General features: G+C 59.3%; 54 protein-coding genes, 2 pseudogenes and 2 riboswitches (1 of these 58 only partly in view). Of the genes and pseudogenes, 46 read left to right on the forward strand and 10 right to left on the reverse strand.

The features are described from left to right. Positions 1–649: 649 nt before the first annotated feature. The 20 genes from ACN0SD_RS14655 to hypE all read left to right on the forward strand — a co-directional run bounded on the left by ACN0SD_RS14655 (position 650) and on the right by hypE (position 20005). A complete protein-coding gene (locus ACN0SD_RS14655) occupies positions 650–1981 on the forward strand; it encodes an ATP-binding protein (RefSeq protein WP_417808976.1) in 1332 nt (443 codons plus the stop codon). Then, positions 1978–2973, forward strand: a complete 996-nt coding sequence (locus ACN0SD_RS14660; protein WP_417808977.1) for a HupU protein — start codon at positions 1978–1980, stop codon at positions 2971–2973. Before ACN0SD_RS14655 ends, ACN0SD_RS14660 begins: the two co-directional genes overlap by 4 nt. After that, entirely contained in the window at positions 2966–4399 is a 1434-nt protein-coding gene (locus ACN0SD_RS14665) for a nickel-dependent hydrogenase large subunit (protein WP_417808978.1), read from the forward strand. The genes ACN0SD_RS14660 and ACN0SD_RS14665 overlap by 8 nt, the downstream gene beginning before the upstream one ends. A gap of 1 nt (position 4400) precedes the next feature. Next, positions 4401–6599: a carbamoyltransferase HypF gene (hypF, locus tag ACN0SD_RS14670; protein ID WP_417808979.1), complete on the forward strand. Its 2199-nt coding sequence runs from the start codon at positions 4401–4403 to the stop codon at positions 6597–6599. 211 nt (positions 6600–6810) lie between these two features. After that, positions 6811–7911 (forward strand): hydrogenase small subunit, encoded by a 1101-nt coding sequence (locus tag ACN0SD_RS14675; protein WP_417808980.1) that lies wholly within the window; start codon positions 6811–6813, stop codon positions 7909–7911. Positions 7912–7914: 3 nt separating this feature from the next. Next, positions 7915–9705, forward strand: a complete 1791-nt coding sequence (locus ACN0SD_RS14680; protein WP_417808981.1) for a nickel-dependent hydrogenase large subunit — start codon at positions 7915–7917, stop codon at positions 9703–9705. Positions 9706–9719: 14 nt separating this feature from the next. Continuing rightward, positions 9720–9908, forward strand: a complete 189-nt coding sequence (locus ACN0SD_RS14685) for a hypothetical protein (RefSeq protein ID WP_417808982.1) — start codon at positions 9720–9722, stop codon at positions 9906–9908. Between the two features lie 3 nt (positions 9909–9911). After that, positions 9912–10679: a Ni/Fe-hydrogenase, b-type cytochrome subunit gene (gene cybH / locus ACN0SD_RS14690; RefSeq protein WP_417808983.1), complete on the forward strand. Its 768-nt coding sequence runs from the start codon at positions 9912–9914 to the stop codon at positions 10677–10679. Between the two features lie 325 nt (positions 10680–11004). Continuing rightward, positions 11005–11613 (forward strand): HyaD/HybD family hydrogenase maturation endopeptidase, encoded by a 609-nt coding sequence (locus ACN0SD_RS14695; RefSeq protein WP_417808984.1) that lies wholly within the window; start codon positions 11005–11007, stop codon positions 11611–11613. Position 11614: 1 nt separating this feature from the next. After that, a complete protein-coding gene (locus ACN0SD_RS14700) occupies positions 11615–11935 on the forward strand; it encodes a HypC/HybG/HupF family hydrogenase formation chaperone (protein ID WP_417808985.1) in 321 nt (106 codons plus the stop codon). Then, entirely contained in the window at positions 11932–12318 is a 387-nt protein-coding gene (locus tag ACN0SD_RS14705) for a hydrogenase accessory protein (protein ID WP_417808986.1), read from the forward strand. Before ACN0SD_RS14700 ends, ACN0SD_RS14705 begins: the two co-directional genes overlap by 4 nt. 13 nt (positions 12319–12331) lie before the next feature. Next, positions 12332–13171, forward strand: a complete 840-nt coding sequence (locus ACN0SD_RS14710; protein WP_417808987.1) for a hydrogenase expression/formation protein — start codon at positions 12332–12334, stop codon at positions 13169–13171. Then, positions 13168–14019, forward strand: coding sequence for a [NiFe]-hydrogenase assembly chaperone HybE (gene hybE, locus ACN0SD_RS14715; RefSeq protein ID WP_417808988.1), 852 nt, complete (start codon positions 13168–13170; stop codon positions 14017–14019). The genes ACN0SD_RS14710 and hybE overlap by 4 nt, the downstream gene beginning before the upstream one ends. Before the next feature lie 3 nt (positions 14020–14022). After that, positions 14023–14880, forward strand: coding sequence for a hydrogenase expression/formation protein HupK (locus ACN0SD_RS14720; protein ID WP_417808989.1), 858 nt, complete (start codon positions 14023–14025; stop codon positions 14878–14880). Then, on the forward strand, positions 14873–15214 hold the full coding sequence (hypA, locus tag ACN0SD_RS14725) for a hydrogenase maturation nickel metallochaperone HypA (RefSeq protein WP_417808990.1): 342 nt from the start codon (positions 14873–14875) through the stop codon (positions 15212–15214). The genes ACN0SD_RS14720 and hypA overlap by 8 nt, the downstream gene beginning before the upstream one ends. Next, the gene (gene hypB / locus ACN0SD_RS14730; RefSeq protein ID WP_417808991.1) at positions 15214–16047 is read left to right on the forward strand and encodes a hydrogenase nickel incorporation protein HypB; all 834 of its coding nucleotides are present in this window, start codon (positions 15214–15216) and stop codon (positions 16045–16047) included. Before hypA ends, hypB begins: the two co-directional genes overlap by 1 nt. Positions 16048–16050: 3 nt before the next feature. After that, positions 16051–17532: a sigma-54-dependent transcriptional regulator gene (locus tag ACN0SD_RS14735; RefSeq protein ID WP_417808992.1), complete on the forward strand. Its 1482-nt coding sequence runs from the start codon at positions 16051–16053 to the stop codon at positions 17530–17532. 2 nt (positions 17533–17534) lie between these two features. Further along, on the forward strand, positions 17535–17825 hold the full coding sequence (gene hypC / locus ACN0SD_RS14740) for a HypC/HybG/HupF family hydrogenase formation chaperone (protein ID WP_417808993.1): 291 nt from the start codon (positions 17535–17537) through the stop codon (positions 17823–17825). Further along, positions 17822–18964, forward strand: a complete 1143-nt coding sequence (gene hypD, locus ACN0SD_RS14745; RefSeq protein WP_417808994.1) for a hydrogenase formation protein HypD — start codon at positions 17822–17824, stop codon at positions 18962–18964. The genes hypC and hypD overlap by 4 nt, the downstream gene beginning before the upstream one ends. Positions 18965–18979: 15 nt before the next feature. Continuing rightward, positions 18980–20005 carry a hydrogenase expression/formation protein HypE gene (hypE, locus tag ACN0SD_RS14750; protein WP_417808995.1) on the forward strand — a complete coding sequence of 342 codons (1026 nt, stop codon included), beginning with the start codon at positions 18980–18982 and terminating at the stop codon, positions 20003–20005. A 141-nt stretch (positions 20006–20146) separates the two neighbouring features. Here hypE and ACN0SD_RS14755 read toward each other — a convergent pair. Beyond that, positions 20147–20403, reverse strand: a pseudogene (locus ACN0SD_RS14755) (IS481 family transposase); the annotation flags it as partial. Positions 20404–20575: 172 nt separating this feature from the next. On the opposite strand from ACN0SD_RS14755, the gene ACN0SD_RS14760 reads away from it, so the two are divergent. Then, the gene (locus ACN0SD_RS14760) at positions 20576–24364 is read left to right on the forward strand and encodes a peptidoglycan-binding protein (protein WP_417808996.1); all 3789 of its coding nucleotides are present in this window, start codon (positions 20576–20578) and stop codon (positions 24362–24364) included. A gap of 484 nt (positions 24365–24848) precedes the next feature. Here the strand turns inward: ACN0SD_RS14760 and ACN0SD_RS14765 are convergent. From ACN0SD_RS14765 to cobU, 4 genes and pseudogenes are all read right to left on the reverse strand, one after another. Beyond that, a pseudogene (locus tag ACN0SD_RS14765) lies at positions 24849–25167 on the reverse strand (hypothetical protein); the annotation flags it as partial. Positions 25168–25316: 149 nt separating this feature from the next. Beyond that, a complete protein-coding gene (cobS, locus tag ACN0SD_RS14770) occupies positions 25317–26078 on the reverse strand; it encodes an adenosylcobinamide-GDP ribazoletransferase (protein WP_417808997.1) in 762 nt (253 codons plus the stop codon). Continuing rightward, positions 26075–27079 carry a nicotinate-nucleotide--dimethylbenzimidazole phosphoribosyltransferase gene (gene cobT / locus ACN0SD_RS14775; RefSeq protein WP_417808998.1) on the reverse strand — a complete coding sequence of 335 codons (1005 nt, stop codon included), beginning with the start codon at positions 27077–27079 and terminating at the stop codon, positions 26075–26077. Before cobT ends, cobS begins: the two co-directional genes overlap by 4 nt. Before the next feature lie 3 nt (positions 27080–27082). Beyond that, complete coding sequence (gene cobU, locus ACN0SD_RS14780) at positions 27083–27586, reverse strand: bifunctional adenosylcobinamide kinase/adenosylcobinamide-phosphate guanylyltransferase (protein ID WP_417808999.1); 504 nt, start codon at positions 27584–27586, stop codon at positions 27083–27085. 80 nt (positions 27587–27666) lie between these two features. Here cobU and ACN0SD_RS14785 point away from each other — a divergent pair, with 80 nt between their 5' ends. Genes ACN0SD_RS14785 through cobD form a run of 4 tightly spaced genes read left to right on the forward strand, consistent with a single transcriptional unit; the run spans position 27667 to position 30948 of the window. Continuing rightward, positions 27667–28242, forward strand: a complete 576-nt coding sequence (locus tag ACN0SD_RS14785) for a histidine phosphatase family protein (protein WP_417809000.1) — start codon at positions 27667–27669, stop codon at positions 28240–28242. Continuing rightward, positions 28239–29036 (forward strand): propanediol utilization protein, encoded by a 798-nt coding sequence (locus tag ACN0SD_RS14790; protein ID WP_417809001.1) that lies wholly within the window; start codon positions 28239–28241, stop codon positions 29034–29036. Before ACN0SD_RS14785 ends, ACN0SD_RS14790 begins: the two co-directional genes overlap by 4 nt. Beyond that, positions 29033–29980, forward strand: a complete 948-nt coding sequence (gene cbiB / locus ACN0SD_RS14795; RefSeq protein WP_417809002.1) for an adenosylcobinamide-phosphate synthase CbiB — start codon at positions 29033–29035, stop codon at positions 29978–29980. The genes ACN0SD_RS14790 and cbiB overlap by 4 nt, the downstream gene beginning before the upstream one ends. Then, positions 29980–30948, forward strand: coding sequence for a threonine-phosphate decarboxylase CobD (gene cobD, locus ACN0SD_RS14800; RefSeq protein WP_417809003.1), 969 nt, complete (start codon positions 29980–29982; stop codon positions 30946–30948). Before cbiB ends, cobD begins: the two co-directional genes overlap by 1 nt. On the opposite strand, the gene ACN0SD_RS14805 is transcribed toward cobD, so the two are convergent. Both ACN0SD_RS14805 and cobO read right to left on the reverse strand, forming a co-directional pair. Continuing rightward, the gene (locus ACN0SD_RS14805; protein ID WP_417809004.1) at positions 30949–32394 is read right to left on the reverse strand and encodes a cobyric acid synthase; all 1446 of its coding nucleotides are present in this window, start codon (positions 32392–32394) and stop codon (positions 30949–30951) included. It abuts the gene before it with no gap. A 268-nt stretch (positions 32395–32662) separates the two neighbouring features. Continuing rightward, the gene (gene cobO, locus ACN0SD_RS14810; protein WP_417809005.1) at positions 32663–33289 is read right to left on the reverse strand and encodes a cob(I)yrinic acid a,c-diamide adenosyltransferase; all 627 of its coding nucleotides are present in this window, start codon (positions 33287–33289) and stop codon (positions 32663–32665) included. 39 nt (positions 33290–33328) lie between these two features. After that, positions 33329–33552, forward strand: a riboswitch (cobalamin riboswitch). Positions 33553–33654: 102 nt separating this feature from the next. Here cobO and ACN0SD_RS14815 point away from each other — a divergent pair. Genes ACN0SD_RS14815 through cobJ form a run of 7 tightly spaced genes read left to right on the forward strand, consistent with a single transcriptional unit; the run spans position 33655 to position 41581 of the window. Further along, positions 33655–34029 (forward strand): DUF1636 family protein, encoded by a 375-nt coding sequence (locus ACN0SD_RS14815; RefSeq protein WP_417809006.1) that lies wholly within the window; start codon positions 33655–33657, stop codon positions 34027–34029. A gap of 3 nt (positions 34030–34032) precedes the next feature. Then, a complete protein-coding gene (gene cobW / locus ACN0SD_RS14820) occupies positions 34033–35079 on the forward strand; it encodes a cobalamin biosynthesis protein CobW (RefSeq protein WP_417809007.1) in 1047 nt (348 codons plus the stop codon). Next, positions 35079–38318, forward strand: coding sequence for a cobaltochelatase subunit CobN (gene cobN / locus ACN0SD_RS14825; protein ID WP_417809008.1), 3240 nt, complete (start codon positions 35079–35081; stop codon positions 38316–38318). Before cobW ends, cobN begins: the two co-directional genes overlap by 1 nt. Next, on the forward strand, positions 38315–39457 hold the full coding sequence (locus ACN0SD_RS14830; protein ID WP_417809009.1) for a precorrin-3B synthase: 1143 nt from the start codon (positions 38315–38317) through the stop codon (positions 39455–39457). Before cobN ends, ACN0SD_RS14830 begins: the two co-directional genes overlap by 4 nt. Next, positions 39457–40086 (forward strand): precorrin-8X methylmutase, encoded by a 630-nt coding sequence (locus ACN0SD_RS14835; RefSeq protein ID WP_417809010.1) that lies wholly within the window; start codon positions 39457–39459, stop codon positions 40084–40086. The genes ACN0SD_RS14830 and ACN0SD_RS14835 overlap by 1 nt, the downstream gene beginning before the upstream one ends. A gap of 5 nt (positions 40087–40091) precedes the next feature. Continuing rightward, on the forward strand, positions 40092–40832 hold the full coding sequence (locus tag ACN0SD_RS14840) for a precorrin-2 C(20)-methyltransferase (protein ID WP_417809011.1): 741 nt from the start codon (positions 40092–40094) through the stop codon (positions 40830–40832). Next, entirely contained in the window at positions 40829–41581 is a 753-nt protein-coding gene (gene cobJ, locus ACN0SD_RS14845) for a precorrin-3B C(17)-methyltransferase (protein WP_417809012.1), read from the forward strand. The genes ACN0SD_RS14840 and cobJ overlap by 4 nt, the downstream gene beginning before the upstream one ends. Here cobJ and ACN0SD_RS14850 read toward each other — a convergent pair. Continuing rightward, complete coding sequence (locus ACN0SD_RS14850; RefSeq protein ID WP_417809013.1) at positions 41539–42309, reverse strand: cobalt-precorrin-6A reductase; 771 nt, start codon at positions 42307–42309, stop codon at positions 41539–41541. The genes cobJ and ACN0SD_RS14850 overlap by 43 nt on opposite strands. On the opposite strand from ACN0SD_RS14850, the gene cbiT reads away from it, so the two are divergent. From cbiT to ACN0SD_RS14895, 9 genes are all read left to right on the forward strand, one after another. Next, entirely contained in the window at positions 42308–43501 is a 1194-nt protein-coding gene (cbiT, locus tag ACN0SD_RS14855) for a precorrin-6Y C5,15-methyltransferase (decarboxylating) subunit CbiT (RefSeq protein WP_417809014.1), read from the forward strand. The two genes, ACN0SD_RS14850 and cbiT, sit on opposite strands and share 2 nt — an antisense overlap. Beyond that, positions 43498–43830, forward strand: coding sequence for a cobalamin biosynthesis protein (locus tag ACN0SD_RS14860; protein WP_417809015.1), 333 nt, complete (start codon positions 43498–43500; stop codon positions 43828–43830). The genes cbiT and ACN0SD_RS14860 overlap by 4 nt, the downstream gene beginning before the upstream one ends. Next, complete coding sequence (gene cobM / locus ACN0SD_RS14865) at positions 43827–44612, forward strand: precorrin-4 C(11)-methyltransferase (protein ID WP_417809016.1); 786 nt, start codon at positions 43827–43829, stop codon at positions 44610–44612. Before ACN0SD_RS14860 ends, cobM begins: the two co-directional genes overlap by 4 nt. Then, on the forward strand, positions 44609–45928 hold the full coding sequence (locus tag ACN0SD_RS14870) for a cobyrinate a,c-diamide synthase (protein WP_417809017.1): 1320 nt from the start codon (positions 44609–44611) through the stop codon (positions 45926–45928). The genes cobM and ACN0SD_RS14870 overlap by 4 nt, the downstream gene beginning before the upstream one ends. After that, the gene (gene cobA, locus ACN0SD_RS14875; RefSeq protein WP_417809018.1) at positions 45925–46671 is read left to right on the forward strand and encodes a uroporphyrinogen-III C-methyltransferase; all 747 of its coding nucleotides are present in this window, start codon (positions 45925–45927) and stop codon (positions 46669–46671) included. The genes ACN0SD_RS14870 and cobA overlap by 4 nt, the downstream gene beginning before the upstream one ends. A gap of 20 nt (positions 46672–46691) precedes the next feature. Continuing rightward, positions 46692–46911: riboswitch (cobalamin riboswitch) on the forward strand. A gap of 33 nt (positions 46912–46944) precedes the next feature. Further along, positions 46945–47610, forward strand: a complete 666-nt coding sequence (locus tag ACN0SD_RS14880; protein ID WP_417809019.1) for an energy-coupling factor ABC transporter permease — start codon at positions 46945–46947, stop codon at positions 47608–47610. A 64-nt stretch (positions 47611–47674) separates the two neighbouring features. Further along, positions 47675–48436 carry a precorrin-6A synthase (deacetylating) gene (gene cobF, locus ACN0SD_RS14885; RefSeq protein ID WP_417809020.1) on the forward strand — a complete coding sequence of 254 codons (762 nt, stop codon included), beginning with the start codon at positions 47675–47677 and terminating at the stop codon, positions 48434–48436. Between the two features lie 301 nt (positions 48437–48737). Beyond that, positions 48738–49088, forward strand: coding sequence for a hypothetical protein (locus tag ACN0SD_RS14890; RefSeq protein ID WP_417809021.1), 351 nt, complete (start codon positions 48738–48740; stop codon positions 49086–49088). A gap of 87 nt (positions 49089–49175) precedes the next feature. Continuing rightward, positions 49176–50093, forward strand: a complete 918-nt coding sequence (locus ACN0SD_RS14895; RefSeq protein WP_417809022.1) for a DMT family transporter — start codon at positions 49176–49178, stop codon at positions 50091–50093. Between the two features lie 277 nt (positions 50094–50370). On the opposite strand, the gene ACN0SD_RS14900 is transcribed toward ACN0SD_RS14895, so the two are convergent. Together ACN0SD_RS14900 and yghU are read right to left on the reverse strand one after the other, a co-directional pair. After that, complete coding sequence (locus ACN0SD_RS14900; protein ID WP_417809023.1) at positions 50371–51048, reverse strand: glutathione S-transferase family protein; 678 nt, start codon at positions 51046–51048, stop codon at positions 50371–50373. A gap of 32 nt (positions 51049–51080) precedes the next feature. After that, on the reverse strand, positions 51081–51944 hold the full coding sequence (yghU, locus tag ACN0SD_RS14905; protein ID WP_417809024.1) for a glutathione-dependent disulfide-bond oxidoreductase: 864 nt from the start codon (positions 51942–51944) through the stop codon (positions 51081–51083). Between the two features lie 364 nt (positions 51945–52308). Between yghU and ACN0SD_RS14910 the strand changes: the two genes are divergently transcribed. From ACN0SD_RS14910 to ACN0SD_RS14930, 5 genes are all read left to right on the forward strand, one after another. Then, on the forward strand, positions 52309–52854 hold the full coding sequence (locus tag ACN0SD_RS14910; RefSeq protein WP_417809025.1) for a YaeQ family protein: 546 nt from the start codon (positions 52309–52311) through the stop codon (positions 52852–52854). A 657-nt stretch (positions 52855–53511) separates the two neighbouring features. After that, positions 53512–53871 (forward strand): carboxymuconolactone decarboxylase family protein, encoded by a 360-nt coding sequence (locus tag ACN0SD_RS14915; RefSeq protein ID WP_417809026.1) that lies wholly within the window; start codon positions 53512–53514, stop codon positions 53869–53871. Then, on the forward strand, positions 53831–54880 hold the full coding sequence (locus ACN0SD_RS14920; protein WP_417809027.1) for a thiamine pyrophosphate-dependent dehydrogenase E1 component subunit alpha: 1050 nt from the start codon (positions 53831–53833) through the stop codon (positions 54878–54880). Before ACN0SD_RS14915 ends, ACN0SD_RS14920 begins: the two co-directional genes overlap by 41 nt. Before the next feature lie 22 nt (positions 54881–54902). Next, the gene (locus ACN0SD_RS14925; RefSeq protein ID WP_417809028.1) at positions 54903–55913 is read left to right on the forward strand and encodes an alpha-ketoacid dehydrogenase subunit beta; all 1011 of its coding nucleotides are present in this window, start codon (positions 54903–54905) and stop codon (positions 55911–55913) included. After that, positions 55913–56064, forward strand: partial view of a biotin/lipoyl-containing protein gene (locus ACN0SD_RS14930; protein ID WP_417809029.1) — the 5' end (the start) only. The gene runs 160 nt beyond the window's last position; 152 of the gene's 312 nt are visible here — the first part of the coding sequence; it begins with the start codon at positions 55913–55915; its stop codon lies beyond the right edge, outside the window. Before ACN0SD_RS14925 ends, ACN0SD_RS14930 begins: the two co-directional genes overlap by 1 nt.

Raw genomic sequence — 56064 nt, forward strand, 5'->3', positions numbered from 1 at the left:
CACCCTCGGTTGCCACCACGCCAAGGCCGATGCCGTAAGCCTGATGTAGGTCAGGCCATCTAGGCGATTACTAACCGGAGCCCCAAGATCTTTCCGTCTGCTGGAAGACCTTGGGGCTGATACCTTGCCGCTCAATTTTAGAATGCTGAAAGCTGGCGTTTTCCCGCTCTTGCACGGCGACGAACTGGTCGCGCCTCCGGAATTGCGGAGGTCGATTGAGACGTTGGAAGTCCATCATTCGACTGACCGAATGGGACGTCGCAGCTGACTATTTGAGATTGGCTTACAGTTGTCGGATAGGGCCCGCGCAGGTCATCGCATGCTCCTGATGGGCACCACGCTGACAAGGGTATGTCCGCCAAAGTGATGGAGTTCTCTAGAAGTCCCGAAGTCATGACCAAGCCGATATCATGCGGATATCCACAGACTAGAAGATCCGCGCGTATCCGCAGTGCTAAAACACGAGCTTGCGGGCGCCCTTCGGTTGGTCTTGTCCGAAATCGGTTTCTTCGAGGCGCGTGTTGGCTCGGATTTCGGCAATCGAGTAGCCAATGCACACTTGGAACACTGTGCATCGATTGGTCCTGATCCATTCTTCTGTTGCGCCGCGCATCCTAGCCTGACAGGCTTAGATATGGAGGCAGATAGTATGGCAACGGTTTCATCTCGCCTGGGTGCTGATCTGGGCCGCGGTTTCGATGACGCGGCTTGGGTTGATGTGCTTGATGCCGTGGACAAGACTTATGCCGAGTTGGTCGATTACCAAGAGCAACTCGAGGCGCGCAACGCTGAATTGTCGAGCTTGCGGACGTTCCTTGGATCAATCATGAATTCGATCTCGGATTACCTTGTGGTGACGGATAAGGACGGATTTGTTGCCGATGTCAGCCGTTCCTTTTGCGATGCCATTGGTCGCGACAAAGAGGCGCTGTTAGGGCGCCCGATCGTTAGCTTTTTCGAGGGCGAGATGTGCCAGCACATGACGGATGTCATGACCGATCTGGCGAAAAACAAACTGGAGCGGACGTTTGAAGCCGATCTGGTGACCAGTGACGGCGCGAGCCCCGTAGATTTTCGTATTGCGCCGCGTCTGGATCGGCGCAAACGGCTAAGCGGGATTATCCTGACAGGGCGTCCATTGGGCGAATTGCGTCGCGCCTATCAAGAGCTTGCACAAAGCCATGAGAGCTTGAAGCAGGCTCAGACCCAACTTGTGCGCACCGAGAAACTAGCCTCTCTCGGGCGGCTTCTGGCGGGGGTGGCGCATGAGCTGAACAACCCGATTTCCTTCGTCTATGCCAATACTCACAGTCTTCAGAAATACCTTGATCGGTTCGAGGTCTATTTTGAACGGGTCCAAGAAGGCGCAAGCCGCGAGGAGTTGATGGCCTTGCGGTCGCAATTGCGCCTTGAACGGGATCTGAAAAACCTGCGCGTAGCCATTGAAGGGGCGCGTGATGGGTCAGAACGGGTGCGTGACATTGTCGAGGATTTGCGCCGATTGTCCTCGGATGGTTCGGGCGAGGTCACGGTCTTTGATCTACGCCAGACGGCGATCATCGGTGCGGATTGGGTCAAACGCGGCTTGAAAAGCGAGATGAAAATCATCGTTGAGGGCGAAAGCAGCTGTCTTGCCCTCGGACGTCAGGGCCATATTCAACAGGTGATCATGAACCTTGTCCAAAACGCAGCCGATGCGATGCATGACGTGGTGGCCCCGGAAATTCGGGTGCAATTATCCTACGAGGATGATTTCGCGGTGCTACAGGTCTGCGACAATGGTCCCGGCGTGCCCGAAGATCTGCGCGCGGCGATTTTCGATCCGTTCTTTTCAACCAAAGACGTGGGGCAGGGCACCGGGCTGGGCCTGTCGATTTCTCTCAAGATTGCCGAGGAACATGGCGGTTCTTTGATCTATCTGCCCGATGGCGCGCCGGGCGCCTGTTTCCGTCTTATGCTTAAGCGCGGGGATTTGACGTGAATATCTTGTGGCTGCAATCAGCGGGCTGCGGCGGCTGCACGATGTCGCTGCTTTGCGCAGAAAGCCCGAACCTGTTTGATCTTTTCGCCTCTGCGGGTTTGGAATTTCTCTGGCACCCGTCGCTGTCCGAGGCCTCAGGGGCAGAGGTGCGCCGCCTGCTAGAGGCAGTCGAGAGCGGTGCGCAAAAGCTTGATATTCTATGTATCGAAGGCTCAATCGTGCATGGCCCCAAAGGCACGGGGCGCTATCACATGTTGGCGGGCACCGGTCGCTCAATGCTGGATTGGGTGCAAAGCCTCGCCCCCAAGGCAGAGCATGTCATCGCAGTTGGCACTTGTGCCACCTATGGCGGGGTGACCTCGGCGGGGGACAATCCGGCAGATGCAACGGGGCTACAATATGACGGGCGACATCCGGGGGCCGCTTTGCCGGCCTCCTTTCGGTCGCAATCCGGTTTGCCGGTGATCAATATCTCGGGCTGTCCTGTCCATCCCGATTGGGTGGCCGAGACCCTGCTGTTGCTGTCTCAGGGTGAATTGGGCGCTGACGATCTGGATATCTATGCCCGTCCGCGCTTTTACACCGATACCTTGGTGCATCACGCCTGTCCCAAGAACGAGTTTTACGAATACAAGGCCTCTGCCGAGGAACTGTCGCAAATCGGCTGCATGATGGAGCATCTGGGCTGTATCGGCACGCAGGCGGTCGGCGATTGCAACATCCGGCTTTGGAATGGCGAGGGAAGCTGCACCCGCGCGGGCTACCCCTGCATCAACTGCACGGCCCCCGAATTCGAAGAGCCCGGCCACGGCTTTACCCAGACACCGAAATTTGCGGGGATTCCTGTCGGGTTGCCCACCGATATGCCCAAAGCGTGGTTCATGGCGCTTGCCTCTTTGTCCAAACGCGCCACGCCCAAACGGGTGGCAAAGAATGCTACCTCGGACCGGATTATCGTGCCCCCTTCAGTGAAAAGCCGCAAACATGACTGACACCACTACGCTGCTCGTTGGGCCGTTTAACCGGGTTGAGGGCGATCTTGAGGTCCGTCTTGAGGTTACAGACGGATGCGTTTCTGCCGCCTATGCCAACTCGCCCCTGTTTCGCGGCTTCGAGATGATCTTGCAGGGCAAGGGCGCGATGGATGCGTTGACCATCACGCCGCGCATTTGCGGCATCTGCTCGATCAGCCAGTCGATGGCGGCAGCGCACGCGCTTGCCGATCTGGCTGGCGCAACGCCTGCGCCTGAGGGGGCCAAGGTGGCGCAGCTATTGCATCTGGTCGAGAACGTGTCTGACCATCTAATGCATTTCAACTTGTTCTTCATGCCCGATTTCGCGCGTCCCATCTACAGTGATCGCAAGTGGTTTCAGCGCGCCGTGACCCGCTTTACCGCGCTCAAGGGCGGTGCGCTGAAACGCGCAACCGAGGCGCGCGCACAACTGATGCATATCGTCGGGCTACTGGGCGGGAAGTGGCCCCATACACTGGCTATTCAGCCCGGCGGCGTCACCTATGCGCCGACCGCGCGCGACAAGGTGCGCATCGGCGCTGATCTGGCTGCGTTTCGGTCTTATCTCGAAGAGGCCGTGTTCGGCGCGCCGATTGAAGCTTTCGTTGAGCTTGCACAAATCGAACAATTGTCAGCGTGGAGTACGGGCGATCTGGCGCTATTCTTGTCAATTTCCGATGATTTGTCTCTCGACGCCTCTGGTGTCGGGGCGGGAAGATATCTTTCCTTCGGGGCTTATCCGTTGCCAAGCGGGCCGCTGTTTCAGCGCGGCGTCTTGGTCGATGGAGTCGCGGGCCGGCTTGATCAACGTGACATCGTCGAGGAGATTCCCAGTTCCTGGATGCTGGGTGCCGATGCACACCCTTTGCAAGGCATGACGACGCCCGATGAGGACATGCGCGAGGATGCCTATAGCTGGTGCAAGGCACCGCGTCTGGGCGGCGTGCCCTATGAAACCGGCGCGCTTGCGCGGCAGGCGATCGACGGGCATCCGCTGGCTGTGGCTTTGGCGTGCGAGGGATCGGTGCGCGCGCGTGTGGTTGGGCGCTTGTTGGAGCTGGCGCGCAGCCAGATCGAAATGGAGCGCCTCTTGGCCTCGATCAACGTGCATGAACCTTTCATGCGTCACGTCAATCTGCCCAGAGAGGGCGTAGGCGTGGGTATGGTCGAAGCGGCGCGGGGCGCTTTAGGGCATTGGATTAAGGTCGAAAATGGGCTGATCTCTTCGTATCAGATCATCGCGCCAACGACGTGGAATTTCTCGCCACGCGATCGCCATGGCGTGCCGGGTCCGCTAGAGGCGGCGCTGGTGGGCGCACCCGTGCGTGCGGGTGAGGATACGCCCGTTTCGGTGCAGCATATCGTGCGCTCGTTTGATCCGTGCATGGTTTGCACGGTGCACTGACATGGCGAGCGGCCTCAAAATCCGAGTGCGTGGACAGGTTCAGGGCGTCGGGTTTCGCCCCTTTGTCTGGCGGCTGGCGCGCGATATGGGGCTGACGGGCGATGTTTGCAATGATGCTGAGGGCGTGCTGATCCGCCTATTTGGGAACGCCTCCGGTTTTGAGGCCCGCCTGCGCGCAGAGTTGCCCCCGCTTGCGCGTATTGACGCGGTCGAGCTGTCCGACATCTCGGGGGCGGCAGAGACGTTTTCCATTGTTGCGTCGCAAGGGGGTGCGGCGCGCACACGGGTGACGCCGGATGCGGCCAGCTGCGATGCCTGCGTGGCCGAGGTGTTCAGCCCCTCGCAACGTCGCGCAGGCTATGCCTTTACCAATTGCACCCATTGCGGGCCGCGCTTTACCATCGTTGAAAGCTTACCTTATGACCGTGCCAATACGACGATGGCGCCATTCAATATGTGCGCGGCGTGCCAAGCTGAATATGAAAACCCCGAGGACCGCCGCTTTCACGCCCAACCCATCGCCTGCGTCGAGTGCGGCCCTAAAATTTGGCTTGAACCCAAGGGCGGGAGCGACCCGATTGAGGATGCTGTTGCATTGTTACGGGGCGGGAAAATCCTAGCGATCAAAGGGCTTGGCGGTTTTCATCTGGCCTGCGATGCCTTGAATGCGCAGACGGTCGCAACTCTTCGCATGCGCAAGCGCCGACCGAGCAAGCCGTTTGCGTTAATGGGCACGGTGGAGATGATTGGGGCGTGGTGTGCGCCAAACGGTGACGAATTGGCACTGCTGCAAGACCCCGCGGCCCCGATTGTCTTGCTTGAAGCCGCACGCTCCCCTGAAGGTATCGCGCCCAACCAAACGACGCTTGGTTGGATGCTGCCCTATACTCCTTTGCATCATCTGCTGATCGCGCGGTTCGGCGGGCCTTTGGTGATGACCTCGGGAAACTTGTCGGGCGAGCCGCAGGTGATTGGCAATGACGAGGCGCGCGACAAGCTTGCGCAATTTGCCGATGCCTTTTTGATGCATGACCGCGACATCGCGCGACGATTGGATGACTCGGTTGAACGGATTACGCCGCATGGGGTGATGGTGCTGCGTCGCGCGCGCGGGCGCGTTCCGGGGACGTTGCCACTGCCCGAAGGGTTCGAAAGCGCGCCCCAGATCGCGGCCTATGGCGGGCAGATGAAAGGCGCGATCTGTCTTGTGAAAGACGGTCAGGCGCTATTGGGGCATCATCTGGGGGATCTGGATGATGCGCTTAGTTATGAAGCCTTTCTCAAATCAGATGCGGATTATACTGCGCTGTTTGATCATCACCCGGATCGGGTGGCCTGCGATCTGCACCCGGATTTCCGCGCCTCGCAACATGCGCGCACCAAGGGGCTTCCGGTGGAAGAAGTGCAGCACCATCACGCCCATATGGCGGCTTGCATGGGGGAAAACCTTTGGCCTCTGGAGGGCGGTAAGGTCGCGGGGATCGTGCTGGATGGCCTTGGTCTTGGGGCGGATGGGACGATCTGGGGCGGTGAGGTTCTGCTTGGTGATTACCGGAACTTCGAGCGCCGGGCGTGGCTGAAGCCTGCCCCCTTGATCGGCGGGGATATGGCGCAAAAGGAGCCGTGGCGAAATGCGCTGATGCGGTTGGATCAGGCGGGGCTTGAGACTTTCTCCGATGGTCTGTGGCCTGATGCGCCGCTGGAGATGCTGCGTCGCGCAGCGCAAAAGGGGCTTAATGCGCCGATATCCTCGTCCGCGGGGCGGCTGTTTGATGCCTTTGCGGCTGTGACCTGCTTTGATGGTGCGCAGTCTTTTGAGGGCGAGGCAGCGATGCGACTGGAAGCCTTGGCGAGATCGGGGCAGGGCAGGGCACTTGGCTTGCCTGTAACCAACGGCGAAATAGATCCTGCACCCTTGTTCCGTCTGGTCGCTCAAGGTGACAATGATGCTGCTGAGCTTGCCTATATATTCCACGCTTCTCTCGCACAGGCTTTTGCCGAGCAAGCCCGCGCTTTGGTGGCGACCCGAGAGGCCCACGCGGTTGCGCTTTCGGGCGGGTGTTTCCAGAACGCGCTTTTGCTGGATCTGACGGTGAAGGCGCTAGGGGATGTCCCCGTGCGGTTCCACACAAAGACCCCGGCGAATGATGGCGGACTCGCGTTTGGGCAAGCGCTCGTTGCGGCGGCACGCCATCTATAACGGGCGGTAACGGACTTTCCGATCGCGGCGGCGGGCGGAAAGTCACTCACCGATAGTGCTGCGAAAATATCTGTATAACATTATGAAAACATAACAAAAAGAGCATCTTGAAAAAGGTGCTTCTTTCTTTTGGTCCATGCGATTTGGCCTGCCATGCTGAGGATCGAAGACCCGTATACGCATTCGGGACGACCAAAGGGAGGGACGCAAGGTGGGCACAGATACCACTCAGATTGAAACGTTTTATGACGTGATGCGGCGCCAAGGGATCACACGCCGCTCATTCATGAAATATTGCTCGCTAACAGCGGCCGCTTTGGGGCTGTCGCCTTCATTCGTCCCCAAGATCGCCCATGCGATGGAGACCAAACCACGCACGCCGGTGATCTGGGTGCACGGGCTGGAATGCACCTGCTGCTCGGAAAGTTTCATTCGTTCGGCGCATCCGTTGGCCAAAGATGTCGTGTTGTCGATGATCTCGCTGGATTACGACGACACGCTGATGGCGGCGGCCGGGCATCAGGCTGAGGCCGCTCTTGAAGACACAATTGAGAAATACAAGGGCAACTACATCCTTGCGGTCGAGGGCAACCCACCGCTCAATGAGGACGGGATGTATTGCATCATCGGCGGCAAGCCATTCGTTGACCAGCTTAGACATGCGGCCGAGCATGCCAAAGCGATCATCAGCTGGGGGGCGTGCGCGTCTTATGGCTGTGTGCAGGCGGCAAAGCCTAACCCGACGCGGGCCACCCCGGTGCACAAGGTCATCACCGACAAACCAATCATCAAGGTGCCCGGCTGTCCGCCGATTGCCGAGGTCATGACCGGTGTGATCACTTATATGCTGACCTTTGACAAGATGCCCGAGCTTGACCGCCAAGGTCGCCCGGCAATGTTTTATTCCCAGCGCATTCACGACAAATGTTATCGCCGCCCCCATTTCGATGCGGGCCAGTTTGTCGAGCACTGGGACGATGAAAACGCGCGTAAGGGCTATTGCCTTTACAAGATGGGCTGCAAGGGTCCGACGACCTATAACGCCTGTTCGACCGTGCGCTGGAACGAGGGTGTTTCCTTCCCGATTCAATCCGGACACGGCTGTATCGGCTGCTCGGAAGATGGCTTTTGGGATCAGGGCTCGTTCTATAACCGCGTGACCGATCTGACGCAGTTCGGGGTTGAGGCGAACGCCGACAAGGTCGGCATGGTTGCCGCCGGAGTGGTTGGCGCAGGTGTCGCAGCCCATGCGGCTGTGTCCGCGCTCAAGACCGCTCAACGCAAAACTCAAGATAAGAAAGAGGAGGCGTAACCCATGGTCGCAACTCCCAATGGATATGACCTCGACAATACCGGTCGGCGCATCGTTGTTGACCCGGTCACTCGGATCGAAGGTCACATGCGCTGCGAAGTGAATGTCGATGAAAACGGCGTAATCCGCAACGCGGTCTCGACCGGCACGATGTGGCGCGGGCTTGAGGTGATCCTCAAGGGGCGTGATCCGCGTGACGCTTGGGCCTTTACCGAACGCATCTGTGGTGTCTGCACCGGCACCCATGCGCTGACATCTGTGCGCGCGGTCGAGGATGCGCTTGGCATCCAAATCCCGGACAACGCGAATTCGATCCGCAACCTTATGCAGCTTGCGTTGGAAATTCACGACCATATCGTGCACTTTTACCATCTGCATGCTCTTGACTGGGTGAACCCCATCAACGCCCTCAAGGCCGACCCCAAGGCCACGTCAGAGCTGCAGCAGGCGGTTTCTCCGTCGCACCCTCTGTCCTCCCCAGGGTACTTCCGCGACGTGCAGAACCGCCTGAAAAAATTCGTCGAAAGCGGCCAACTTGGCCTGTTCAAGAACGGCTATTGGGACAATCCGGCCTATAAACTGCCGCCCGAAGCCGATCTGATGGCGACGACCCACTACCTTGAGGCGCTTGATCTGCAAAAAGAGATCGTGAAGGTTCACACGATCTTTGGCGGTAAGAACCCGCACCCCAACTGGTTGGTGGGCGGCGTGCCATGCCCGATCAACGTCGATGGTGTCGGCGGCGTCGGTGCGATCAATATGGAGCGGCTCAACCTCGTTTCGTCGATCATCGAGCAGACGCATGAGTTCAATCGCAACGTCTATATTCCGGATGTGATCGCGATCGGGGGATTTTATAAAAACTGGCTTTACGGCGGCGGGCTGTCTTCGCAGGCTTGTCTGGCCTATGGCGACATTCCCGAGCATCCCAACGACTTCTCGGCGGAAAACTTGCATCTGCCGCGCGGAGCAATCATCAACAGCGACATGTCAGTCGTGCATGATGTCGATCCGCGTGACCCCGAACAGGTGCAGGAATTCGTCGATCATTCGTGGTACACCTATGGCGAGCCAGGCAAGGGGTTGCATCCTTGGGATGGCATCACCGAGCCGCAATACGAACTTGGTCCCAATGCCAAAGGAACTCGCACCAATATCAAAGAGATCGACGAGGCGGCTAAATACAGCTGGATCAAAGCGCCGCGTTGGAAAGGTCACGCGATGGAGGTGGGGCCGCTGGCCCGCTATATTGTGGGCTATGCCAAGGGGCATGAGGACATCACCAATCAAGTTGACGGGCTTTTGCGCACGATGGATCTGCCGGTTGAGGCGCTTTATTCGACATTGGGTCGAACGGCGGCACGCGCGCTTGAATCTGAATATTGCTCGCGTTTGCAAAGGCATTTCTTCGACAAACTGGTCACCAATATCAAGAACGGTGACAGCTCGACCGCGAATGTCGAAAAATGGGATCCAAGCACTTGGCCCGCCGAGGCCAAAGGCGTGGGCATGACCGAGGCTCCGCGCGGCGCTTTGGGCCACTGGATCAAGATCAAGGACGGGCGCATCGAGAACTATCAATGCGTCGTGCCAACCACTTGGAACGGTAGCCCGCGCGACACGCAGGGCAATATCGGCGCGTTTGAAGCCTCGTTGATGAACACGCCGATGGAGCGCCCGGACGAGCCGGTCGAAATCTTGCGCACGTTGCATTCTTTCGACCCCTGTCTGGCTTGCTCGACCCATGTGATGTCGCCCGATGGCGATGTTCTGACCAATGTCAAAGTGCGCTAACGGGAGGGCGTATCATGAAAAAACTTATCGCACTTATGTCACTGATTGCATCGCCAGCAGTGGCGCATTCGGGACACGCAACTCTGCCCGGTCCGGCGGGTCACGCAGAAACCCATCTGGCGATGGCCGCAGCGGCGATCGCCGTTGCATGGCTTGTAATCGACGCATTCTTTGGCCGCAAATCCAAGCGTAAGGAGGAATGAGCCATGGCGGATACTTCCTTGAACGCGGCCAATTCCAATCGACCCGCACACAGCGAGCCCACGCATCTAACGGGCGATGCATCGCAAGCCGATATCGACAGCATTCGCACCCAGACCTCGGTCTTTGTTTACGAATGGCCTGTGCGCCTTTGGCATTGGCTGAATGCACTTGCAATCACGGTGCTGATCGTCACCGGCTGGTTCATCGCCTCGCCTTTGCCGTCGATGGATTTTTCTGAGGCAACGTTTCAGTTTGTCATGGGCTATATGCGCTTTACGCATTTCGCCGCTGGGATGATCCTGACGGTCGGTTTCTTCGGGCGGATCTATTGGGCAATCGTCGGCAATCAGCACGCCAAACAGTTGTTCTATGTGCCGATCTGGCGAAAGACGTGGTGGAAAGAAGTGCTGATCGAACTCAAGTGGTATGCGTTTCTTGAAAAGATGCCCCGGAAATATGTCGGTCATAACCCGCTCGCGCAGATCGCGATGTTCATGTTCATGACCGTGGGGCTTAGTTTCATGATCCTTACAGGTTGGGCGCTTTATTCCGAAGGCGCAGGGCAGGGGTCTTGGCCCGATTATGCGGCGGGCTGGGTTCTGACCCTCTTTGGTAACAGCCAGATCGTGCATTCGGTGCATCATCTGGGAATGTGGTTCATTGTGATCTTTATGATCATCCACATCTATGCCGCGATCCGCGAAGATATCATGTCGCGCCAATCCATGGTCTCGACCATGATTTCCGGGACACGAACCTTCAAGGACTGAAGCTTGCGAAGAATGTTCCCTTTCCCCCGCTCGCAACTTCAGAATCGACGGAAAAGGCGGGCTCTGCTCGCCTTTTCTGCTTATTATGTTTCCGCAATGTAGTAAATATGGAAGGTAGCCTTCCATCACGCAGAGGGCTAAATCCGCCAAAAGCGCCAAAACTCTGTGCAATTTCAACGAGTAAGTGACATTTCGTCGCATAATGAAAAAAGCGTGAGCTGGGGAACGTGAAAGCATACGCTCAATCAACGGACAGATTGGAATGCAACCATCCAGCAAGCGGGCGTAACGCTGTAGGATAGTGCATGGCGAGGGAGGGCGCACCATGTCGGCTAAGGTTCTGGTTCTTGGGATCGGGAATGTTCTCTGGGCGGATGAGGGGTTTGGTGTGCGCTGTGTCGAGCGGCTGGCTGAAACCCATAGCTTTGGCCCTGATGTCAGGCTGCTCGATGGGGGCACACAGGGGCTGTATCTTTTGCCTTTTCTTGAAGAGGTCGACACGCTTCTCGTGTTTGATGCTGTCGATTACGGGCTTGAACCCGGAACATTGAAAATCGTTGAGGATGACGATGTGCCCGCTTTCATGGGGGCCAAGAAGATGTCGCTGCATCAGACCGGTTTTCAGGATGTCATCGCCACTGCGCAACTGATGGGCTATTGCCCAGAGCGCTTGATTCTGATCGGTTGTCAGCCCGAAGAAATCGAAGACTACGGCGGCAGCCTGCGCGACGTCGTGGCGGCCCAGATCGATCCCGCGTTGGAGATTGCGACTGACAAGCTGCGCGCGCTGGGAATTGAGGTGCGTGACGGGCGCACCGATAGCCGCGATCTGGCCGATCCTTCGATTTTGCGCGCTGCCTATGAACAGGGGCGTCCCTCAGAAGATGAGGCGTGTCGCATCGGTGATGATCGCTTCTTGCCGCAGGACGCTTGAGATGTGTCTTGGCATCCCAATGCAAATCATCTCGCGTGAAGAGCTTGCTGCAACCGCTTGTGATGGCACGAAAAATCACCTGATTGATCTTGCTCTCACTGGCCCGCTAGAGCCCGGCACATGGATCCTGACGTTTCTTGGCACCGCACGCGAAGTGCTGCCTGAAGAAGAGGCGTTAAAAATTCGCAAAGCCCTGCGCGGGATCGCTGATCTGATGCGGGGGCACGGGTTGGGAGATGCGTTCTCCGATCTTGATGACAGAACACCGCAGCTTCCGCCGCATTTGCAAGCCGCGCTCGATAAAGGGGAGACCACCGCATGAGCCACCCGCTAATTGATCGACTGACAACAGAGTTCGGCTGGCCCGTGCTTGGCAATGATCACGACGTCTTGGAATTCACCACGCGGCCGGGCACGCACGTGCTGTTCATTCCCGGTGATGCGAAACGCAATCTTGAGACCGCAGATGTAGCCGTGATCTTGCCCGAATTGAAGCTTGCCTTTCAGGGGTTGTTCGACTGCGCCGTGGTCGATGATGCGATCGAGGCCAGCCTGCGCGAGGCCACGAAAGTGCTTAAGGCCCCGTCGCTTCTGTTTTACCGCGACGGGCAGTTCCTTGCCGGGCTTCCAAAGGTCCGTGACTGGGACGATTACATGGTGCGGATCGGTCAGATCCTCGCCATTCCAACGCCGCAAACTGCTTGAGGGAGATAGAACGATGGTCAACAATTTTCAACTCCCGCCCGTGGGGTTCGGCCCCGGCTCGCAACCCCCAGAAGAGGACGGTGCCGAACTGGAATTCCTGCCGATGCCGCAGGATATGCGCACCTACACGGCCCATCTGCCCGAGGTCGAGGTTGATGATCACCTCAAACCTGCGCTTGATCTTTTGGCCGAGATTTCCGCAGCTTGCGAGACGGCAGGCGAAACCGGGCAGGGCACCGAGTTCGATCTTTCACTCCTTGACGCCGCCAACCGTGCGCTGATCGCGGAAACGATGGGCGCGGGCGAGGTGGCGATGAAGCTGCACGGCATTCCCGCCATTGCGATACAGGAAAGCGTGTTCGCGGGCGTCTGGATTCTCAAGGCCGCCGGGATGGACGTGATCGAAGTCGGAGACGTGCCGCACCTGGTGCGCGCACGCGCCTTCGAGCCGCGCAAACGTGCCGGTCTTTCCGCGACACCGCGCCAGCAGGGCGTGGTGAACGCGCCGCCGCTTTTGGTGGAACTGATGGATAAATCCGCCCGCTACACACAGGGCACCGAGGTGCATGTCGTGAACCTGACGCTTCTGCCGCATACGGAGCAGGATCTGGAATGGCTGGATGATGCGCTTGGGCAGGGGGCGGGGGATATCCTTTCGCGCGGCTATGGCAATTGCCGGGTTACGGCGACGGCGTTGGCCAATGTCTGGCGGGTGCAATTCTTCAATTCGATGGATGTGCTGATCCTTGATACGTTTGAGGTGACCGAGATGCCCGAGGTGGCGCTGGCAGCGCGCGAAGACCTGATCGACAGCGGCGAACGCATCCAAGAAGTGCTGGAGGCGATCCAATGAGCGCGCAAGGTGGGTTCGAGGGCTCGTATTTAGGGGCCAATGACAAGATTTCCGATCTGGCGATCATGGAGTGCAAAATTTGCTGGACTCCCTATGACCCGGCCGAGGGTGACGATACGCGTCAAGTCCTTCCGGGGACACCATTTCTGGCGCTGCCAGATGACTGGAAATGTCCCAATTGCGACGCCCCGAAAGAGCAGTTTCTCGTCTCTGAAGACCCCGGTTCGGACGCCATGTTGGCCGCCGCGCGGCTGTCGCGCAAGACCGAAGCTTTGGTGACGGATTTCACCGAAGTATGGCATGCAAAAATGCGCGACGTGCCGATGGTCAACAAGGTGCTGCATGTGCAGGCCGTCGGGTTTCTCGAACATGAGGGGCGGCCTTTGGGCGTGCTGATCTCGCCTTGGTTCATGAACCTCATCCAGATGCCAGCAGAGGGAGAGGATTGGTCCACTCTCAAGGCGGGCGAGAAAGAAGTGCTGTCCTTTCCCTCGGGCGATTATGAGTTCATCCACAACACGCGCGAACAAACCGGCGGCTACAAGGCCTGTTCGCTGTTTTCGCCGATGGGCGAGTTCAAAACCCAAGCGCAGGCTGTTGATGTGGCCAGCGCCGTGATGGTTGCCCTTTTTCAAGACGAGCACCGCGCCGAAACCGACCGCAGTGCCGATATTCGCGCCGCCCGTGAAGACGAAATCGCAGCCATCGAGGCGCGCGAACAAGAAAAAGCCGAGGCCGAGGCGCGCGCGCTTGAGCCTGACAGTGCCCCGACCCGGCGTCAGATTTTAACAGCGGGCATGAGCGAAAAACCCGAGAGTGCGCCTGAAACCAAGGATGAAGCGGAGTAAACGATGACACTCACCGCGCCACTCACTGCGACGACAGCACCGGCCTTGCCGGTGGCGCAGCTTGTGATTGGCAAGCCGGTGGAGGAGGTCGTGGACCTGATCCCGCGCCTGTTCAACCTGTGCCGTGGGTCTCAGGATGTGGCGATAAGACTGGCGCTTGGTTTGCCGCTTGAGGAGGCGATGCGCCACCATCTTTCCGAGGATTTCGCGCGTGATCATCTCGTGCGCCTCGGTGTCATTTTGCCCCGACATCTTGGGCTTGACCCGCTGCCGATTGCGCAGGGCGCGCTTGTGTTTCTGCCGCAACAGATGCCGGCAACACTTGCGACATTCGAAGCCTATCTAGAGTCCGGGATGGGGTTTTCACCTGTTTTCAAACGGTTGCATGACGTGTTTGAGAAAGGCGAGGCGGTTGCCCATGTGCCTCTGGTTGCGGATGAAGATTTGCCCACGGCGCAGGCGTGCGAAAATTCGATTGCGGCGCGTCATTTCGTTCACCCGTTGATGTTGGTGGTGCAAAGATTGAAGGGGCGCGGCCCGCTATGGCGCGCGGTGGCGCGGCTTTTGGATCTCGAGACCTGTTTGACCGAAGAGTTGCCCAACCCGAGGCGGTTGAAAAACGGCTGGGCGATTGTTCCTGCCTCGCGCGGAAACTATGCGCTGCGCGCGCAGGCAATGGATGGCGTCGTCACCCAGTTCGAACGTGTGACCCCAACCGATCACATGCTTGCCCCGAACGGTATTTTGGCACAATCCCTTGCCAGCCTGCCTGCGCACAAACATCATCTGGCGGAGTTGGTGCTTGATTGCATCGATCCCTGCAGCCCGGTTACGCTGAGCGGAGGGCAGGGCCATGCATGAGATGTCGCTTTGTGAAGGTGTGCGCTCGGTAATCGAGGACGCTGCGGTAAAAAACGGCTTCTCGGGTGTAAAGACCGTGCGCCTTGAGATCGGAAAATTTGCCGGCGTGGAAAAGCCCGCGCTGGAATTTGCCTTTGACGTGGTCATGCGTGGCTCGGTGGCCGAAGGGGCCGCTTTGGTGATGATCGACCTGCCGGGGCGGGCGATGTGCTATGACTGCCTGAAAGAAGTCTCGATTGAAAACCGGCTGGACTGTTGCCCCGATTGCGGCGGTGGCAAGCTGATGCCCGTAGGGGGCGATGAAATGCGGATCAAGGATTTGGAGGTGCTCTGATGTGTAGCGTATGTGGATGCGGAACGGCGAGCGTTGAGGGACATGGTGCGCATGATCATGGCCATTCGCACGAACACGATCACGGGCATGGTCATCACCATCATCACGACCATGACATTCATTTTGGCCACGGCCCGGCAGGTGTCGACGTCGCGGGGATGACCCAAGAGCGTTTGATTGAAATTGAGACCGATATTCTTGCCAAGAATGACCGCTATGCCGATGCGAACCGGGCTGTGATCTCAGGGCTGGGCGCATTCGCGGTCAATCTCGTGTCGTCTCCCGGTTCGGGCAAAACAACGCTTTTGTGCAAGACAATTGAGATGCTTGGCGATCAGCCGCTGGCCGTGATCGAGGGCGATCAGCAAACCGCCAACGATGCCGAACGCATCCGCGCGACGGGGGCGAAGGCGGTGCAGGTCAACACCGGCAAGGGCTGTCATCTAGACGGGCATATGGTGGGCCATGCAATGGAGCATCTGACGCTTGAGGAAAACGCCATGCTTTTCATCGAGAATGTCGGAAACCTTGTTTGTCCGGCCGGTTTCGATCTGGGCGAAGATTGCAAGGTCGCGGTGATTTCCGTGACCGAGGGCGAGGACAAGCCGTTGAAATACCCGGATATGTTCACCGTGTCTGAAATCGCCCTTCTCAACAAGGTCGATCTGGCACCCTATTGCGATGTGGATCTCGATCTTTACGAGGCCAATCTGAAACGGGTGAATCCCGGCATTGAAATCCTGCGTATTTCCGCACGCACGGGCGAGGGGATGGAAGCTTGGGTTGCCTGGTTGCGCGACCGGCTTGCCGCCAAGCCCGGGGCAGAGGTCTGAGTCATGGCTGACACCCTTCCAACGCTTCTTCTGGTCGACGATGAGGAACACAGCCTCGCCGCGATGCGCATGGCGTTGGAAGACGAATTCGACATTCTCACCGCGCTGAACGCGCATGAGGCGCGTCGGTTAATGGAAGAGCATTTCGTGCAGGTGGTCTTTTGCGATCAGCGGATGCCGGGCACGACCGGGGTCGAATTCTTGACCGAGGTGCGCGAAAGCTGGCCCGACACGGTGCGCATCATCATCACCGGTTACACGGAATCCAGTGACATGATCACCGCCATCAACGAGGCGGGTATCTATCAGCTTCTGACAAAACCATGGCATCCAGATCATCTGATGATGGTCGCGAAAAACGCCGCCGATTTGTTTGCCCTCGCGCGTGAACATGACCGGATGTCACTTGAGATGCGATACCTTTCCCGCACCGTCGAGGTGAAGCTTGAAGAGCAGCGCAAGGCGTTGCGCGAGGGGCTGGGGTTTGACACCGTATTGCGGGCGTCGAATTCGCCGATGAACGCGGTGGTTGAACAGGCGCGCCAGTTCGCGACATTCGACGTGCCGGTGATCTTGACGGGCGAGCCGGGGACGGGAAAGCGACTTTTGGCAAGAGCGATGCATTACAGTTCTTTGCGCTCGGACAAACCCTATTTCGAGTTCGATTGTTCTTCTGTTGATGATGATATTCTAGAGGTCGAACTTTTCGGTGCGCGGCGTGGCGCGGTTCCGGGGCTCGCGGCCCACAAGATGGGGCTGTTTCAAAAGGCGGATCGCAGCACGTTGTATTTGTCGGGGGTCGCCGATCTGTCGCCTCGCTTGCAACTCCTACTTCTGCGCGCCGCGCGGGATGGGGCTTTTCGACCGCTTGGCGGGCATGAAATTCTGCATTCGCAAGTTCGCCTGCTGATCGGCTCAGACCGCGAACTGCGCACCGAGCTAGAACGCGGCAAGTTCAACTCCGAACTGTATTATGCGCTCTGCAAGGTGAGTTTGACTATTCCGCCATTACGCGAGCGCCCGGATGACCTTGCCATATTAGCCCATACGTTTTTGTTTGAGGCCGCAGACCGACATGGCAAGCCGGTGAGCGGGCTTTCAGATGACGCGATCCAGTTTCTGGCCGGTTATGACTGGCCCGGAAACATGCGCGAGTTGGAAAACGAGATGGTGCGGATGCTGATTTTTTCGCAAGATGCGATTCTCGGGCCGGAGCTGATTTCGCGTCACATTCTGCAGGCCAGCCCGTTACCTGAAAGTGAAACAGCGGTGGATCAAGTTCTGGTTAGCAGCGGAACCCTCAAGGACCGGGTGGAACTGATCGAAATGCGCATTCTGCGCGAAACCTTGACGCGTTTGAAATGGAACAAAAGCCGGGCCGCGAACGAACTTGGTCTCTCGCGGGTGGGTTTGCGCGCAAAAATCGAACGCTACGGGTTGATCGAACCCAAGCGCCACAATGCGAGCAGCAAAGAGGAGGAGTAGTCATGTGTCTGGGAATTCCGGGACAGATCATCGCGATCACCGATCCCACGCGCCAGATGGCAATGGCCGATGTTTCCGGCGTGCGCCGCGAGGTCAATGTGGCCCCCGTCGTGAGCGGCGCGATGGAGGATATCATCGGCAAGTGGGCACTTATTCATGTGGGTTTTGCCATGGCACTGATCGACGAGGCCGAGGCCGAAGCGACGCTGCAAGCGCTGCGCGATCTGGGCGAAGCGCAAGAGGCGCTCGAGGCGATGGCTGAAGGTCAAAAAGCACTGGAGGTGGAGACATGAAATACGCAGATGAGTTCCGCGACCCCACCGCCGCCAAGGCGTTGTTGGCCCGTATCGCCGATCTGACAGATGAGATCGGCGCCACCAAGGAAAAACCCGTTTACATCATGGAAATCTGCGGCGGGCATACCCACGCGATCTTTCGCTACGGGTTGGACAAGTTGACACCTGAGGGCGTTGAGTTCATCCACGGGCCGGGCTGCCCGGTCTGTGTTTTGCCGATGGCGCGGGTCGATGAATGCGTCCAGATCGCCGAACGTCCCGAGGTGATTTTTACCACCTTTGGCGATGCGATGCGCGTGCCTGGAACGAAGAAATCTCTGCTTCAGGCCAAGGCTGCAGGCGCGGATATCCGCATGGTCTATTCGCCCCTGGATACGCTTGAACTGGCGCGTCGTAATCGCGACCGCGAGGTGGTTTTCTTTGGCCTTGGCTTTGAAACCACAACGCCCTCGACCGCGCTTTCGATCCAGCAGGCCGCGCGCGAGGATCTGACTAATTTCTCGGTGTTTTGCAATCACATCACCGTGCCGCCTCCGATCAAAGCGCTGCTGGATGACCCGCATATGCTTTTGGACGGGTTTGTCGGGCCGGGCCATGTTTCGATGGTAATCGGCACGCACCCGTATGATTTCATTGCGAAAGACTATGGAAAGCCCATCGTAGTTGCAGGCTTTGAGCCTCTCGATCTGCTGCAATCGGTGCTCATGGTGCTGCAACAGATCCGCGATGGACGTGCCGAAGTTGAAAACCAATACGCCCGGGTCGTGCCTGAACATGGCAACCCGGTGTCCATTGCTGCGATCGCGGATGTTTATGAAACGCGCCCGTCTTTCGAGTGGCGCGGACTTGGCGAGATTGATCACTCTGGTCTGCGGATTCGCACCAAATACAGCCCCTTCGATGCAGAAGAGAAATTCGGCATCGGATATGCGGCCGGTGTGCGCAGCGTTCAGGAACCCGAGGGCTGTGCCTGTGGTGCAGTGATGACGGGGCGGTTAAAGCCAACGGGATGCCCACAATTTGGCAAAGGTTGCACGCCGGAAATGCCGCTTGGGGCGCTGATGGTCAGCTCCGAAGGCGCCTGTGCAGCCTATTACCAATATGGCGGTGCGCGCGCAGTCGAACCGGCTGAATAAGAAGAAAGAGACATCATGGCCCTGAGAGATGAGCATGTAACGCTGGCCCATGGCGGCGGCGGAAAGGCAATGCGCGATCTGATCGACGAGGTGTTTGCCGCGGTCTTCAAGCCGGAAAGCCGTGAGGATCAGGCCCGTTTGATGAATGACGCACTGCAGGAACCCGGCGCGCGAATGGCCTTCACCACGGACAGCTTCGTTGTGGACCCGGTCGAGTTTCCGGGTGGTGACATCGGCAAGATCGCGGTCTGCGGCACGGTCAATGATCTTGCCGTCGGGGGGGCGACGCCGTTGTGGTTATCGGCGGCCTTCATCATCGAAGAAGGCACTGAGATTGCGCTGTTGCGCCGGATCGTCGCCTCGATGAATGCCGAGGCCGAGAAAGCCGGCGTCAAGATCGTCACGGGCGATACTAAGGTCGTCGGGCGCGGTTCGGCGGATCGGGTGTTTATCACCACGTCGGGCGTGGGGGTGATCCCGCCGGGGTGCGATTTGCGTGCGGATGCCGTGCAGCCGGGTGATGTGGCCATCGTGAACGGGGTGCTGGGGGATCACGGCGCCACCATTCTGGCCGCCCGGGGCGACATGGCGCTGAGCACCGACATTCAGTCGGATTGCGTCGGTCTGGGGCATCTGATGGCGGCGGTGGCAAAAGCCTGTCCGACATTGAGATGTGCGCGTGATGCCACGCGGGGCGGTTTGGCCTCGGCTTTGAATGAAATTGCCGAGGACGCCAAAGTGGCGATCGAGATCGAAGAAACGCGCTTGCCCCTGCGCACGGAAGTCAAAGGCATGTGCGAGATTTTGGGCCTTGATCCGCTATACTTGGCGAATGAGGGCACTTTGGTTCTGTTCGTTGCTGAACAGGACGCCGAGGCTGCACTTGCCGCGATGAAATCTGTTCCCGAGGGTGAGGGCGCCACGATTATCGGTCACGCGCGCCCCTCTGGTCCGGGACCGCGCGTGACGATGCGCACGCTGTTCGGTGGCGCGCGGATCGTGGATATGCTGGTGGGCGAACAACTACCTCGGATCTGTTAACGATCCAGCGCGAAGAGTTTCAAAGCCAGATCTCAGCAATAGGAAAGAAGGTAACAGCAGAGGCGAGGCGTTTCGAGCAAACCGTCGCCTCAAGTGTGTAATGTGCGGATACCCGCGCGACATCCTAATCACAGATTGTCGCTTTTCTCTGAGGGCTTTGTAAGGCGTCTTTCCGTTATGTGCGCCGTGCGCTCTGTGGACTCTGTAACATCGTTCCCATTCACCCAGCTTGGCTTCGAGATTGACATCCCTTTGTCGCTTAGCAGTTGGGAAAACTCCCGCCCGTCAGATTGCTGCGATCATTCGACTTTTCCGTTGATCTAGGGCGTGCCGCGCTTGAGGTCGGCATGACGGATGCCCAGATCCTCGACTTGCTAATGGAATTTGGCTTGGAAGCATGGCCGATCTCCTCGGCGTATCTCAGTATCCGTAACTTGCGCTGAAATGCGCGTTGCTCCTTGCTCATGAACGGTCTCCTTCGTCCCAAACCGGGCAGGTTAAGGGAAATGTCCTGCGAGGAACGGCATCTACACCATTGACTTTTGGTGGAGTACTCATGTTCATGAAAAAATGATATATATTTTCCAAGGCGCTAGCCTGTTAATTCGCCCTCTCTATCATCGGATTTGTTCAAGGGGCGTTGCGCGTAAGATTTTATTTCCAGTCCTCGTGCTTGCAGGGCAAATCGCTTTTTCAAACGCCATCGTGGCTCAAGAAACCACTCCTCAACTTTCATCCGCTGAAGTCACCCTGATGCAGGAGAAAGTAAGCAGATCAATCCGCATGGATGGGCCTGCCATCGTCTCAGGAACCGTCGCGACAACAGGTTTTTCCGGAACGTTCGAGAAGCTTCCAAAATCCGACAAAATCTCATCAACGGCGATGTTCAAAACGATGCTTGAAGCTGGAGCGTTCCGCTTTATTGACTTGGCTGGGCCAAGTGCCACGCTCACGAACATGGGCAATATCGGGCGCGCGTATGACGGCTCTGAGGTGCAGGCCGGTGCCTATGACAAACTCCTCGCCCGTGACATCGGCCAAGTTTTTGGCCTCGCGTTCGATGATGCTGAAAAGCCAAATCTTTACCTCACTGCAAGCTCAGCTTTTGGCCTGCAAATTGTTGGGCCAGATCAAAACAAAGACTACGTTGTTGATCGCCTTGAGAAGGGGGCCCCAGATGCCGAGTGGATGAACGGCCAATGGGGCGGGTTTGACGCCTCCGGCCCTGGCTCGATCTACAAACTTGACGGTAGCACGAACAAAATCAGCCTGTTCGCGAATGTGACGCTTGAAGGCCGATCCAACAGTGGCGCGGGCCTTGGTAATATCGTCTATGATGCCGCCCATAAGCAGTTATTTGTGTCTGATCTTGAAACCGGGCTTGTGCACCGCTTTGATATGGATGGCAAAGAACTGAGCCAGTTTGACCACGGCGTGCAGGCAAGACCGAATGCGCGTGTTGAGGTGCAGCGCGCGCCTGTAGCATTCGACCCTGAAACAAAGCTGAACATCGCAAGCGATGCGTTTGATCCGTTTGATAGCAGCACATGGAACCGCGCTGCGCCCGAGCGCCGCGTATGGGGTATGGCCCTGCAAGGTGGGCGCCTCTATTACGCAGTGGCCGAAGGGCCTGCCATTTGGTCGATCGGCCTGAATAAAGACACAGGCGCGTTTCTACAGGACGCACGCTGGGAGCTAACACTGCAAGACGACGCTTCAGGCTTTGATGTCTCTGACATTGTGTTCTCACCTGATGGGCAGATGATTCTGTCACAGCGTCCAGATGCTGTGCTTTCGTTTAACTATGAAACCATGACAGTTGCGCAAACGGCAGACGTTCTACGCTACAGCCGCGAAACCCCAGAAGATGATCCTGAAACGCCTTCTGTTTGGTATGAAACCCCGATTTTGCAAGCGGTTGGGTTTGCCGACAAGAGCCGCGGTGGCCTAGGGGGCTTGGCAATTGGCCCAGGTTACACCAAGCGTGGTCGCATTGATTGGCGCAACTGTCGTGGCAGCCTTTGGGCCACAGGCGAGGATCTGCGCCTGTCTGATGAATTGCAAGCGTCGCTGCTAAAACGGGGGGCGCTGGATGTTGACGGCGTTCAAGTCGTTCCCGTTCTCTATCCGGCAGCTGATAACACGCCGCCATGGCACGCATTTTTCCACGACTATATGCCAGCTTCTAGTGATGCCCCGAAGGAGCAAGGCCGTATTGGCGACGTTGAGGTGCTTGGGTGCCATGATGCCGGCACACCATCTGGCGGCGCGCCCAAGTTGAAAACATTGCAAACTGCGTTGCCAACAATCACGACACAACCGCAAGACTTGGGTGAAATCAACATTTTGAACTGTGCGCAGATTGTGTTTGATCCGTCCGTGTCGGAACTGTCATGTCTCGAAATGTCTGAAGACTCTGGCAGCACATCTGTCGAGACTGACCTGACAATCACCAAAGCCTGCTCGCCCATGCCGATCTCGGGTGCAACGACCATTCCATGCCAGATCACCGTGACAGGCGAAGGGCCTGCGGGCGGAAACATCACCATCATGGATGTCTATAATAATCCGAACCTGAACAGCGATCCGTTTACCCAAATTGGGCAGCTGACAGGGCCAAGCGGCTGGAACTGTACAACAGCCCCCTATAGCAACACCCCGCCATCCTGCATGATCTCAAGCGCGGACTTTGCAGCAGCGGGCGGAACAGCGACCTTTACAACGAATGTAACCGTCTCGCCCGATGAGATGGGAGAAGGTGTTCAAAACTGTGCCCTCATAGGCATTGACGGGCAGCAGGTCGGCGCATCTTGCTTTGACATCTCGGAAAATAACCAAGTGCAAAACGACACCAGTGGCGGGGGTAACTCTGGAGTCGAAACTCCCGAGTTTAATGTGTTTAAGTCATGTGGGCCTCTCACGCCATCAGCCGCGGCCTCGGACACGCTGATAATGGATTGCACCGTGAGCATCACGCCGTTGTCACCCTTTACAGGCGTGCTGACAGTGAACGATGTGCCGACGATGTTAGCGGGGATAGGGATTGGCCCGGCGATCGAAAACCCATCGTTCGACCCGAGTATCTGGAGCTGCGGCCCTGCGAGCGGTAACTTAGATTGCACCACACCGGGGGCGAGCTATCCGCTTGATGGCAACGGCGCGCCACAAACAACCATGATCAGCATGACCGTAAGCGTCGCCAATTCAAGCGGGACTGTTACCCTACAGAACTGCGCGGGGGGGCAATATACGTTCAACACTGGCGCAACCTCTGATGTGAGCGACTACTGTGTGAGCCAGACCTATGATCCAAACGCTTGCGTGCCCTCGGACGAGATCATCGGAGATCAAATCGACAATGACTGCGACGGCGAGGTTGATGAAGCCGACATCCAAGGCAGAGCCCCGGCTCAGCCTACTCTGATCGTTGGCAAGTCGAGCACAGGCGCGTGCACGCTCAATGTGGCTTCCCAGAGCTACAGTTGCGGCTTTGAGCTTAGCGTTCAAAATACAGGGCCAAGCACCTACAAGGGCGTAATGGTGCTTGAGGACAGCTTTGGCACCCCACGCCCGCGCCGCGCTAGCAATGTCACTGGGGACGGATGGACGTGCACAAGTGGCGGGGGCACTTCTGCAAACTGCCTGAACACAGCACTCGAGCTTGCGCCCGGAGCGATAAGCTCTTTGAACATGTCGCTTACCATCCCAGGGTTGTCTGCTGGCGGCAGCTTTGAAAACTGCGTCAAACAAGGTGTCTCAAGCGATGCCACCCAACAAGCGCGCACAATCCAAGCTGCCCTCAAAGATATGGGAATAGATGTGGGTCGCGTTGACGGCAAGATCGGGCCGAACACACACCGCGGCATTGCGAAAGCTCAAGAGCAGCTCGGACTGGAAGTGACCGGCGAGTTGTCAGACGGGTTGCTTAAGGCGATGGGGCTTTCTGGGCCTGTCGATGCCGCGCCTGTGTGCGTTACCGTTGATTTACCACCGATGCCGCGCCCACCGCTGTCCTGTAATGCTGCCACAACGAGCCAGCAGGGTAATGCGTGTCTCTGTCGATATAGCCGCATGTATCAGGCAACCAAAACGTCTTGTGCCTGCGTCAAGGGCACACGTTTCGTCGCAGGCAAAGGCTGCGTGAAAACGCGCCAAACAACACCGGATAAACCAAGACCGGCGAGCTGTGAGCAGGGTTTCCGTTTGCAAGGCGGCAAGTGCGTTCTGATCCGCGAGGATGCCCAATGTAAGAGTGGCTACATACCCGTTGGCAACGCGTGCCGCCGGAATTTCGGAGGCAAAATAATCCTAGAAGACGACCGAGGGAGAGGCGAAAGCCACGGTGGCGCGAGTCCCTAGGCGTCGGTGTTACCCCGCGATTCCATTCACTGGTTTAAGTCGGACCTAACAGTCAACGTATATGGACGCCCCGGACTGAAGTGGTTCAGCTTTTCTGGACAGGTTTGCGGCTTAGCTAAGATGCATCCGGGTTAGGATTTATGCCGCTTGCTCCATCTGTATCGCGCCAAAGTATGCGTCGTTGGGTGTTCGGTTTTCAAGCGCGGAGCGTGGCCGCTTAGCGTTGTAAAATCCGATCCAGCTGTCGATGATGCTTTTGGCTTGGAAGCCTTGACCTGCCACTAAACTTTCATCCAGCCGCGAACGGAGCCCGGTAGGTGTTTGGTCCGACCCCGAACCTTCTACCGCCCTTGGCGAGAGTTTTCCGGCTTCGATCAGGGGGACAGGCTGGTGATGCCCCCCGGTTTCGTCAACGTGATTGGGGCTTTGTTGCCGATCGCGCTGTGTGGCCGTTCCTCATTGTAGTATCTACATTTGCCCGATCTTCACGGTCCAAAAGAACGTGAACCCGGCGCCTTACGGCGATTGCAAGCAATCGCCTGTCGGCCAATGGGTAGCCGAATCGCACCCGCGTATCGCACATCTCCTTGACCCGCTTCTCCACGGCAGCCTGATCCCTTCTCGCGGTTTGAATTCAAACCGCTGCCCGGCAGCGTATGCCTGCATGCGCGAGAGGGGGGCTTCAGATCGACGTCCTGCAACATCTCGCGGTCGAGCGTCAGGTCGGCTACGATCTTCTTCAGCCGGCCGTTCTCGTCCTCCAGTTGCTTCAGCGGCTCCATCTCGTTCGGCAACAGCCCGGCCCCCGGCGCATCCGGGTGATCTCAGACGAAGGCTGCTGCGAAAGCAGAATGGCCGAGAAAGAAGCTGTGATGAAATCCGCAATCATGCGGTTAGATGCGCATGTCGAAGAGCATTTGATTGAGACGTCCCCGTTACCGAAGTCCAGCCCCTAGCTGACGAGGCAGGCCGATAGGACAAGAAACCCGGTAATCTCAGTAAGTTGCTGAGCGGCACCCAGCACGTCACCGGTTTGACCACCAAGGCGGCGTAGCGAGAGCCGTGAGAGGGCGAAAAGGACCAGTGCCTGAGCTGGAACGAGCAGCTGCGAAGCGGGCGATCCTGTTGTGAGTGCAAGCACAAGCGCGGACACGCCCCCTAAAGCCATCGCGATGAAGGCGCTCAGTGTGCTGGTGCCGCTTGCGCTGTGGCCCATACCGTCCGTGCGTGCGCTTGGCAGCGCGGTGAGCGCGACCGTGACACAGGCGCGACTGGTCATCGCGATCACGATGATCGCCAATGTCGCTATCGCTGGATGCAGGGCCAGCACCGCCAGCGCCTGCCAACGCAGCCCGACCGACAATATCAGCGCCAGCGCTCCGTAAGTGCCGATCCGGCTGTCGCGCATGATCTCAAGGCGGCGCGCGTGATCTTGTCCGCCCCAAATACCGTCGGTGAAATCCGCGAGCCCATCTTCATGCAGCGCGCCGGTGAGCATGATCTGCACACCCAGCGCCCCCCCCGCAGCCAGTGCAGCCGACAGCCCCAGCGCAACCAGACCGACCAGAACAGCCGCTGTGATTGCGCCCACCATCAAACCGGCGAGCGGAAAGGCCCAAGCTGCGCTGCCAATCTTTGGGATCGGCTCTGCCAGCTTTGGGAGGGGCAGTCGGGTCATTAAAACGAGCGCCAGATGCGCCTCGCGCAGGGTCATGCTTCGCTGATCCCGGCCTCGGCAAAGGTTGCCATACCGTTATGGCACGCAAGTGCAGAGCGCAGGATGCCAAGGGCAAGTGCTGCGCCCGAACCTTCGCCCAGCCGCATATCGAACTCCAAAACGGCGCGTTGGTGGATTGCGTCCAACAAGCGGCGGTGGCCCGGCTCGGCTGAGACATGGCCAACGAGGCAGTGCTCAAGCAGGCGCGGATCGGCCGCATAAAGAGTGGCGGCCGCTGATGTGCAAATGAACCCGTCAAGGATCACCGGGATACGCCGTTTGCGTGCAGCCAGAACCGCCCCGCAGATCGCGGCCTGTTCGCGCCCTCCAAGGGCGGCCAAGATGGTCATTGGTGATTTGGCGCCATGCAATGCCAGACCCTTGGTGATCACTGCAATCTTGCGTGCGATCCCGGCAGCATCCGAACCGGTGCCGGGTCCGACCCAGTCCGCAGGTGTGGCGCCAAACAGAGCCGAGGCAAGAGCCGCAGCAGTGGTGGAATTTCCGATACCCATTTCGCCCAAGATCAGGATATCCGCCGCCGGATCGACCGCCGCAACGCCCCGGTTCATCGCATCAAGGGTTTCGGGCTCACTCATCGCGGGGCCTTGGGTAAAGTCAGCGGTCGGCCTGTCCAGATCAAGCGCGATGACGCTCAAATCCGCCCCATTGGCGCGACACAGCTGGTTGATCGCGGCTCCGCCATGCTCGAAGTTTGCGACCATCTGCTTGGTGACTTCCTGCGGATAGGGGTTAACACCCTGTGCGCAAACTCCGTGATTGCCAGCAAAGACCAAGGCTTGTGCCATGCGAATATCGGGTCGCGAGGTGGCGCGCCAACCTGCCATAAAGATCGCCAGTTCCTCTAGCCGTCCCAACGAGCCGGGTGGTTTGGTTAGATTGTTCTGGTGCTGCTGCGCGGCCTCGCGCGCGGCCCCGTCCACCGTCGGCAGTTGATTGGCTAATGTAGCAATGTCGGACAGATTGTTGATATTCATAGTTTATTTCACTTTCAGTGGTAGGCCTGATACGGAAAGGATCACCTCGTCCGCAATCGTCGCGATCCATTGGTTAAGTGTGCCCGCCCCGTCGCGGAACGCCCGGGCGAGAGGGGTGTCTGGCACGATTCCCATCCCCACCTCATTGGTAACAAAAACAACGGGTTGCTGTAGGTCTGGCAGGGCTGCAATCATTTTGCGCGCGCGGCTTTCCCAGTCCATCTCTGCCAGCATCAGGTTGCTTAACCACAGCGTCAGACAGTCGACCAACCGAGGGGCATCATCGGTGGCGCGCAGCGCATCAAGCAAATCAAGCGGTGCCTCATGCGTGTGCCATTCGGGGCCGCGGCGGTCGCGATGGGTGGCAATGCGTGCCGCCATTTCCCCGTCAAAGGCCTGAGCGGTGGCGATGTAATGGGCCGGAGAGCCCAGCATCAGCGTGCGTTCTTCTGCAAGCACACTTTTGCCCGATCTTGCACCGCCGGTAACCAGAAGAATGCGCGCCATTGTTGTTCTGCACCCTGCCTCTTGTTCCTCGGGCGTTGATAAAGCAGAAACAGAGCGAGTGAGAAAGGGACAATGCAACCATGGACGCGATGGCTGGAACCGAGTTGCTTCTGATCCGCCATGCGCAGGCATGCGATGGCGGCTGTCTGGCCGGGCGGCGCGATGTGGCGGCGCAACTTCCGGGACCGGAGGTTCTGGCGAAGCTGCGTGCGCTTATTGGACCTGCGCGACTGGTTGCAAGTCCGGCGCTGCGCTGCGTGCAAACGGTCGCCGCGCTTTGGCCCGATCAGGCGGTGCAGCACGATACGCGATTATGGGAGCAGGATTTCGGGCAATGGGAGGGCGTCGCCTATGGTGATCTGCCTGATCTTGGCCCGCTTGATGCGCCAGCTTTGGCCGCGCATCGCCCGCCGGGGGGCGAGAGTTTCAACGATCTGTGCGCGCGTGTACGCCCCGCGCTGATGGATCTGGCGGGGCAGGGAGGTCGCATCGCGGTGATTGCGCATGCAGGGGTCGTGCGCGCGGGCCTTGCCCATGCGCTGGGGTCTATGCCCGCCGCTCTGGCCTTTCAGGTGGCCCCCCTGTCGATCACGCGGATGACGGCGCTCGCGCATGCAAACTGGTCTGTGGCATGCGTCAATCAGAGCGCCCAATGAACGGGCTGCATGTGGCTGGACACTTTGGGGAATGGGTGCAGGGGCGGCTTGGCCCGGATGGGCCGCTTGCTTTGGTCACGCTGCCCTGCGCCGCGCTTGGCGTCAGCGTATGGCATCGCGCAACGCCACACGGCTTGCGGCTTCACGGGGTTGGCCTGACACCGCAGCAAACGCACCGGTTCCTAGCATCGTTGGGGCTTAGCCTGCGCGGGTCGGTTCGGATGCGCGCGCGTGCGCATCTTGGCTTTGGCACGGGTGTATCAAGCGCGCGGCTGGTTTCGCTGGCCCGCTTAGCCGGTTGGCAGGGCGCACCGGCAGACCTAGCGCGTGCCTGTGTCGCATTCGAGGGCGCTTCGGACCCGCTGGCCTTTGCGATGCCGGACCGTTTGCTTTGGGCGTCGCGCGTTGGACGGAAGCTGGCGGATTTCCCCGCCTTGCCGCGTTACGAGATTTTGGGTGGCTTTCTTGGCGGTCCCAACTGGACCGACCCGAAGGATGTGGGTTTTGCGGATATATCGGATCTGGTTGCAGATTGGTCGCAGGCGCGCGATTTGCGTGATGTTGCGGCTCTGGCAAGCGAAAGTGCCGCGCGCTGTCAGGCGATGCGTGGCCCCGCAGGCGATCCAACGGCATGTTTGGCGCGTGACTTGGGCGCGCTTGGTTGGCTGCGCGCCCATACCGGCGCTGCCCGCGGGTTGATTTTCGCGCCGGGCACCGTGCCGCGTTGCGCCTCTCGCACCTTGCGCGAGGCCGGTTTGCAGGCGTTGCTGCAATTTCGCGGCGGTGGCCAATGAACTTTGCCGCGATGATGTTGCTCGCCATGGCGGTGGATTTGGCCGTTGGATGGCCGCGCTCTTTGTTCCGGGCTATCGGGCATCCTGTGACATGGCTTGGAGCGTTGATCTCCCGCCTAGAGGCGCGCCTGAATCGCGATGGACCGGGGCGGCGGATGCGCGGTGCACTTGCGGCGGCGCTGGTGATCGGTGTCGCGGCCGGTTGCGGATTTGCCGTGCAATCGGCGCTGCCTGCGACTTGGGTGGGTGTTGTCATCGGCGGCGTGTTGGCATGGCCGCTAGTGGCGTTGCGGTCAATGTATGAACATGTCACCGCTGTCGCGCATCCACTTGTTTCGGGTGATCTGGCTGGCGCGCGCCAATCGCTGTCGATGATCGTTGGTCGCGATCCGGCGCATCTTGATGAGGCAGGGATAGCACGCGCGGCGCTGGAAAGTTTGGCGGAAAACAGCTCGGACGGGATCATTGCGCCGCTGTTTTGGGGGGCGGTGGCAGGGTTGCCGGGAATTGCAGCCTATAAAGCGATCAACACGCTTGATTCTATGATCGGTCACCGCAATGCCCGCTATGAAGACTTCGGCTGGGCCTCGGCGCGGATCGATGATTTGGTAAACCTGATTCCGGCGCGGCTATGCGGGGCGCTGTTCGCGCTGGCCTCTGGCGGGGTCAGCACGCGGGCGATGCGGGTGATGATGCGCGATGCGCGCGCGCACCGTTCGCCCAATGCAGGTTGGCCCGAGGCGGCACTGGCGGGCGCGCTGGACATTCGCCTTTCGGGGCCGCGTGTTTACGGCAATCACATCGCCAATGAACCATGGCTGAACGCTGCTGCCCGTGATCCTGCGCCCGCCGATCTGACGCGCGGCCTTGCGCTTTACCGGCGCGCCATGGGATTGGGGGCCGCTATTCTGGCGCTCGTTGCGCTGGCGGTCTGGAGGATCTGATGCGCGATCATGGCGGGAATATCGATCATGCCCAAGAGATCTGGGGCGGCACGAATTGGATCGATCTTTCGACAGGCATCAATCGTCGGCCCTGGCCAGTGCCCGCGCTGCCCGCACGGGTTTGGACAGACCTGCCAACCCATGCTGCGAAATCTGCGCTGCTTAAGGAAGCCGCGCGCGCTTTTGCCAGCGATGCGCCCTGCGTTGCGCTTGCCGGGGCGCAACAAGGGATCCAGCTGATCCCGCGACTCTGTGCGCCGGGCTATGCGCGCATCCTTACGCCGACATATAATGAGCATGCCGCAGCGCTACGCACCGAGGGCTGGCAGATTCAAGAGGTCAGCGCATTGGTCGATCTCGCGGGGGCTGATCTGGCCGTCGTCGTCAATCCCAATAACCCTGACGGAACCCATCACACGCGTCAAAGCCTACTGGATATTGCGCGCCATGTCGGTGTTTTGGTGGTGGACGAGAGTTTTGCCGATCCGGTGCCTGAAGTGTCTCTGGCAGGGTTGGCGGGCAACCTGAAAACCGAGGGCAATGTCATTGTGCTGCGTTCTTTTGGCAAGTTCTGGGGGCTTGCAGGGGTGCGGCTTGGCTTTGCCTTTGGCGATGGGGCCAGCATCGCGCGACTGTCCGAGATGGCCGGACCTTGGCCGGTGGCGGGACCTGCGCTGGAGATCGGGCGTGCCGCATTGAATGATTGCGATTGGCAGCACGAAACCGTGGCGCGTCTGGCGCAGGAAACGGTTCGCCTTGACGCCTTGGCCGCACGCGCGGGATGGTCATTGATCGGGGGAACGCATCTTTTTCGCAGCTACGCCACACCCGACGCCCTTGCGGCACGTGACCGCCTAGCGCGCGCGCAAATCTGGAGCCGAATTTTCCCGTGGTCGACGACTTGGATACGCCTCGGTCTGCCCGGAGATGTCGCCGAATGGGACCGGCTCGCGCAGGCGCTGTCGTAATCAGCGCGCCGCGCCCAACAGCGCACCCACATCAAGATGCGCCTCAAGATGGTCGGCCAGCGCATCCAGAACCGTCTCAATTCGACCACGGTGGCTTTCGCCTGATGCCGTGATCCCGATAGATTTCAGGAACACCGCGCGAAAATCATCTGCCACAAAAAGCCCGTGCAAATAGGTGCCAGTCACCCGCCCGCATTGTGAAATCGCCCCTTCTGATACGCCGTCCACATGGGCGAACGGGCGGGCGCGATCCGGCCCGTCTGAACGACCGATATGAATTTCATAGCCTTCCACAGACAATCCCGTGGCGGCATGGCGTGCCATAATTCGAGACAGCCGCTTGTCAGGTAACATCATGGTTTCGATGTCCAACAAGCCCAGCCCCTCGGTCACGCCAGGCGGTCCCTCAATGCCCTCTGGATCGCTGATCAAACGCCCCAACATTTGATAGCCTCCGCAGATCCCCATCACATGCCCGCCGCGCCGATGATGCGCTTTCAGGTCGATGTCCCAACCCTGCGCCCGCAAAAATGCGAGATCCGCGCGCGTGGACTTCGTGCCGGGCACGATTACCAGTTGCACATCGCCCGGGATTGGCGCGCCGGGACGTATCATTGCCAGATCAATATCTGGCTCACTTGCCAGTGGATCAAGATCGTCGAAATTGGCGATCCGCGATAGCATCAGACAAGCGACCTTCACCTTGCCGTGGCGCGGCGCAGCGGCCAGATCAAGCGCGTCTTCTGCAGGCAGAAGATGGGCTTGGGAAAACCATGGCAGCACACCAAAACCGCGCCAGCCAGTGCGCGCTTCGATCATGGCATAGCCATCATCGAACAGGCTGGGATCGCCGCGAAACTTATTGATCATAAAGCCCACGATCTTCGCCGCGTCGTCAGCGTCCAGAACGGCTTGCGTGCCTACAATTTGTGCAATCACCCCGCCGCGATCAATATCGCCTGCTAGCACAACTGGCACATTTGCAGCCCGCGCAAAGCCCATATTGGCGATGTCATTGGCGCGCAGGTTCACCTCCGCCGGAGAGCCTGCGCCCTCAACAATAACCAGATCATGACGTTCTTTTAAACGGCCAAAGCTTTGCAAAACTGCGCCCATCAGTTGCGGCTTCAACGCGGCGTAATCGCGCGCGCGCATGGTCGCCAAGCGCTGTCCCTGCACGACCACCTGAGCGCCCAAATCACTTTCAGGCTTAAGCAAGACGGGGTTCATGTCGGTCGTAAGATCCAACCCACAGGCCAAAGCCTGTAGTGCCTGCGCGCGCCCGATTTCCCCGCCATCACTCGTCACAGCAGCATTGTTGGACATGTTCTGTGGCTTGAACGGAGCGACGCTGAGACCGCGCCTGCGCGCCGCTCGGCAAAGACCAGCAACCAGCATTGATTTGCCAACATTCGAGCCCGCACCTTGCACCATCAAAGCTGTCATCGCGTGTTTCCGGCCTCAGCTATGGAAAAAAGAGTCGAGCCTCCGGCGGGGATATTTCTGGCCAAGAAGAAACAGGGCGTCGGGCACCGCGCCTCGGGCCGGAAAACCGGGGGAGACGCGGTGCTTTCTCCTTGGGCGGCCATCGGGATCCCTCCCTGTTCCGCATAGTAAGGTTGCCACACCATGATTAACAAACCCTTGAATTCTTCTTGGTGGAAATATCCCGGGGGAGGCGCACCGCGCCGGGGGCAGAGCCCCGCGTTTCCGCTCAGAATTCTACGCCGGGCTGACCTTTGATTCCAGATCGGAACGGATGCTTGACGAGTGTCATTTCGCTCACCAGATCCGCAGCATCAATCAGCGGCTCGGCAGCATTGCGACCTGTCAAGACAACATGGGTCAAGGGCGGCTTTTCATCGCGGAGGAACGTGAGCATATCGTCAAGTGACAGGTAGTCATAGCGCAGTGCGATATTGATTTCGTCCAGCAGCACCATCCGAATTTCGGGGTTTCGGATCAGCTCTTTGGCTTTCTCCCAGCCCGCCTGTGCAGCGGCGATGTCGCGTTCGCGGTCTTGCGTTTCCCAAGTAAAGCCCTCGCCCATCGCGTAGAACTGGCAAAGATCGCCGAAATGCTCGGTAATCAGGCTTCGTTCACCGGTTTCCCACGCGCCTTTTATAAACTGCACAACCGCGCAAGGCATTTCATGCGCGATGCAGCGCAGAATCATTCCGAAACCCGACGAGGACTTCCCTTTGCCTGATCCCGTGTGGACGATGATTAACCCTTTTTCCCCGTCTTTTTTTGCCATGATTTTGTCGCGTGCGGCCTTCTTTTTCGCCATTTTGGCGCTGTGGCGGGCCAAGGTGTCGGAGGTGTCGGCTTTGGGGGGCATGGGGTTGATCCTCGTGCTTGACAAAACGGTTGCGCTCGCGCACTCAGAGGTTGCGCTGGTTCCTGTCTTTAAGGCAGGTGAAGAGGGAATGCGACAGGGTTTGCGATTGATCGGATCGTGAGCCTCAAGCGCAGCCGCCCCCGCGACCGTGACCGGAGAGGTCACCCGAGCCACTGATCCGAATGGGTTGGGAAGGCGGGTGTCCGTGGGGCGATCCCCCGTATCCGCAAGCCGGGAGACCTGCCAGCGCTGTTGATTACGGGCAGACGGGGTGTTTCTGCGACCGGATGGGTGACTCTGGTCGTTCGTGATCCGTGATTCCCTCTGGCCTTTTCCCCTGATGCGACACAGGAGGAAAAGGTGCGATGACGGCAATTTTGAGTGTGTGTGCGACCTGCCGTGGTGCAGAACCCGATGCGGGCGATGAAATCCGTCCTGGCACGCATTTATTGCAAGCGCTCAGCGCGCTTGACTGCCCTGACGGCGTGGAAATCCGGTCGGTTGAATGTCTCTCGGCTTGTGACAATGGCTGCACTATCGCGCTCTCGGCGCCGGGCAAGTGGAGCTATGTTTACGGCCATATGAGCGCGCAAAACGCATCCGATATTCTGACAGGTTCTGCCGCCTATGCGGCCACGTCCGACGGTCTGGTGCCATGGCGCGCGCGCCCGGTGATTTTTCGCAAGCAAAGCCTCGCACGCATTCCGCCGCTGTCTTCGAAATCCGATTCACAGGAGTAGTCCATGCCCGATCTGACCAAGGTTCCCGTTACCGTTATTACCGGCTTTCTGGGCGCGGGAAAGACGACCCTGATCCGGCATTTGATGGCGAATGCCGGCGATCGAAAGCTGGCCGTTCTGGTCAACGAATTCGGCACTGTCGGGGTCGATGGCGATATCTTGCGTCAATGCGCCGACGAAAATTGCCCCGACGAGAATATTGTCGAGCTGGCCAACGGCTGCATCTGCTGCACCGTTGCAGATGAGTTCATCCCGACGATTGAAGCGCTGATGGCGCGCCCGCAAAAGCCCGACCATATTTTGATTGAAACCTCGGGTCTGGCGCTGCCCAAACCGTTGCTGAAAGCGTTTGACTGGCCTGCGATCCGCTCAAAAATTACGGTGGACGGGGTGATTGCTTTGGCGGATGTAGAGGCGGTGGCGGCTGGGCGCTTTGCGCCGAATGTGGCTGCGGTGGATGCGCAGCGCTTGGCGGATGACAGCTTGGATCATGAGACGCCTTTGTCTGAGGTGTTTGAAGATCAGATTGCTTGCGCTGATCTCGTGCTGCTGTCCAAGGCTGATCTGGCGGGAGAGGCGGGGCTTGCCGCCGCGCGTGCCGTGATCGAGGCCGAAGCGCCGCGCAAGCTGCCGATTTTGCCGCTTACCGAAGGAGTGATCGACCCCAATGTCGTGCTGGGTCTGGGCGCGGCTGCCGAAGACGATCTGGCGGCGCGTCCCAGCCATCACGACGGGGCGGATGATCACGAACATGATGAGTTCGACACGGTGGTGATTGAGCTGCCCGAAATCACCGACCTTGATCAATTTGTCTCGGCTGTGCAGCGTCTCGCGCGCGATCAGAATATCTTGCGCGTAAAGGGCCATGTCGCAGTCCAGGGCAAACCGATGCGCCTGTTGGTGCAGGGTGTTGGCGCGCGGGTGCGACACCAGTTTGATCGCCCTTGGGGCACCGATCCGCGCCGTTCGGCGCTGGTGGTGATCGCTGAGCATGACGATGTCGACCCCGAGGCAATCCGCGCTGCGTTGCTTGCGTCTGTGCCTGCCTGATGCATATCGTTTTTCGCGAAAGCCACGGCCTTGAAGAGACCGACGTGCCGACCGATCTGGGGCAGTCGCCCGCAGATCTGGTGGTGTTGTCTTTTTCTGACAGCGATCTCGGGGCTTTCGCGGCAGGCTGGCATCGGGCCAAGGGCGGTTTGCCCTCGTTGCGGCTGGCCAATCTCGTTGCGCTACGTCATCCGATTTCAGTGGATACCTACGTTGAGAACACGTTGGCGGGGGCAAAGGGTATTCTTGTGCGTTTGATCGGCGGCGAGGGATACTGGCCTTATGGCTTGGCTTCTCTTCAGGATCTGGCGCGACGCAAGGGAATTGCGCTGGCCGTCCTTCCTGCGGACGGATGTGCGGATGCGTGCCTTGATGCGCTTTCGACTTTGCCCGCCTCGACATTACACAGGCTTAAGGAGTTGTGTGATGCGGGCGGGGCGGTCGCGGCTCAGGCTGCACTGGCACAAATGGCCTTGGCGTCGGGATTTTATGCCGGTCCGGTTGCGGGCGATAAACGCCTTCCCGCGCGCGGGTTTTATGACCCCGATTTGGGGCCGGTTGCGTCGCCCGAGGGGCAAGGGCAGCTGGCACTTGTCAGTTTCTACCGCTCCTATCTGAGCGCGGCGGATATGGCGCCGATTGATGCATTGATCCAAGGGTTGCGCGCGCGCGGCTTTCTTGCCTATGGGCTTTACGCGACATCGCTGAAATCCGAGGGGATGGGCGATTGGCTGCACAGCGCGCTTGGCACGCGCAGCCCCGATCTGGTGGTTAATGCAACCGCTTTTTCGATGCAGGGCAATGATGGCGCAACGCCTTTTGACCGCTACGATTGTCCGGTTTTTCAAGTCGCACTTTCGACGGCGCGTCGCAAAGACTGGGAGGCGGCTGAGCGTGGTCTTTCGCCCGCGGATCTGGCGATGCATGTCGTCTTGCCAGAAGTGGACGGGCGTCTTCATGCTGGCGTGATTTCCTTTAAGGCGCCGCAACCGCGCGATCCTGATCTGGAATATTCCCGTTTTTCGCATCGCGTCGATCCTGAAAGGGTTTCAGTCGCGTTGGATCGGATATGTAGCTGGCACCGTTTGGGGCAGACCCCGGTTGCGCAGCGCAGGCTTGCTGTGGTGCTTTCGACCTATCCGGGGCGCGCGTGGGAGATGGGGCATGCGGTGGGGCTTGATGCGCTTGCCTCAACCGACGCGCTGCTGCTGGAGCTAGCAAAACAGGGCTATGCGATTGAACCCGGCGTTGGGGTGCAGGCACTGGAAAGCGCGCGAATTCAATGGCCGCTTGCCGAATATAAATCCGCATTGAGTAGTCTGCCAAGCCGGTTGCGCGATGACCTGACGGCTGCGTGGGGCGCGCCAGAGGGTGACCCGGCCGTGTTAGACGAGGCGTTTGTTTTCGCGGCACTGAATCGTGGCGCCGTCACGATGGCGCTTCAGCCAGAGCGGGGCGATGTCGCGACCCGAGAGGACGATTATCACGACCTAGCGCGCACCCCGCGCCACGCCTACGTTGCGTTCTATCTATGGCTACGAGCACAGGGTTTGCACGCGCTTGTCCATATGGGGGCGCATGGAACGCTGGAATGGCTGCCCGGCAAGGCGGTGGCACTGTCATCCAACTGCTGGCCCGAGGCGTTGATCGGCCCGCTACCTGTGATTTACCCGTTTATTGTCAACGACCCCGGCGAAGCGGCGCAAGCCAAACGACGGATCGGGGCGGTGACTCTGGGCCATCTGCCACCGCCGATGCGCGCCGCGCAGATGCCCGCCGGAATGGCGCGTCTGGAACGGCTTTTGGATGAATATTCGACGGCGGATGGGTTGGACCCCGCGCGGCGCAACCGCTTGATCGGAGCAATTCGTGACGAGGCGCGCGCAAGCGGTGTCAGCGCCGATCTGGGCATACCCGATGAGGCAAGCGCTAGCGAAGTGATTACGCGCGTCGACCGTTTCGTGTGCGACATCAAAGAAAGCCAGTTCGGCGAGGGGCTACATGTGCTGGGGCAGGGCGCATGTGGCGCACAAGAGCATGCGGGGCTTTGCGCGGCGCTTTCGGGGCTACGCGTTGCGCCCGGCCCTTCGGGTAGCCCTGCGCGGGGTCGCGAGGACGTGCTGCCAACCGGGCGCAACATGTTTTCGGTCGATCCGCGCGGCGTGCCCTCGCGCGCGGCCTATGCGCAGGGCGTGAAACTGGCCGAAGAGTTGCTGCGCAAGCATCTGCAAGATCACGGTGACTGGCCGAAAGGTCTGGTTGTTGATCTTTGGGGGTCGGCGACGATGCGCACGGCGGGCGAAGAATTTGCAATGGCTCTGCATCTAGCGGGGCTCAAACCGATCTGGGACGACGGCGCGGCGCGTGTCACCGGTGTCGAGGTGATCGCGCTTGCCATGTTGGGGCGTCCGCGCATTGATGTGACCCTGCGCGTCTCTGGGTTGTTTCGCGATATATTTCCCAGCCTTGCACAGCTTTTCGAGACCGGTGCCGAGGCTTTGGCCGCACGCGAGGAAAGCCGTGATGACAATCCCTATCTGACGCGCATCGCGCGGGTCTTTGCGCCCCAACCCGGTCGATACGGATTGGCCATGGGCGCTGCGTTTGACAGTTTCACCCCCGAGTCACGCGCCGCGGCTGCAGAGGCATGGCTGGCGGCGTCGAGCCATGCGATAGGCAAGGATGGCGAAATTCGCGCGGATCGGGCGGCCTTGGAAACCCGATTGCGCGGCGCGGACAGCTTTGTTCATGTCCAGGATTTGCCCGAAAGCGACTTGCTGTTGGCCTCGGATTATGCGGCCCATGAAGGCGGCGTGGCGGCGGCCCTTGCGCGTCTTGGGGTGGCAGAGCCTGCGCTTTATCATCTGGACGCGACAGAGCCAGAACGCCCGCGTGCGCGCGCCTTGGGCGAAGAAGTCGCGCGCGTCGTGCGGGCGCGCGCAGCCAATCCGGTATGGGCGGAAGGGATGATGCGCCACGGTTATCGTGGCGGTGCCGAAATCGCCGCAACGCTCGATCATCTCGCGGCTTTCGCCCATCTGACGCAAACTGTGCCTGCGCATTTGTTCGACCTGTATTTTGATGCGACCTTGGGGCGCGAACAGGTTGTGTATTTCCTGACACGCGAGAACCCCGAGGCGCTGGTCGCGATGCGCGATCTGTTTCAACGGCTGCACGAAGCCGGGCTGTGGATCACGCAACGCAACTCTATCGCTGCGCGTTTGGAGCGGCTGTCATGAGCGTGCGCATTCACGGGTGGTGTCCAACTGCGCGCCGGCCAATGGCGTCAGGCGATGGGCTGGTGGTGCGTTTGAGCCCGAAGACAGGGCGTATTACGCCCGAACAAGCCGTTGCGATTGCCGCGGCGGCGCAGACCTATGGCAACGCTCTGATTGATCTGTCAGGGCGCGCCAATGTCCAACTGCGCGGCGTAGATGGGCAACACCACGCGGCGCTGATTGCCGACTTAATGCCGCTTGGCCTTATCGAGGCTGCGACAGATGGCACCGCCCCATCGCTGCGCAATATCATCGTCACTCCATTTGCGGATGAGGCCACTTGTGCCTTGGCTGAGTCGTTGCGGCTTGCGCTGGCCGATGCACCCGAACTGCCCGATAAGTTCGGTTTTATGCTCGATTGTGGTCAGGCCCCTGTCATGCGCGATGTTTCCGCCGACATTCGGCTGGAACGCACAGTAGATGGCGCGCTGATTATGCGCGCCTCCGGGCTGGATCTAGGGGCTTTGATCACGCAGGCACACGCAGCCGAGGCCATGGTCGATTTTGCCCATTGGTTCGTTGCGGCGGGCGGTGTTTGCAAGGGGCGTGGCCGGATGGCGCAGTTGATTGCGCAAGGCGCTCGCCCCCAAGGTGCGCTTGCCGCGACGCACGCGCCGGCGCCTGCATCGGCGCGCCCGAAACCGGGGTTGGTCGCGCAAGGCGCGCTGGTGGCGTTCGAATTCGGCCAGTTGCGAGGGGAAACCCTCGCCGCGTTGGCCGCGCTTGGCTCGTTGCGCATCACGCCGTGGCGGATGGTCTTGGTCGAGGGGCTGCGTCAGATGCCTGAGCTTCAAGGTCTGATCACTGATCCTGACGATCCGATGCTGCGTGTTTTTGCCTGCACAGGCGCGCCGGGATGCCTGCAAGGACAGGCCCCCGTGCGTGCGCTTGCCCGAACTCTTGCACCGCGTCTTGATCCTGAAATGACGCTGCATGTGTCGGGCTGTGCGAAGGGCTGTGCGTGGCCCGCGCGCGCGTCTTTAACACTGACGGCCACGCCGCAGGGCTTTGATCTTATCCACGACGGGCGGGCGGGTGATGGTGCGGAAACGCGCACCCTGTCTACACAGCAAATTTTTGATTTATCGGAGTTTTCATAGTGGCACATCTTTATGAAACGGATGGAGCAAAAATCTACGCGCAGTCATTCGCCACGATCCGCGCCGAGGCTGATCTGGCGCGTTTCACACCTGAGGAAGAACCGGTCGTCGTGCGTATGATCCATGCGGCGGGGCTGGTCGGGCTGGAGGCGGATGTGCGATTTAGCCCCGGCATGGCGATTACGGCGCGCGCGGCGCTAGAGGCGGGTGCGCCGATCCTATGCGATGCGCGCATGGTCAGCGAGGGGATCACTCGTGCGCGCTTGCCTGCTGATAATCCGGTGATTTGCACCTTGCACGATCCTTCAGTGCCAGAGCGCGCCAATGCGATGGCCAACACACGTTCGGCAGCGGCGCTTGAGTTATGGCGCCCGCATCTGAAGGGTGCGGTGGTGGCCATCGGTAATGCACCGACTGCGCTGTTTCATCTGCTCAACATGCTGGAAGACCCCGATTGCCCGCGCCCGGCTGCGATCATTGGTTGCCCGGTGGGATTTGTCGGCGCGGCGGAATCCAAAGCGGCGCTGATCAGCGCGCCTCCCGTGCCTGCGCTGATTGTTCAGGGGCGGCTTGGTGGATCGGCTATCACCGTGGCGGCGCTTAACGCGCTTGCCTCGCGCAAGGAGTGATGCGGATGGGACGGATTATTTGTGCAGGGCTTGGTCCGGGCGACCCAGATTTGATGTCGCGCAGGGCGGATCGCGCGGTCCGCGGTGCGACAGACATCGCCTATTTCCGCAAAAAGGGGCGTTACGGCCAAGCCCGACGCATCGTCGAGGGGATGCTGGCGGATGATGTCGTGGAGCACGCGATGGAATATCCTGTCACCACTGAGATCCCCTTCAACAGCCCCGACTATAACCGGCGGCTCGCCGAGTTTTATGATCAATGGGCGTCGCGCTTGATTACGCTCTCGCAAGGCCGCGATGTTGTTGTGCTATGCGAGGGCGACCCCTTTTTCTACGGCTCATTCATGCATCTCTATACCCGTCTGCGCGGGCAGATCGAGATCGAGGTGATCCCCGGCATCACTGGCATGACGGGGTGCTGGACTGCGATGGGAGAGCCGATCACATGGGGCGACGATGTGATGACGGTGCTGATGGGTTCAATGGGGGAAGACGCATTGGCGCAGCGCATGGTTGCGTGCGATGCGCTGGTCGTGATGAAGACCGGGCGCAACCTGCCCAAGGTCAAGCGCGCTTTGGCCCGTGCGGGACGTCTGGACGAGGCATGGTTGGTTGAGCGCGGCACAATGCCCGATCAACGCATCGCGCGGCTGGCTGAGGTCGAGGAGCATGACTGCCCCTATTTCGCGATTGTCCTTGTGCATGGTCATGGCCGCCGTCCCGAAATTGCGCAGGCCGCGCAATGAGCGGTTGGGTCGTCGTTGCCGGGCTTGGCCCTGGCGCAGAGGATCTGGTGACACCCGAGGTGCGCGCGGCACTGGCGCAGGCCACTGATATCGTGGGCTACATCCCCTATGTCGCACGCATCGCCCCGCGAGAGGGGCTGACACTGCACGCCTCTGACAACCGGGTTGAACTTGAGCGCGCGCATCACGCCTTGCAGATGGCCGCGCAGGGCAAGCGCGTGGTGATCGTTTCCTCTGGTGATCCCGGGGTGTTCGCGATGGCTTCGGCGCTGTTTGAACGTCTGGAGGAGATACCCGAGTTTGCGCATATCGATATCCGCATCCTGCCGGGCATTACCGCGATGTTGGCGGCGGCGGCGCGTGTGGGGGCCCCCTTGGGGCATGATTTCTGCGCGATCAACCTGAGTGACAACCTCAAGCCCTTTGATCTGGTGGAACACCGCTTGCGCCATGGTGCGCGCGGTGATTTCGCAATGGCGTTTTACAATCCGCGTTCCAAGTCGCGCCCGCATCAATTCGCCCGCGTGCTGGAGGTGCTGCGTGAGGAATGTGAACCGACGCGGCTGATCGTCTTTGCGCGTGCGGTTTCGACGCCCGAAGAGATGGTGACCGTCGTCACCCTAGATCAGGCGACACCCGAGATGGCCGATATGCGCACCGTTGTCATCGTGGGCAATAGCACAACGCGGCGTGTTGGAGCGTGGGTTTATACGCCGCGCAGCGCGCCTGATGGCGGGGCTACGTCATGATCGGCCAACCAATCCATCACGCCCTCAACGCTGTCGCGGATGTCGCGCGCGGCCATGTCCGGTCGGTCCACCATGATCACCGGCAGCCCCAATGTGCGCGCCGCCAAAAGCTTGGCCTTTGCACCCGCGCCACCGGAATTCTTGGCAATGATATGGGTGATCTCATGGGTGCGCATCAGTGCGGTGTCCTCGGGCTGCGTGAACGGGCCGCGTGCGATCACGATCTGCGCGTTGCTCAAGGGCAGCGGCGTCGTGGGCGGGTCAACCAGCCGCACCAGATAATGATGCTGCGGTTTTCTGGCAAACACGCCCAACTGTTGCTTGCCAATCGCAAGAAAGATCCGCGCGGGGGGCTCGGGCAGGGCGGCCAGCGCAGCGTTGATATCGGGCACATGACACCACGCGTCGTCAGGCCCTGCCTGCCAAGGCGCGCGCTGATAACTCAGAAGGGGTGTGTTGGTCTGCGCGCAGGCGGCGATGGCGTTATGGCTTATTTGGGCGGCAAAGGGATGGGTGGCGTCGATCACATGAGAGATGTGTTTGGTGCGGATATATTCGGCCAGACCATTGATGCCGCCAAATCCACCAATCCGCATCGGCAGCGGTTGCGAGGCTGGCGCGCGCGTGCGTCCGGCGTAGGAAAATATTGCCCCAATCGCATCTTGGGCAAGCCTTTGGGCCAGTTGGCTGGCTTCGCTGGTGCCGCCAAGCAGCAAGAGGCGCGTCATGTGTAATCCTTGGCTCAGCATCATCGGTCTTGGCGAAGATGGCCTGTGCGGGCTGTCAGATGCAAGCCGCGATGCACTCTCGCGCGCACAGGTCATTTTTGGCGGGGGGCGCCATCTAAGCCTGATCGACGCACAAGGTCGGGGCCGCGCGTGGTCAGTGCCTTTTGATCTTGCCCCTGTGCTGGCGTTGCGCGGGCGGCCGGTGGTGGTGCTGGCCTCGGGCGATCCGTTCTGGTTTGGCGTGGGCGGCGCGTTGGCCCGACATCTTGCGCCCGAGGAATGGTGCGCACATCCGGTTGCGGGTGTGGTGTCGCTGGCCTGTGCGCGCCTTGGTTGGCGGGTCGAAGAGGTTCGTGCGATGGGCTTACATGCCGTCGGTTTTGCGCCGCTTGGTAGTGAAATTCATTGCGGGATGCAGATTGTCGCAACGCTGCGTGACGCTAAAGCGGTGCCGGAACTTGCGCAATGGCTGACTGAAAACGGCTTTGGCGCGGTGCAGATGCATATTCTTGAACGCCTTGGCGGCCCACACGAACGCCTCCGTCAGACGCGGGCGGATAGCTTTGCGATTGCAGATGTCGCAGCACCTGTGACGGTGGCGCTTGATGGCGTAGATTTGCCAGTCGGGGCTGGTCTGTCGCGCGTTCCGGGGCGTCCTGAAAGCGCATTCGTGCATGACGGGCAAATCACCAAATCAGCCGTGCGCGCGCTTACGCTTGCAGCACTGGCGCCGCGTCCGGGCGAGATGTTGTGGGATGTTGGCGCGGGATCGGGGTCAATCTGCGTTGAATGGGGGCTTGCGGGCGGTCGAGCGGTTGCAATTGAGCCACGCGCGGACCGCTGCGCCAATATCCGCGCCAATATCGACGCATTCGGTTTAACCCGCCAGATTACATTGGTTCAGGGGCACGCCCCCGAGGTGCTGGCGGAAAATCTTCCGCCACCGGATGCGATCTTTGTCGGAGGCGGTGGATCGGGGGCGCTTTTTGACGCGCTGTGGGGACATCTTGGGCCCGGCGGGCGCCTTGTTTGCAATGCTGTGACGCTAGAGACCGAGGCCCTGTTGGTGGCCTTGCACGCGCGCCTCGGCGGCACGCTGACCCGGATTGAGATCGCCCAAGCTGCGCCTTTGGGACGGATGCGCGGCTGGCTGCCCGCGCGCCCGGTCGTGCAATGGGCGGTAACGCGATGAGGGTCGTGGGGCTTGGGTTTCGCGGAACGATTACGCCAAAGGCCTTGGCGGCTGCGTTGGAGCAGGCCGGGGCATTTGATTGCGTGGCCACTGCCGCGCAAAAAGCGTCGGCATTGGCCGCAGCCTTGCCGGGGGTGCGGGTGGTGGGCGTCGACGTGGCGGGGGTGGCAACGCCGACGCAATCCAAGGCATCGCTCAGCGCGTATGGCACCGGCTCGGTGGCAGAAGCTGCGGCACTCATCGCCGCAGGGGCGGGCGCGCGGCTATGCCATACGCGTAGAATTATCGGCGGCGTGACCATCGCGCGCGCACAAGGAGATAAGATATGACAGTGCATTTTATCGGAGCCGGACCCGGAGCGGCCGATCTGATCACGTTGCGTGGGCGCGATCTGATCGCATCCAGCCCGGTGTGTCTTTACGCGGGCTCGCTGGTGCCAAAGGCGCTGCTAGATCATTGCCCCGAAGGCGCAAAGATCGTGAACACTGCTTCGCTGAGCCTTGATGAAATTACCGATGCGATCAGTGCGGCCCATTTCGAGGGCAATGACGTGGCGCGGCTGCATTCGGGTGACCTGTCGGTCTGGTCCGCGATGGGCGAGCAGTTGCGCCGGTTGCGCGCGCTGGACATTCCCTATGATGTGACGCCCGGCGTGCCGAGCTTTGCCGCCGCCGCTGCGACACTTGGGGCCGAGCTAACCTTGCCGGGCGTGGTGCAATCGGTGGTGTTGACGCGCACCTCGGGACGCGCGAGCGCGATGCCCGAGGCAGAGAGCCTGCAAAACTTTGCGCGCACCGGGGCGGTGCTGGCGATTCATCTCTCGGTTCACGTGTTGGAAAAAGTCGTGGCTGATCTGTCCCCGCATTACGGCGCGGATTGCCCGGTGGCGGTGGTCTGGCGTGCGAGCTGGCCTGATGAGCGGGTGGTGCGCGCGACCTTGGGAACGCTGAAAACAGCCGTCGGCGATGAGATGGCGCGCACGGCTTTGATCCTTGTCGGACGCTCAATCGGCGCCGAGGAGTTTGACGAAAGCCGTCTTTATTCGGGTGATTATGATCGCCGGTATCGCCCCGTTGGCACCAATCCGCGTTTCCCCGGGGCTGGCGCATGACGCCGGGGTTGGTGATCTCCGGTGCGGCTTCGGGTGTGGGGAAAACAACCTTCACACTGGGGCTTATGGCGGCGTTGCGGGCGCGCGAAATGGCGGTGCAGCCCTTCAAATGCGGCCCCGACTACATTGATCCGGCCTTTCACACGGTGGCGGCGGGACGCGCGTCGCTCAACCTTGATGGCTGGGCCATGGCGCCTGCGCAGATTTTAGACCTCGCGGATAGAGAGGCCGATATTGCTGTCGCAGAAGGCTCGATGGGGCTGTTTGATGGCGTGGCGCAACCGGGCGAAACCGGGGTCGGAGCAAGCGGGGATATCGCCGCCCTGATGGGCTGGCCGGTCGTTCTGGTGATTGATGTCACGGGGCAGGCGCAAAGCGCAGCGGCTGTGGCGCAAGGTTTGGCGCAGTTTCGCGAGGATGCGCAAGTCGCGGGGGTGGTGCTGAACAAAGTCGCCTCGCCCCGCCATGAGGCGTTGGTGCGCGCGGGGTTTGCGCAGGCCGCGATCCCGGTGCTTGGCGCGCTGCCGCGTCAGGCGGGAATTGAGTTGCCATCGCGCCATCTGGGACTAGTGCAGGCCGAAGAGACGGGTGACCTCGAATCCCTTCTCGCCAAGGCGGGGAATGTCGTGGCGGCGCATTGCGATCTTGATGCCATTGTCGCCGCAGCGCGTGCCGGGCAAAGGAAACCGGCGGTGCATCGTCTCACACCACCGCCCGGAATGCGGATCGCTTTGGCACGCGATGCGGCTTTTTCTTTCGTCTATCCCCATCTGATTGAGGGCTGGCGCGCGGCGGGCGCGACCATCTTGCCGTTTTCGCCGCTGGCTGACGAGGGGCCTGACGATAGCGCGGACTGCTGCTGGCTGCCGGGGGGCTATCCCGAGTTGCATGCCGGGCGTCTGGCCGCGAATGCAACCCTGCGCGCCGGGATTGGGCGTTTTGCACAAACCCGGCCCGTTCATGGTGAATGCGGCGGTTACATGGCTTTGGGTGCAGGGTTGATTGATGCGCAGGGGCAGCGCCATGCGATGCTTGGGCTACTTGGGCTTGAGACCAGTTTTGCCAAGCGCAAGATGAATTTGGGCTACCGTCTGGCGCGGTTGAGCGCGCCGATCCCGGGCCATGCGGTTGGTGCGCGCTTGCGTGGGCATGAGTTTCACTATGCGACGATCCTATCGCAGCCCGATGCGCCCTTGGCCGAGGTTTGCGACGCTAATGGGGCTGGCGTGGCGCAAACCGGTTCATGGCGAAAGGCCGCAGGTGGTGGCCAAGTTAGCGGCACGTTTTTTCACTTTATTGCAGAGGCCAGCCTATGAGTGAATTTGTCTCGTTCGTTTCCTCGGGCGCCGGAGACCCCGATTTGTTGACCCTCAAGGCGGTTGATCGGTTGCAACGCGCCGATGTGGTGTTGTTTGATGACCTCGCCTCGGGGGCGATCCTAAGTCATGCGGGGCCGCAGGCCGAATTGATTGCCGTGGGCAAGCGCGCGCGCCGCCCTTCGGTCAAACAAAACCACGTTAGCCGGTTGCTGGTGGATCACGCACGCACCGGCGCGCGCGTGGTGCGGCTCAAATCGGGCGATTGCGGTATTTTCGGGCGACTGGAAGAAGAGATGATCGCGCTTGATGCGGCCGGGATCGATTACGAGATCATTCCCGGCGTGCCATCTGCGTGCGCGGCGGCGGCGGCGGCTGGGCTGCCCCTGACACGGCGCTTGTCGGCGCGGCGGGTGCAGTTTGTGACCGGCGCGGATGTGACCGGCGATTTGCCCGAAGCGCTGAACTGGGCGGCACTGGCCGATCCGGGGGCCACGACAGTGGTTTATATGGGTAAACGCACGTTTCCCAAGCTGGCGGCTCAGTTGATTGCGCAAGGAATGTCGCGCGACACGCCCGCGCTTTTGGCCCAAGCTGTGGGGCATGCGGAACAAAAACTGCAACGCAGCACAATTGGTGCGCTTGCCGATCAGCTTGCGCAGGCGTGCCCCGATCAACCCGCGTTGATCTTATATGGGCCTCTTGCTGGCGAGGCCGAGGACAAGCACTCAACCGGGGCTTGACGTTACATGCGCGCTCGCGTTTACCTGAACCCCTGTTTGGTGCCCATGATTGCGCAAAGCGCAGGGCTCAATCGGGAACGGGGAAGGGTGGACCAAGTTGCGGCACCCAAAGCCCCGGCCGCCCCCGCGACTGTATGCGGCGAGCGCGCTCTGAAAAACCACTGGGGATGTGCCCCTGGGAAGGTAGAGTGCCGCCTCGACCCGCGAGCCAGGAAACCGGCCATCAGGTCAACTCAACCAGCCGTCGGGTGTGACGGCAAGGAGATCTGTAATATGCATATCGAACCGGGCGTCGTCACGGGCGCCAAACTCATTCTCAGCTACGCAACCGCTGCTACTGCGGGGGTGTATACGCTCAAGACCGCCTATGAAGCGGTGCGCCAACAAGGGCTTGGCTCGCTTGTGTTGCGCACGGCCATCGCATCGCTCGCAGTTTTCACCTTTTTCCAACTGATGCCGCATTACCCGGTTGGCGTGTCCGAGGTGCACCTTATCCTAGGCTCGACCTTGTTTCTAACGCTCGGGGCGGCACCTGCCGCGATTGGTCTGTCGCTTGGGTTGCTTATTCAGGGCCTGTTTTTTGCGCAGTTCGATCTGCCGCAATACGGCATGAACGTGACCACGCTGCTGGTGCCGTTGTTCGGGCTGCAATACCTCGCGCAGCGCCTGATTGCGCCGGGCACTGCCTATGTTGATCTCAAATATACGCAGGCGCTTGCGCTTTCGACGGCGTATCAAGGCGGCATCGTCGGCTGGGTGGCGTTCTGGGCGCTTTATGGACAGGGCTTTGCCGAGATCGGTCAGGTTATGACCTTCGGCGTCGCTTATATGTCGGTCATCTTGCTTGAACCGCTGGTTGACCTAGCGGTTCTTGGTGCGGCCAAGCGGCTGCATGCGCTCAAGGGCTCGGTTTGGGTGACCCCACGCCTTTTTGCCTGAGAACAGCCGGGAATTTGCAAATGTTTGGGAGGCTTCGGCCTCCCTTTTGCGACGGAGCACTTAGATGATCGAGCTTAGCCTGATCGGTATTGGAACCGGCAACCCTGATCACATCACGGCGCAAGCCGTTAAGGCGATGAACGCGGCCGATCTGATCCTGATCCCGTTGAAAGGGGCGGATAAATCCGACCTCGCCGGGCTGCGAAGGACGTTGTTGTCGCAACATTTGGTCAATGCGGAGACACAGGTTGTCGAGTTTGACCTGCCAGTGCGTGATGCCGCCAACCCGTCCTATTCTGTGGGCGTCGCCGACTGGCACGATGCAATCGCTGCAGCGTGGGAACACCAGATTTGCGCGGTCTTGGGCGCAAATCCTGCGGGTCGCGTAGCGTTGCTGATATGGGGCGATCCGATGCTGTATGATAGTAGCCTGCGGATTGCCCAACGGTTGGGGCGGAGGATCCCTGTGGTCCCGCACGTGATCCCCGGCATCACCGCAATTCAGGCGTTATGTGCGGCTCATGCGATACCGCTCAATGAGGTGGGCGCTCCGGTGATTATTACCACGGGGCGCCAACTGCGCACAAATGGCTGGCCAGTAGGGGCCCAAACGGTTGTCGTGGTACTGGACGGGGAGTGCTCTTTCCAGGCGCTCGACCCGGAGGGGATTTCGATCTGGTGGGGCGGCTGCGTGGCGATGCCGCAAGAGGCACTGATTGCGGGACCATTACGTGCGGTTGGGACGCAGATCATCACCACCCGCGCCGCCTTGCGCACAAAGAACGGTTGGGTGATGGATGTTTATCTAATGCGTCGCGGGAATTGAGCTGGCTAACTGGCGCAACACTTTGCAGCAAAAGTTCAGCCCTCATGTAGATGAATTTACTCGCACCGAAGTCCGGAACTTGCAGGCGTATTTGTAAGACGTCAGGGCAATGAAAGCGTTTAGCCGTCGCGCCAAAATGAAAGTCGCCATGAAGACTGTGAGATGTGCGTGCCGTTGATCATGATGCCCTATTTAGAGGCTTTCTGAACCATCCCGTTCGCTGACCAGAAAGCGATTGCTCGCAACGGCTGAGACGAATTCGGTCACTTTGCCTGGGGTCTGGTCCTTCAGTGGAGGAGACATGGCCCTGCTTATTCGTGCTGCATCGCTCGCAAAAATGCCCGGTGTCTCAATTCGTAGGGGCAAACGCTCAAAAAGGTGTCTGAGATTGATGGAGATGGAGGGCGAGATGCAAGGCCAAGCAAGCAATGCTGAGACGTTTGCAAGGAACGCGGTCGCGATAAAGGCCTTCTCGCGCATCGCAGAAGTTTGGAAGATGAGCGCGGCGGAAGCTGCCGGTGTTGATGGCAGTAGCACAGTGATGGCCCTTAACCTCGCCGAACGGCAAGTAAGGACTGGAACTGGTGGTCTGCTGCATGCCGCGCGAATGATCGTTCTGGACCGAGGTCGACTGATCACATTCGTAGTGTAGAGGGAACCGCGTGATGTTTTAGAAAACCTTGGAATGTTGTGGGCGGAACGGTAAGGCTTGGGCTGGCCCACGCTTCTGGAATCGCAAATGACACGAAGTCCCACGTTCGGCATCTTCCTCGCCCTTTTCGGGGCGCTGGCGATCACGCCTGACACATTGCTCATGCGGTGGTCCGAGATGAATGGCTCCCAGATGGTCGCTTGGCGCGGGCTCCTGATGGGCTCGGCGATGCTACTGGCTTGGCTGATCTTCCGGTGGCGCCACCTTCAAGGCGATCTGCGTGCCATCGCCTGCGGGGCGGGGCTTCTGATCGTGCTTTGCCAAGCTTGCAACGCCTCGCTCTTTGCTATCGGCATCGCGGTGGCGCCGGTCTCGGTCGTGCTATTCAGCGTTGCTACCGTGCCAATCTTTGCCGCGCTGCTGTCGCGGATGATTATGGGAGAGACCGCGCATTGGACAACGTGGGTTGCGACAGCGTCCGTGTTGGCTGGCATCGGCGTCGCTGTTTTCGGGACAGCACCCGCGCAGACCACCGGCAGCCCGCTGCTTGGCGCTGCAATAGGGCTGGGTGTTGCGATGTTCCTCGCGCTCAGTTTCGTTATCATCCGAGCCAATGCGCAATTGCCGATCCTGCTAGCCGTAGGGGTCGGGGCAACGCTGGCGGGCCTTGCAGGTCTTGCCTGGACGGGAACGAGCGCGATGATGGCAGGTCACGTCTGGGCGATCGCGCTTGCGGGCGCTCTTGTGCTGCCAGTGTCGTTCTTCTCGCTATCGCTTGCATCGCGCTACACGCACCCGTCGAACGTCAGTCTGCTGATGCTTCTCGAAACGGTTCTCGGCCCCATCTGGATTTGGGCCGGAACCGACGTGGCACCGACCCCTGCCATGCTGGCCGGCGGCGCGATCGTCATTGTTAGTCTCGCGCTCTATCTTTGGCATATTGGACAGCGCCAAGTCCGAGCGCGTCAATTGGTGCCAACGCCTGACGAGACAGGAAAGAGCTAAGTCCCAGTGTCTTTCTGCAATGCAGTAGCGGTCAGCTTTGCGGGGTGACTTTAAAGAAAACATGCGGCCATGCGGCGTTTGGATTTTTATTTTCGCCCTCTGCCAGCCAGTTTTTAGTGCTGTTCTGGTTAATGGCTTTTAGCCGATCTACGACATTCGTGCCTAGTATTGCATGACTTGGAATATCCGCGACGTCATCCCAAGCTGGCAGAGTTCACTGTGCGAACACCATGTCCGAAGGCCCGCCCCGAGAGTTTCGGCTTGGGGCGGGCGAATATCATGCGTTCACGTAGTTGCTTGGGAATAACGCGCGAAGCGAGGCTTCATCACCGGGCGTTTTGAAGGTCTCGCCCTTGCCGATCTGCTGCGCCTTTTCAACGGCAGGGCGTGCGTTGATCGCCTTGAACCAGCGCGCGACTTCCGGAAAACGCTCAAGACCTTCGCCGCCCAACACCCGCTCGCCGCGGATGGCCCAGCCCCATGCGGAAATATCGGCGATGGAATAGCTGTCACCTACGATGAACTCACGGCCCTTCAGGTGGTCATTGAGCACCTGATAGTGACGCTCTGCTTCGCGCATGTAGCGGTTTTTAGCATAGGGGAGGTCTTCGGGTGCGCTGTGGTGGAAGTGAACGCTTTGCCCCGAAAACGGCCCCAGACCCGAGGCAATGAACAGCAGCCAAGACAGCAGCGCACCGCGATCTTGGGGCGCGACGCCCAGCTTGCCCGTCTTGTCTGCGAGATAGACAAGGATCGCCGTGCTGTCGAACACGACGGTGCCATTGTCATCGATTGCAGGCACCTTGCCATTGGGGTTGATGGCCCGGAATTCCGGAGTGTGTTGCTGGCCCTGCGCGGTGTCGACCGGCACCACTTCGTAGGGCAGATCGGTTTCTGCCAAGAACAAAGCGATTTTCAGCGGGTTCGGCGTGGGGTGATAGTAAAATTTCAACATGTCGTATCCTGTGGGCTTGAGAGAAGCGGGGATCATTCAACCGCGGCTGCAATTTTGTCTTGGGTTTTCGTGTCGAAATCGGACGCGTCATGGCGTTCGTGCAGTTGCTCGTTCAGCGGGCCACGGGTGCGGTTAACGATGCGGCCCCGTTGCACGGCGGGACGGGCAAGGATCTTGTCGGCCCAGCGACGCAGATTGGTGTAGCTTTCCACATCAAGGAACTCGCCCGCATCATAGGCTTCACCCAAAACCAGATTGCCATACCAAGGCCATGTCAGCATATCCGCGATGGTGTATTCGTCGCCGCCCAAATAGCGGTGCTCGGCGAGTTCCCGGTCCAACAGATCCATCTGGCGTTTTACTTCCATCGTGAAGCGGTTGATCGGATATTCGAATTTCTCCGGCGCATAAGCGTAGAAGTGACCGAACCCGCCCCCCAGATAGGGCGCAGAGCCTTGCAGCCAGAACACCCAGTTCAGGATCTCGGTGCGTTGCGCAGGATCGCTTGGCAAAAACGCCCCGAATTTCTCAACCAAATACAGCAGGATTGAGCCGCTTTCGAACACGCGCGTGCCGGTGTCGCGATCCAGCAGCGCCGGGATCTTGGAGTTCGGATTGAGCGCCACGAAACCAGAGGAAAACTGATCGCCCTCGCCGATCCTGATCAGATGGGCGTCATATTCCGCGCCCGTTTTGCCAAGCGCGAGAAGTTCCTCGAGCATGATCGTGACCTTCTGGCCATTGGGCGTGCCCATCGAATAGAGCTGAAGCGGGTGCTTCCCGACGGGAAGTTCCGCGTCAAAGGTTGCGCCTGCGATTGGACGGTTGGTCTTGGCCCAATCGCCGCCATTTTCGGCATCCCATGTCCAGACCTTGGGGGGGGTATAGTCGGCCATAGCGTGTTTTCCTTTCAAGTGGATCGCGTGCCTAAACTTGCGCGGCAGGATGCGTTTGTCGCAGGTCAGGCGTGTCTAAATGGCGGTGTTTTTTGCGCGAAAAGGCGGGCGAATACTCTCGGGCTTCGTCATGACCACCTTCAAAGCTGTCAGGGAGGTCGCATGGCGGCCTGTTTTTCGACGTTCTTGTGACTCCATACGCATTCTTGAGTGATCGCTCAAGTATTTTCGTGTCAATCACAGGTTTGTGATTCCGGGCGGTAGAAACACCGCTCGGCCCTTATAATCTACTACCATTCTAAGTGCTTTCCAAAGGTCCGCAGACGGAGTAGGCATCCCAATCTTTGAAGATTTGGGGCACATCATGGCGCAAAATGCCACCATCTATAAAGTCGAACTCTCGGTCTCCGATATGGATCGGCACTATTATGAGACCCACAAACTGACCGTGGCCAAGCATCCCTCCGAGACGGATGAACGGCTGATGGTGCGCATCGTCGCTTTTGCGCTAAATGCTCATGAGCATTTGGAAATGACAAAGGGCCTTTCAACGGATGACGAGCCAGATATCTGGCAAAAAAGCCTGAGTGGAGAGCTCGAAGTGTGGGTGACGCTCGGAGTTCCAAGTGAGAAGGTGATACGTCAATCCTGTGGCAAAGCCGACAAGGTGATTGTCTATTCCTACGGCGGTAGGACTGCCGAGATGTGGTGGGATAAGATCAAAAACAGCATCACCCGTTTTGATAATCTTCAGGTGATAAATTTCTCAGAGACTGACACAAGCGCATTGGCAAAGCTGGCAAGCCGCGCGATGAAGCTGCAGGTCAATATTCAGGACGGCGATGTGATGGTCAGTCTTGATGATCGCATCGTTTACGTTACCCCCGTAAAATGGAAGAGCGCCGCGTAAGTTACGCATGCGCGCCGTGAAGACGGGTTTGAGCTGCGCCGCGGGGGCACCTTCGTCAGATATGATGGGCCAATGTCCGCACCGGGTAAGCTGCGCCGCAGCGCCGATCCCTCTGACCAACGGCTGCTCTAGGCCGGTCACGTCACTCGCGCCCCGCTCTTGGACATAGCTCTTATTAAGACCACAACCTGCGCATTGTGCATTCGTTCACAACAAAACAAGCTGGCGCTCTCCATCCACCGTCTATTCCCGCTCTCAATCAGCAGCGCGGTCGAGCCACTGCGCCAAAGCACGCCTGCTTATCTCCGGCGGGGTCGGCAGGTCGTGTTGTAGTTTTCGGCGCTCGTCGATTGTGAACATTGCAGGATGTTTACATCCATCCACGCTCCGGCCCACAACCATTTCAGCAAAGTGCGCGGCATCTCATCACGCGCGACCTTTTGAAAAAATGTGACTGGTCCGCATCCAGCAGACAGCACCTCACCGGGGCGCTGTCCGAGATTGAAACTATCGCTAAAGCGAATCGCAAACCCGCCACTTTGTCGGCTGGTCTCTGACGGAGATCTTGTCAACTATCTCGGGTCATTTTGATCTGAATCAAGGCGACTCCCTCCGACGCGTGGCCCTCTTGCCACACAAAGCAACCGGAGCGAGATCATGAAAAGCTATTCGACAATTGCAGATAGATATCACAGCGGCTTTGCTAACTTGGCTAAGGACATCCCTGGTCCTGCAACTGGCTTTCAGGATTTGATGGTTGCCGCCATCAAGGACGGCGCCCTTTCCACCAAGACAAAAGAACTGATCGCCTTTGCTATCGGTATAACCGTGCGCTGCGATGGATGCTTGGCGCATCATGCGCAGGCTGTCCTCAAAGCAGGTGCGACCCGTGAGGAAGTAGCCGAGATGATTGGCGTTACGCTGTTGATGGGTGGGGGTCCCTCGTCAGTTTATGGCGTCGAAGCGATGCGCGCCTATGACGAATTTGCTGACAAACAATCCGCTGTCGCTGAATAGCCCCCAATTTGTAAAAACACCGGATAAGGAAGTTGTGATCATGAAAATCGATAAATCAGGACTGCTCGACGGCTATCGCACGATGCGCACGATCCGCGAATTTGAAGAGCGTGTGCATAAGGAATTCATGACAGGCCAAATTCCAGGGTTCGTCCATCTATATGCGGGCGAAGAAGCCTCAGCGACGGCCATTTGCCAGCAGCTTGGCAAGAACGATACCGTTGCCAGCACCCATCGCGGTCATGGCCATGCGATTGCGAAGGGTTGCGATGTCAAAGGCATGATGAAAGAGATTTTTGGTCGCGCTGATGGTCTTTGTGCCGGCAAAGGCGGTTCTATGCACATCGCTGATCTAGACGTTGGCATGCTTGGTGCAAACGGCATCGTTGGCGCGGGTTCGCCACTTGCATGTGGCGCGGCGCTGAGCGCGAAGACGCTGAAGACGGGCGGTCTTTCGGTCTCATTCATTGGTGATGGTGCGTTCAATCAGGGAACGACATCTGAATCGATGAACTTTGCCCGCGTCTATGACCTGCCGGTTCTTTTCGTGCTTGAAGACAACGGCTATGCGGAATCCACATCAAGCTCCTGGTCAATCGGCGGGCATAATCCCGTGCGACGCGCCGAAGGCTTCGGGATCGAAGGCACGCGCGTTGATGGCCACGACTACTTTGCGATTTATCGCGCTGCGGAAGATGCTGCCAACGCCATTCGCAATGGTAAGGGGCCGCGCTTTATCCATATCGAGTTTACCCGCTATTACGGCCATTTCGAGGGCGATGCTTCTTCCTATAAGCCATTGAATGAAGTCAAGGATGAGCGTCGATATCTGGATGCATTGAAATTCTTTCGAGCGCGCACAACGGGCGGCAAAATGCTGAACGTCGAAGATCTCGACGCGATCGATAAAGAGGTGGAGACCCTGATTGACGTGTCTGTCAAAGAGGCCAAGGCCGCACCACCCCCAGACCTCTCAACCCTCATGACTGACGTCTATCTGTCTTATTGATCCTGGAATTCGGAGGAAAATCATGTCTGTGAAATCATTTCGCGAAGCCCTCAATGAGGCCATGCGTGACGAAATGCGTCGCGATCCGACAGTCATCCTGCTTGGCGAAGACATAGCCGGCGGTATGGGAACTGGTGGCGAGCAAGATGCATGGGGTGGCGTGCTGGGTGCGACCAAGGGGCTGATGCCTGAATTCGGGCGCGAACGGGTGCTGGACACCCCCATCACCGAGAGCGCGTTCATTGGTGCGGCGGCGGGTGCGGCGTTGACCGGTTTGCGCCCTGTGGCCCAGCTAATGTTCATCGATTTCTTCGGCGTTTGTGGCGACCAAATCATGAACCAGATGGCCAAGTTCCGGTATATGTTTGGTGGAAAAGCCAAAACTCCTTGCGTCGTGCGTACTCTTTATGGTGCGGGTTTTGGTGGTGCGAGCCAGCACAGTCAGTGCCTTTATCCTATGCTGACCCATATACCGGGGATCAAAGTTGTCATTCCATCTTCTCCCTATGAGGCCAAGGGCTTGATGACGCAGGCTATCCGGGATGATGATCCGGTTATCTTTTTTGAGCACAATACAATGTTTGATGACAAGGAGGAGGTGCCAGACGAGCCCTACGCAATTCCGTTCGGCGAGGCGCGCACTGTCCGAGAGGGCAAGGATGTCACCATCGTCGCAATTGGAATGATGGTTGGGTATGCCAAGACGGCCGCCGATCAGATGGCCAAGGACGGTATTGAATGTACCTTGCTGGATCCGCGCACCACATCACCTCTTGACGAGGATGCGATCATCGCGTCGGTGAAAAAGACCGGGCGGTTGATCGTTGTCGATGAGGCGTCTCCACGTTGTGGTATGGCGTCCGATATCTCGGCAATTGTTGCGGAACGGGCGTTTGATGCGCTCAAGGCACCGATCAAACGGGTGATGCCGCCCCATACGCCGGTGCCGTTCGCGCCAAACCTCGAGAAGGCATATATCCCCAGTGTTGATGACATTCAGGCCGCAATTCGTGCGGTAATGGGGGTCAAGTGATGGCAGACCAAAAGATCACAGCAATCGTCATGCCTAAACTGGGCATGACGATGACCGAAGGCAAGGTTGTCGATTGGCAGGTAAAGGTCGGTGATGAGGTCTCAGAAGGTGACGAAATCGCCGGGATCGAGACCGAAAAGATCACCAACGC

The organism is Thioclava sp., assembly GCF_048263065.1.
In the GTDB taxonomy this organism is placed as follows: Bacteria; Pseudomonadota; Alphaproteobacteria; order Rhodobacterales; family Rhodobacteraceae; genus Thioclava.

Bases quoted from the DNA above. Each gene is read 5' to 3' on its own strand.
- ACN0SD_RS14920 (WP_417809027.1), top strand. From the start codon at position 53,831: ATGACGAATTTGCTGACAAACAATCCGCTGTCGCTGAATAGCCCCCAA.
- ACN0SD_RS14805 (WP_417809004.1), bottom strand. From the start codon at position 32,394: ATGACAGCTTTGATGGTGCAAGGTGCGGGCTCGAATGTTGGCAAATCA.
- ACN0SD_RS14700 (WP_417808985.1), top strand. From the start codon at position 11,615: ATGTGTCTTGGCATCCCAATGCAAATCATCTCGCGTGAAGAGCTTGCT.
- ACN0SD_RS14710 (WP_417808987.1), top strand. From the start codon at position 12,332: ATGGTCAACAATTTTCAACTCCCGCCCGTGGGGTTCGGCCCCGGCTCG.
- ACN0SD_RS14900 (WP_417809023.1), bottom strand. From the start codon at position 51,048: ATGTTGAAATTTTACTATCACCCCACGCCGAACCCGCTGAAAATCGCT.
- cobM (WP_417809016.1), top strand. From the start codon at position 43,827: ATGACAGTGCATTTTATCGGAGCCGGACCCGGAGCGGCCGATCTGATC.
- cobS (WP_417808997.1), bottom strand. From the start codon at position 26,078: ATGACCCTGCGCGAGGCGCATCTGGCGCTCGTTTTAATGACCCGACTG.
- ACN0SD_RS14830 (WP_417809009.1), top strand. From the start codon at position 38,315: ATGAGCGTGCGCATTCACGGGTGGTGTCCAACTGCGCGCCGGCCAATG.
- hypB (WP_417808991.1), top strand. From the start codon at position 15,214: ATGTGTAGCGTATGTGGATGCGGAACGGCGAGCGTTGAGGGACATGGT.
- hypC (WP_417808993.1), top strand. From the start codon at position 17,535: ATGTGTCTGGGAATTCCGGGACAGATCATCGCGATCACCGATCCCACG.
- cobU (WP_417808999.1), bottom strand. From the start codon at position 27,586: ATGGCGCGCATTCTTCTGGTTACCGGCGGTGCAAGATCGGGCAAAAGT.
- ACN0SD_RS14655 (WP_417808976.1), top strand. From the start codon at position 650: ATGGCAACGGTTTCATCTCGCCTGGGTGCTGATCTGGGCCGCGGTTTC.
- ACN0SD_RS14895 (WP_417809022.1), top strand. From the start codon at position 49,176: ATGACACGAAGTCCCACGTTCGGCATCTTCCTCGCCCTTTTCGGGGCG.
- ACN0SD_RS14890 (WP_417809021.1), top strand. From the start codon at position 48,738: ATGGCCCTGCTTATTCGTGCTGCATCGCTCGCAAAAATGCCCGGTGTC.
- ACN0SD_RS14840 (WP_417809011.1), top strand. From the start codon at position 40,092: ATGGGACGGATTATTTGTGCAGGGCTTGGTCCGGGCGACCCAGATTTG.
- cobO (WP_417809005.1), bottom strand. From the start codon at position 33,289: ATGCCCCCCAAAGCCGACACCTCCGACACCTTGGCCCGCCACAGCGCC.
- ACN0SD_RS14735 (WP_417808992.1), top strand. From the start codon at position 16,051: ATGGCTGACACCCTTCCAACGCTTCTTCTGGTCGACGATGAGGAACAC.
- hybE (WP_417808988.1), top strand. From the start codon at position 13,168: ATGAGCGCGCAAGGTGGGTTCGAGGGCTCGTATTTAGGGGCCAATGAC.
- ACN0SD_RS14705 (WP_417808986.1), top strand. From the start codon at position 11,932: ATGAGCCACCCGCTAATTGATCGACTGACAACAGAGTTCGGCTGGCCC.
- cobJ (WP_417809012.1), top strand. From the start codon at position 40,829: ATGAGCGGTTGGGTCGTCGTTGCCGGGCTTGGCCCTGGCGCAGAGGAT.
- cobD (WP_417809003.1), top strand. From the start codon at position 29,980: ATGCGCGATCATGGCGGGAATATCGATCATGCCCAAGAGATCTGGGGC.
- ACN0SD_RS14680 (WP_417808981.1), top strand. From the start codon at position 7,915: ATGGTCGCAACTCCCAATGGATATGACCTCGACAATACCGGTCGGCGC.
- ACN0SD_RS14720 (WP_417808989.1), top strand. From the start codon at position 14,023: ATGACACTCACCGCGCCACTCACTGCGACGACAGCACCGGCCTTGCCG.
- cobA (WP_417809018.1), top strand. From the start codon at position 45,925: ATGAGTGAATTTGTCTCGTTCGTTTCCTCGGGCGCCGGAGACCCCGAT.
- hypD (WP_417808994.1), top strand. From the start codon at position 17,822: ATGAAATACGCAGATGAGTTCCGCGACCCCACCGCCGCCAAGGCGTTG.
- ACN0SD_RS14695 (WP_417808984.1), top strand. From the start codon at position 11,005: ATGTCGGCTAAGGTTCTGGTTCTTGGGATCGGGAATGTTCTCTGGGCG.
- ACN0SD_RS14925 (WP_417809028.1), top strand. From the start codon at position 54,903: ATGTCTGTGAAATCATTTCGCGAAGCCCTCAATGAGGCCATGCGTGAC.
- cbiT (WP_417809014.1), top strand. From the start codon at position 42,308: ATGTGTAATCCTTGGCTCAGCATCATCGGTCTTGGCGAAGATGGCCTG.
- ACN0SD_RS14685 (WP_417808982.1), top strand. From the start codon at position 9,720: ATGAAAAAACTTATCGCACTTATGTCACTGATTGCATCGCCAGCAGTG.
- cobF (WP_417809020.1), top strand. From the start codon at position 47,675: ATGATCGAGCTTAGCCTGATCGGTATTGGAACCGGCAACCCTGATCAC.
- cbiB (WP_417809002.1), top strand. From the start codon at position 29,033: ATGAACTTTGCCGCGATGATGTTGCTCGCCATGGCGGTGGATTTGGCC.
- ACN0SD_RS14815 (WP_417809006.1), top strand. From the start codon at position 33,655: ATGACGGCAATTTTGAGTGTGTGTGCGACCTGCCGTGGTGCAGAACCC.
- hypA (WP_417808990.1), top strand. From the start codon at position 14,873: ATGCATGAGATGTCGCTTTGTGAAGGTGTGCGCTCGGTAATCGAGGAC.
- hypE (WP_417808995.1), top strand. From the start codon at position 18,980: ATGGCCCTGAGAGATGAGCATGTAACGCTGGCCCATGGCGGCGGCGGA.
- ACN0SD_RS14880 (WP_417809019.1), top strand. From the start codon at position 46,945: ATGCATATCGAACCGGGCGTCGTCACGGGCGCCAAACTCATTCTCAGC.
- ACN0SD_RS14870 (WP_417809017.1), top strand. From the start codon at position 44,609: ATGACGCCGGGGTTGGTGATCTCCGGTGCGGCTTCGGGTGTGGGGAAA.
- ACN0SD_RS14760 (WP_417808996.1), top strand. From the start codon at position 20,576: ATGATATATATTTTCCAAGGCGCTAGCCTGTTAATTCGCCCTCTCTAT.
- cobN (WP_417809008.1), top strand. From the start codon at position 35,079: ATGCATATCGTTTTTCGCGAAAGCCACGGCCTTGAAGAGACCGACGTG.
- ACN0SD_RS14910 (WP_417809025.1), top strand. From the start codon at position 52,309: ATGGCGCAAAATGCCACCATCTATAAAGTCGAACTCTCGGTCTCCGAT.
- cobT (WP_417808998.1), bottom strand. From the start codon at position 27,079: ATGAATATCAACAATCTGTCCGACATTGCTACATTAGCCAATCAACTG.
- ACN0SD_RS14850 (WP_417809013.1), bottom strand. From the start codon at position 42,309: ATGACGCGCCTCTTGCTGCTTGGCGGCACCAGCGAAGCCAGCCAACTG.
- cybH (WP_417808983.1), top strand. From the start codon at position 9,912: ATGGCGGATACTTCCTTGAACGCGGCCAATTCCAATCGACCCGCACAC.
- ACN0SD_RS14665 (WP_417808978.1), top strand. From the start codon at position 2,966: ATGACTGACACCACTACGCTGCTCGTTGGGCCGTTTAACCGGGTTGAG.
- yghU (WP_417809024.1), bottom strand. From the start codon at position 51,944: ATGGCCGACTATACCCCCCCCAAGGTCTGGACATGGGATGCCGAAAAT.
- ACN0SD_RS14860 (WP_417809015.1), top strand. From the start codon at position 43,498: ATGAGGGTCGTGGGGCTTGGGTTTCGCGGAACGATTACGCCAAAGGCC.
- ACN0SD_RS14790 (WP_417809001.1), top strand. From the start codon at position 28,239: ATGAACGGGCTGCATGTGGCTGGACACTTTGGGGAATGGGTGCAGGGG.
- ACN0SD_RS14785 (WP_417809000.1), top strand. From the start codon at position 27,667: ATGGACGCGATGGCTGGAACCGAGTTGCTTCTGATCCGCCATGCGCAG.
- cobW (WP_417809007.1), top strand. From the start codon at position 34,033: ATGCCCGATCTGACCAAGGTTCCCGTTACCGTTATTACCGGCTTTCTG.
- hypF (WP_417808979.1), top strand. From the start codon at position 4,401: ATGGCGAGCGGCCTCAAAATCCGAGTGCGTGGACAGGTTCAGGGCGTC.
- ACN0SD_RS14915 (WP_417809026.1), top strand. From the start codon at position 53,512: ATGAAAAGCTATTCGACAATTGCAGATAGATATCACAGCGGCTTTGCT.